At 36.8% G+C, this 57,671-nt stretch carries 55 protein-coding genes (2 of these 55 only partly in view); 25 read left to right on the forward strand and 30 right to left on the reverse strand.

Annotated features, from left to right (window positions below; genetic code table 11):
• On the forward strand, positions 1–1,560 hold the final stretch of the coding sequence (locus EHQ43_RS07705; RefSeq protein ID WP_135754478.1) for an efflux RND transporter permease subunit. It extends 1,752 nt beyond the left edge of the window; only the last 1,560 of its 3,312 coding nucleotides appear in the window; its start codon lies off the left edge, out of view; the stop codon is at positions 1,558–1,560.
• Positions 1,561–1,667: 107 nt separating this feature from the next.
• On the opposite strand, the gene EHQ43_RS07710 is transcribed toward EHQ43_RS07705, so the two are convergent.
• Genes EHQ43_RS07710 through EHQ43_RS07720 form a run of 3 tightly spaced genes read right to left on the reverse strand, consistent with a single transcriptional unit; the run spans position 1,668 to position 4,269 of the window.
• Complete coding sequence (locus tag EHQ43_RS07710; RefSeq protein ID WP_135770613.1) at positions 1,668–2,936, reverse strand: porin; 1,269 nt, start codon at positions 2,934–2,936, stop codon at positions 1,668–1,670.
• Positions 2,937–2,968: 32 nt separating this feature from the next.
• On the reverse strand, positions 2,969–3,370 hold the full coding sequence (locus tag EHQ43_RS07715; RefSeq protein ID WP_135770615.1) for a hypothetical protein: 402 nt from the start codon (positions 3,368–3,370) through the stop codon (positions 2,969–2,971).
• 20 nt (positions 3,371–3,390) lie between these two features.
• Positions 3,391–4,269: a ferritin-like domain-containing protein gene (locus EHQ43_RS07720; protein ID WP_135770617.1), complete on the reverse strand. Its 879-nt coding sequence runs from the start codon at positions 4,267–4,269 to the stop codon at positions 3,391–3,393.
• Between the two features lie 67 nt (positions 4,270–4,336).
• Here EHQ43_RS07720 and EHQ43_RS07725 point away from each other — a divergent pair, with 67 nt between their 5' ends.
• Together EHQ43_RS07725 and thiD are read left to right on the forward strand one after the other, a co-directional pair.
• A complete protein-coding gene (locus EHQ43_RS07725; protein ID WP_135741001.1) occupies positions 4,337–4,675 on the forward strand; it encodes an MGMT family protein in 339 nt (112 codons plus the stop codon).
• A 1-nt stretch (position 4,676) separates the two neighbouring features.
• The gene (gene thiD / locus EHQ43_RS07730; protein ID WP_135770619.1) at positions 4,677–5,477 is read left to right on the forward strand and encodes a bifunctional hydroxymethylpyrimidine kinase/phosphomethylpyrimidine kinase; all 801 of its coding nucleotides are present in this window, start codon (positions 4,677–4,679) and stop codon (positions 5,475–5,477) included.
• A 21-nt stretch (positions 5,478–5,498) separates the two neighbouring features.
• On the opposite strand, the gene EHQ43_RS07735 is transcribed toward thiD, so the two are convergent.
• Positions 5,499–7,562, reverse strand: a complete 2,064-nt coding sequence (locus EHQ43_RS07735; RefSeq protein WP_167481764.1) for a sigma-54-dependent Fis family transcriptional regulator — start codon at positions 7,560–7,562, stop codon at positions 5,499–5,501.
• A gap of 302 nt (positions 7,563–7,864) precedes the next feature.
• Between EHQ43_RS07735 and EHQ43_RS07740 the strand changes: the two genes are divergently transcribed.
• The 4 genes from EHQ43_RS07740 to yihA are packed head-to-tail and all read left to right on the forward strand — an operon-like array spanning position 7,865 to position 11,752.
• Entirely contained in the window at positions 7,865–9,793 is a 1,929-nt protein-coding gene (locus EHQ43_RS07740; RefSeq protein ID WP_167481765.1) for a SpoIIE family protein phosphatase, read from the forward strand.
• Complete coding sequence (locus EHQ43_RS19815) at positions 9,790–10,113, forward strand: tRNA lysidine(34) synthetase (RefSeq protein WP_135770623.1); 324 nt, start codon at positions 9,790–9,792, stop codon at positions 10,111–10,113. Before EHQ43_RS07740 ends, EHQ43_RS19815 begins: the two co-directional genes overlap by 4 nt.
• Complete coding sequence (locus EHQ43_RS07750; RefSeq protein WP_135770625.1) at positions 10,089–11,090, forward strand: tRNA lysidine(34) synthetase; 1,002 nt, start codon at positions 10,089–10,091, stop codon at positions 11,088–11,090. Before EHQ43_RS19815 ends, EHQ43_RS07750 begins: the two co-directional genes overlap by 25 nt.
• A 5-nt stretch (positions 11,091–11,095) precedes the next feature.
• Entirely contained in the window at positions 11,096–11,752 is a 657-nt protein-coding gene (gene yihA, locus EHQ43_RS07755; protein WP_135740996.1) for a ribosome biogenesis GTP-binding protein YihA/YsxC, read from the forward strand.
• On the opposite strand, the gene EHQ43_RS07760 is transcribed toward yihA, so the two are convergent.
• From EHQ43_RS07760 to EHQ43_RS07780, 5 genes are all read right to left on the reverse strand, one after another.
• On the reverse strand, positions 11,707–12,423 hold the full coding sequence (locus EHQ43_RS07760; protein WP_135740995.1) for a hypothetical protein: 717 nt from the start codon (positions 12,421–12,423) through the stop codon (positions 11,707–11,709). The genes yihA and EHQ43_RS07760 overlap by 46 nt on opposite strands.
• Before the next feature lie 123 nt (positions 12,424–12,546).
• On the reverse strand, positions 12,547–13,230 hold the full coding sequence (lsa25, locus tag EHQ43_RS07765; RefSeq protein ID WP_135740994.1) for a surface adhesin Lsa25: 684 nt from the start codon (positions 13,228–13,230) through the stop codon (positions 12,547–12,549).
• A 17-nt stretch (positions 13,231–13,247) separates the two neighbouring features.
• Complete coding sequence (gene omp85, locus EHQ43_RS07770) at positions 13,248–14,735, reverse strand: Omp85 family outer membrane protein (protein ID WP_135770627.1); 1,488 nt, start codon at positions 14,733–14,735, stop codon at positions 13,248–13,250.
• A gap of 72 nt (positions 14,736–14,807) precedes the next feature.
• Positions 14,808–15,317 (reverse strand): acyl-CoA carboxylase biotin carboxyl carrier protein subunit, encoded by a 510-nt coding sequence (locus EHQ43_RS07775; RefSeq protein WP_135770629.1) that lies wholly within the window; start codon positions 15,315–15,317, stop codon positions 14,808–14,810.
• 11 nt (positions 15,318–15,328) lie between these two features.
• Positions 15,329–16,765, reverse strand: coding sequence for an acetyl-CoA carboxylase biotin carboxylase subunit (locus EHQ43_RS07780; protein ID WP_135770725.1), 1,437 nt, complete (start codon positions 16,763–16,765; stop codon positions 15,329–15,331).
• A gap of 94 nt (positions 16,766–16,859) precedes the next feature.
• Here EHQ43_RS07780 and EHQ43_RS07785 point away from each other — a divergent pair, with 94 nt between their 5' ends.
• A complete protein-coding gene (locus tag EHQ43_RS07785) occupies positions 16,860–18,860 on the forward strand; it encodes an LTA synthase family protein (protein ID WP_135770630.1) in 2,001 nt (666 codons plus the stop codon).
• Here the strand turns inward: EHQ43_RS07785 and EHQ43_RS07790 are convergent.
• Positions 18,840–19,154 (reverse strand): 7(1) septoil knot domain-containing protein, encoded by a 315-nt coding sequence (locus EHQ43_RS07790; RefSeq protein ID WP_135770632.1) that lies wholly within the window; start codon positions 19,152–19,154, stop codon positions 18,840–18,842. The two genes, EHQ43_RS07785 and EHQ43_RS07790, sit on opposite strands and share 21 nt — an antisense overlap.
• Before the next feature lie 64 nt (positions 19,155–19,218).
• Here EHQ43_RS07790 and EHQ43_RS07795 point away from each other — a divergent pair, with 64 nt between their 5' ends.
• On the forward strand, positions 19,219–21,576 hold the full coding sequence (locus EHQ43_RS07795; protein ID WP_135770634.1) for a dual specificity protein phosphatase family protein: 2,358 nt from the start codon (positions 19,219–19,221) through the stop codon (positions 21,574–21,576).
• On the opposite strand, the gene EHQ43_RS07800 is transcribed toward EHQ43_RS07795, so the two are convergent.
• Entirely contained in the window at positions 21,573–22,376 is an 804-nt protein-coding gene (locus tag EHQ43_RS07800) for a lysophospholipid acyltransferase family protein (protein WP_135740988.1), read from the reverse strand. The two genes, EHQ43_RS07795 and EHQ43_RS07800, sit on opposite strands and share 4 nt — an antisense overlap.
• Before the next feature lie 96 nt (positions 22,377–22,472).
• Positions 22,473–23,576, reverse strand: a complete 1,104-nt coding sequence (locus tag EHQ43_RS07805) for an LIC11274 family protein (protein WP_167481766.1) — start codon at positions 23,574–23,576, stop codon at positions 22,473–22,475.
• 151 nt (positions 23,577–23,727) lie between these two features.
• On the opposite strand from EHQ43_RS07805, the gene EHQ43_RS07810 reads away from it, so the two are divergent.
• From EHQ43_RS07810 to EHQ43_RS07845, 8 genes are all read left to right on the forward strand, one after another.
• Positions 23,728–24,606 (forward strand): DUF2225 domain-containing protein, encoded by an 879-nt coding sequence (locus EHQ43_RS07810; protein WP_135740986.1) that lies wholly within the window; start codon positions 23,728–23,730, stop codon positions 24,604–24,606.
• A 4-nt stretch (positions 24,607–24,610) separates the two neighbouring features.
• Positions 24,611–25,405, forward strand: coding sequence for a tRNA pseudouridine(38-40) synthase TruA (gene truA, locus EHQ43_RS07815; protein ID WP_135770636.1), 795 nt, complete (start codon positions 24,611–24,613; stop codon positions 25,403–25,405).
• Positions 25,377–26,015 carry a hypothetical protein gene (locus EHQ43_RS07820; protein WP_135740984.1) on the forward strand — a complete coding sequence of 213 codons (639 nt, stop codon included), beginning with the start codon at positions 25,377–25,379 and terminating at the stop codon, positions 26,013–26,015. The genes truA and EHQ43_RS07820 overlap by 29 nt, the downstream gene beginning before the upstream one ends.
• A complete protein-coding gene (locus tag EHQ43_RS07825) occupies positions 26,015–27,322 on the forward strand; it encodes an LIC11270 family surface protein (protein WP_135770638.1) in 1,308 nt (435 codons plus the stop codon). Before EHQ43_RS07820 ends, EHQ43_RS07825 begins: the two co-directional genes overlap by 1 nt.
• A 77-nt stretch (positions 27,323–27,399) precedes the next feature.
• On the forward strand, positions 27,400–29,253 hold the full coding sequence (locus EHQ43_RS07830) for an adenylate/guanylate cyclase domain-containing protein (protein WP_135740982.1): 1,854 nt from the start codon (positions 27,400–27,402) through the stop codon (positions 29,251–29,253).
• Positions 29,250–31,151 carry a FecR domain-containing protein gene (locus EHQ43_RS07835; RefSeq protein ID WP_135770640.1) on the forward strand — a complete coding sequence of 634 codons (1,902 nt, stop codon included), beginning with the start codon at positions 29,250–29,252 and terminating at the stop codon, positions 31,149–31,151. The genes EHQ43_RS07830 and EHQ43_RS07835 overlap by 4 nt, the downstream gene beginning before the upstream one ends.
• Positions 31,148–32,290: a hypothetical protein gene (locus EHQ43_RS07840; RefSeq protein ID WP_135770642.1), complete on the forward strand. Its 1,143-nt coding sequence runs from the start codon at positions 31,148–31,150 to the stop codon at positions 32,288–32,290. Before EHQ43_RS07835 ends, EHQ43_RS07840 begins: the two co-directional genes overlap by 4 nt.
• Before the next feature lie 51 nt (positions 32,291–32,341).
• On the forward strand, positions 32,342–32,938 hold the full coding sequence (locus EHQ43_RS07845) for a hypothetical protein (protein ID WP_135740979.1): 597 nt from the start codon (positions 32,342–32,344) through the stop codon (positions 32,936–32,938).
• Here the strand turns inward: EHQ43_RS07845 and EHQ43_RS07850 are convergent.
• The 3 genes from EHQ43_RS07850 to EHQ43_RS07860 are packed head-to-tail and all read right to left on the reverse strand — an operon-like array spanning position 32,911 to position 35,998.
• Positions 32,911–34,008 carry a DUF1574 domain-containing protein gene (locus EHQ43_RS07850; protein ID WP_135740978.1) on the reverse strand — a complete coding sequence of 366 codons (1,098 nt, stop codon included), beginning with the start codon at positions 34,006–34,008 and terminating at the stop codon, positions 32,911–32,913. The genes EHQ43_RS07845 and EHQ43_RS07850 overlap by 28 nt on opposite strands.
• A 9-nt stretch (positions 34,009–34,017) precedes the next feature.
• Positions 34,018–35,496: an MBOAT family O-acyltransferase gene (locus EHQ43_RS07855; RefSeq protein ID WP_135770644.1), complete on the reverse strand. Its 1,479-nt coding sequence runs from the start codon at positions 35,494–35,496 to the stop codon at positions 34,018–34,020.
• 1 nt (position 35,497) lies between these two features.
• The gene (locus tag EHQ43_RS07860; RefSeq protein ID WP_279631078.1) at positions 35,498–35,998 is read right to left on the reverse strand and encodes an NYN domain-containing protein; all 501 of its coding nucleotides are present in this window, start codon (positions 35,996–35,998) and stop codon (positions 35,498–35,500) included.
• Positions 35,999–36,049: 51 nt separating this feature from the next.
• Here EHQ43_RS07860 and EHQ43_RS07865 point away from each other — a divergent pair, with 51 nt between their 5' ends.
• Positions 36,050–36,802 carry an SDR family NAD(P)-dependent oxidoreductase gene (locus tag EHQ43_RS07865; RefSeq protein WP_135770646.1) on the forward strand — a complete coding sequence of 251 codons (753 nt, stop codon included), beginning with the start codon at positions 36,050–36,052 and terminating at the stop codon, positions 36,800–36,802.
• A 1-nt stretch (position 36,803) separates the two neighbouring features.
• Positions 36,804–38,243 (forward strand): FAD-binding oxidoreductase, encoded by a 1,440-nt coding sequence (locus EHQ43_RS07870; protein ID WP_135754463.1) that lies wholly within the window; start codon positions 36,804–36,806, stop codon positions 38,241–38,243.
• A 129-nt stretch (positions 38,244–38,372) separates the two neighbouring features.
• Here the strand turns inward: EHQ43_RS07870 and EHQ43_RS07875 are convergent, their stop codons facing one another.
• The 7 genes from EHQ43_RS07875 to EHQ43_RS07905 are packed head-to-tail and all read right to left on the reverse strand — an operon-like array spanning position 38,373 to position 44,677.
• Positions 38,373–39,509 (reverse strand): LptF/LptG family permease, encoded by a 1,137-nt coding sequence (locus EHQ43_RS07875; RefSeq protein ID WP_135740973.1) that lies wholly within the window; start codon positions 39,507–39,509, stop codon positions 38,373–38,375.
• The gene (locus tag EHQ43_RS07880) at positions 39,506–40,789 is read right to left on the reverse strand and encodes a PP2C family protein-serine/threonine phosphatase (RefSeq protein ID WP_135740972.1); all 1,284 of its coding nucleotides are present in this window, start codon (positions 40,787–40,789) and stop codon (positions 39,506–39,508) included. The genes EHQ43_RS07875 and EHQ43_RS07880 overlap by 4 nt, the downstream gene beginning before the upstream one ends.
• Positions 40,786–41,211, reverse strand: coding sequence for an acyl-CoA thioesterase (locus EHQ43_RS07885; protein WP_135740971.1), 426 nt, complete (start codon positions 41,209–41,211; stop codon positions 40,786–40,788). Before EHQ43_RS07885 ends, EHQ43_RS07880 begins: the two co-directional genes overlap by 4 nt.
• Positions 41,212–41,216: 5 nt before the next feature.
• A complete protein-coding gene (gene pbpC / locus EHQ43_RS07890) occupies positions 41,217–43,313 on the reverse strand; it encodes a penicillin-binding protein 1C (protein ID WP_135770727.1) in 2,097 nt (698 codons plus the stop codon).
• 40 nt (positions 43,314–43,353) lie between these two features.
• Positions 43,354–43,968, reverse strand: coding sequence for an RsmD family RNA methyltransferase (locus EHQ43_RS07895; protein WP_135740969.1), 615 nt, complete (start codon positions 43,966–43,968; stop codon positions 43,354–43,356).
• Positions 43,969–44,526, reverse strand: coding sequence for a tol-pal system YbgF family protein (locus tag EHQ43_RS07900; protein ID WP_244242702.1), 558 nt, complete (start codon positions 44,524–44,526; stop codon positions 43,969–43,971). It abuts the gene before it with no gap.
• Positions 44,498–44,677 (reverse strand): hypothetical protein, encoded by a 180-nt coding sequence (locus EHQ43_RS07905; protein WP_100715752.1) that lies wholly within the window; start codon positions 44,675–44,677, stop codon positions 44,498–44,500. The genes EHQ43_RS07900 and EHQ43_RS07905 overlap by 29 nt, the downstream gene beginning before the upstream one ends.
• 70 nt (positions 44,678–44,747) lie before the next feature.
• On the opposite strand from EHQ43_RS07905, the gene EHQ43_RS07910 reads away from it, so the two are divergent.
• The 5 genes from EHQ43_RS07910 to EHQ43_RS07930 all read left to right on the forward strand — a co-directional run bounded on the left by EHQ43_RS07910 (position 44,748) and on the right by EHQ43_RS07930 (position 48,184).
• Entirely contained in the window at positions 44,748–45,764 is a 1,017-nt protein-coding gene (locus EHQ43_RS07910) for a hypothetical protein (RefSeq protein WP_244242703.1), read from the forward strand.
• Positions 45,761–46,216 carry an LIC12806 family lipoprotein gene (locus EHQ43_RS07915; RefSeq protein WP_244242704.1) on the forward strand — a complete coding sequence of 152 codons (456 nt, stop codon included), beginning with the start codon at positions 45,761–45,763 and terminating at the stop codon, positions 46,214–46,216. The genes EHQ43_RS07910 and EHQ43_RS07915 overlap by 4 nt, the downstream gene beginning before the upstream one ends.
• The gene (locus EHQ43_RS07920; protein ID WP_135742394.1) at positions 46,200–46,613 is read left to right on the forward strand and encodes a SufE family protein; all 414 of its coding nucleotides are present in this window, start codon (positions 46,200–46,202) and stop codon (positions 46,611–46,613) included. Before EHQ43_RS07915 ends, EHQ43_RS07920 begins: the two co-directional genes overlap by 17 nt.
• A gap of 73 nt (positions 46,614–46,686) precedes the next feature.
• Positions 46,687–47,868, forward strand: a complete 1,182-nt coding sequence (locus EHQ43_RS07925) for a serine hydrolase domain-containing protein (protein ID WP_135770648.1) — start codon at positions 46,687–46,689, stop codon at positions 47,866–47,868.
• A 4-nt stretch (positions 47,869–47,872) separates the two neighbouring features.
• Positions 47,873–48,184, forward strand: coding sequence for a hypothetical protein (locus EHQ43_RS07930; protein ID WP_135740967.1), 312 nt, complete (start codon positions 47,873–47,875; stop codon positions 48,182–48,184).
• Positions 48,185–48,190: 6 nt separating this feature from the next.
• Here EHQ43_RS07930 and EHQ43_RS07935 read toward each other — a convergent pair whose 3' ends face one another.
• The 3 genes from EHQ43_RS07935 to EHQ43_RS07945 are packed head-to-tail and all read right to left on the reverse strand — an operon-like array spanning position 48,191 to position 51,267.
• The gene (locus tag EHQ43_RS07935) at positions 48,191–49,108 is read right to left on the reverse strand and encodes a TonB family protein (protein ID WP_135770650.1); all 918 of its coding nucleotides are present in this window, start codon (positions 49,106–49,108) and stop codon (positions 48,191–48,193) included.
• Complete coding sequence (gene ruvB, locus EHQ43_RS07940) at positions 49,089–50,093, reverse strand: Holliday junction branch migration DNA helicase RuvB (RefSeq protein ID WP_208730984.1); 1,005 nt, start codon at positions 50,091–50,093, stop codon at positions 49,089–49,091. Before ruvB ends, EHQ43_RS07935 begins: the two co-directional genes overlap by 20 nt.
• 22 nt (positions 50,094–50,115) lie before the next feature.
• Complete coding sequence (locus EHQ43_RS07945) at positions 50,116–51,267, reverse strand: S1C family serine protease (RefSeq protein WP_208730974.1); 1,152 nt, start codon at positions 51,265–51,267, stop codon at positions 50,116–50,118.
• Positions 51,268–51,390: 123 nt separating this feature from the next.
• On the opposite strand from EHQ43_RS07945, the gene EHQ43_RS07950 reads away from it, so the two are divergent.
• Positions 51,391–51,957, forward strand: a complete 567-nt coding sequence (locus EHQ43_RS07950) for a DJ-1 family glyoxalase III (protein ID WP_135770651.1) — start codon at positions 51,391–51,393, stop codon at positions 51,955–51,957.
• On the opposite strand, the gene EHQ43_RS07955 is transcribed toward EHQ43_RS07950, so the two are convergent.
• The 5 genes in view from EHQ43_RS07955 to glmS are tightly spaced (at most 44 nt apart) and all read right to left on the reverse strand, a layout consistent with a single transcriptional unit that may run on beyond the window.
• Positions 51,945–52,304, reverse strand: a complete 360-nt coding sequence (locus tag EHQ43_RS07955) for an STAS domain-containing protein (protein WP_135740962.1) — start codon at positions 52,302–52,304, stop codon at positions 51,945–51,947. The two genes, EHQ43_RS07950 and EHQ43_RS07955, sit on opposite strands and share 13 nt — an antisense overlap.
• A gap of 44 nt (positions 52,305–52,348) precedes the next feature.
• Positions 52,349–53,950, reverse strand: a complete 1,602-nt coding sequence (locus tag EHQ43_RS07960; protein ID WP_135770653.1) for a carboxyl transferase domain-containing protein — start codon at positions 53,948–53,950, stop codon at positions 52,349–52,351.
• Between the two features lies 1 nt (position 53,951).
• Positions 53,952–54,857 (reverse strand): alpha/beta fold hydrolase, encoded by a 906-nt coding sequence (locus tag EHQ43_RS07965; RefSeq protein ID WP_135770655.1) that lies wholly within the window; start codon positions 54,855–54,857, stop codon positions 53,952–53,954.
• 3 nt (positions 54,858–54,860) lie between these two features.
• Positions 54,861–55,892 (reverse strand): GlmU family protein, encoded by a 1,032-nt coding sequence (locus tag EHQ43_RS07970; protein ID WP_135740959.1) that lies wholly within the window; start codon positions 55,890–55,892, stop codon positions 54,861–54,863.
• Positions 55,893–55,895: 3 nt separating this feature from the next.
• Positions 55,896–57,671, reverse strand: the 3' portion of a protein-coding gene (gene glmS, locus EHQ43_RS07975) for a glutamine--fructose-6-phosphate transaminase (isomerizing) (RefSeq protein ID WP_135770657.1). Its footprint extends 60 nt past the window's final position; only the last 1,776 of its 1,836 coding nucleotides appear in the window; the start codon falls outside the window, past its right edge; its stop codon occupies positions 55,896–55,898.

A 57,671-nucleotide genomic window follows, 5' to 3' on the forward strand; every position in this document is an offset into this window, starting at 1 on the left:
GGAATTTCATTGCCTGAAGCTAGAAAGTTTATGCCAAAGATTCGGCAGACTGTATACAAAAATGAACAAGTAAGCGTCGTTATTTCTCAATTAGGAAGAAATGATGATGGAACGGATCCACTTCCACCGAACCGATTAGAAGTTCTAATTGGCCTTAAAGATTATAGTAAGTGGAAGGAAAAAATCACCAAACAAGAACTGCTACTGCGGATGAAAAATGATTTGGAAGCAACGTTACCAGGTGCCCGTATTAGTTTTTCTCAACCAATTATGGACAATTTGTCCGAAGCAATTATGGGAACCATTGCTGACCTTGCTGTCTTTGTATCAGGTAACGATCTCAAAATCATGCGTGGCATTGGCAATGAGGTTCTAAAAGAAATCAAAGAGATGAAGGGTGCCAGCGAATTTGGGATCGAACAGGAAGCAGAAAGTCCTCAGCTTACGATTAGCATCAACCGTGAAGCTGCTGCACGTTTTGGTATCAATGTGATCGATATCCAACAAATGATCGAAGCTGCCATTGGAATGCAAAGGATTAGTACATTGTATGAAGGTCCTTCTGATATTCCGCCAAAAACTCCAGCGAGATTTGGAATTGTGGTTCGATTTTCGAAGGATTATCGTGCATCCAAACAGGCGATTGAAAATATGCCGATTATCTCCCCAAAAGGAGAAAGGATCCCATTATCTCAGTTAGCTGACATCGAGGTAATTGATGGGCCTACTATGATTTTTAGACAAGAAGGGAGACGGGTAGTTACAGTGCGAACGAATATCCGTGGTCGTGATCAGGGAGGATTTGTTTCTGAACTCCAAAAACGAGTGAAGAAGAAAATCAAACTTCCAGATGGATATGAAATTCGTTTTGGAGGACAATACGAAAACCTATCACGGGTTGGTAAAAAACTAGCAATTGTTATTCCAATCACCGTTCTGATCATCTTTGGTGTATTGTATATGTTGTACCGAAACCTAAAGTATGTTTATGTTGCACTTGCATGTATTCCACTCTCTTTGCTTGGTGGTATTTATGCGTTACTTCTCCGTGGATATTACTTTAACGTATCAGGTGGTGTTGGGTTTATTTCACTTTTTGGAATTGCAACTATGGCTGGAGTACTCTTTGTCTCTAGAACCAATCATTTACTCATTGAAGAACCAGATATATCAACAAAAGCAGCTGTCAAAAAAGCAGCAGTAATCCAATTACGACCAATGCTTATGACTATGTTACTAGCGTTACTTGGCTTAATTCCAGCTACTTTAGGAACAGGTGTTGGATCTGACGTTCAACGACCACTAGCAACTGTTATTGTTGGAGGATTGTTTTCTGCGATGTGCCTAGTATTAACTATTTTACCTTCTCTTTACTTAGTTGTAGTGGGTGAAAGAAAACCAAGCGCGAAAGAATTAGAGGAAATGAGTCATAAAAAACACATTCCTTTCCTTGATTTTGTCAATGAATTGAGCGAAGAACCTCTTGAAGAAGAGGAAGATAATGATGAACCAACTTCCAAAAAGAAGAAAAAACCTGTTAAAAAAAGGAAAAAGAACTAAGGATATTTCTCTGTATCATTAGATTTGAAAATAAGAAAATCGAGTGTATAATTCCCTCTGGAGATAATCCAGAGGTTTTTTTGGAATTCCATTTTGACTCAACAAATTTAGATTCGAACCGTAGCTGCCACAACAAACAATCGCTCCACTCTTGTCCGTTTATTTTGATCTGTTTCAAATACAGAATCCATCGACTCCCTCTGGATCGCTTCAAATCGTAAAAGACCAGGTGACCATTGGAGTAAATCGAATGTTACCGTATAACCGTTTGTTAGAAAACCATTCCGAGTATAAGTTTGTACTAATACTTGTTTTGGATCATAAAATCGTTCGAGTCTAAAACTCAAACGAAAAAGATCTTCATAACGAAAACTCACCCAAAAAGTTCCATGATACCATTGGTTAAATACTTTTGATTCCCGACTAATATAGATTGGCAATCTAGGATTAATTTCCTTCCACCAAGGTTCATATGATAAAGATTCGTTTGTTTTTTGTGCTCCCACATCGCCAGAAAGAGCAAAGGATAACCAATCTAATGCTTTCCATTCCAAAATTGTATTGTTATATAATCGAGTTTGTTTCCTTTCAAAATCAGGTGCTTCATTTCCAACAAATTGATTCGCCGTAATAGTAAAATTGGGAAAAAGGAAATATTTAAACTGAGTCCCGAGCGATTTATCTTTATTTTGATCAGTGATATTTTGCCAACCATTCATGACATGAAACTGAAATTGAAATTTTTCTGTGAATTTTGTTGTGATTCTGACTCCAGACGAATAATAAGGTACGTAGTCAAGAGCCATAGCTCTCGTATAATTCCAATTATCTGAAGAGATCCAAGACTCATGCCCAATGTGCCCAAAATAAATACCAGCATCTAACCAAGTGTTCTTGGTTAACTTCAAACCAACATATGCTTCCTGGATGTGTTTTACTGAATTTTGATTAGAACTAACATCGCGACTGATCTCACCTGCATAATTAGTATTCACAGATGTTCCAAACTGAAAAGCTAAACGCCCTCGTATTTTTTCTTCTTGCCATTTCGCATCAACAAATCCTAAATTTATATTAAATTCATCATTTCGAACAGCTTGTGTAGTATATTGTCTTTCTTTAGAATTGGGGTGATTCCCATTATGAGAATAATATGTGTCAACGAAAGCACCAAACTTTAAACTATTTGGTAAAACTAAATTTAAATCTCTCACCTCATTGGTATTAGTTGAGAGATTGTTTTTTTTCTGATTGGAATCTTTATCTTCTATTTGTTGGTTAGTATTTGTTGAAGATTCTGCTCCTAAATTTTCTGTTCCAAAAAAAGAAACAGAAAAAATCAAAACTAATAAATAGACATGAGTTAGATATCTCATAAAAATCCGCCCAAAAATGAGCGGAGTTAGATTTATTTTTTCAGTAATTCTTTGATTTCCTTTGGAAACCCTAACAATTCTTCTGGAACTTTAATTAGTTTTTTACGATAGTTCTTTTTGTACTCTTTCTTGAATTTGGTATGACACGATTTGCAAGTTTCATCTGGTTTTCCGACTGCAAGCTTGGCATCGATGATTTCCTTCCATTCTGCCTTTTGGTCTTCTGGTGCCATATCAGGAACTTTTTCAAGAATCTTGTTGAGATAATCAGCGTTATCTTTTTTGTCATACAACTTGGTCGCAGGTTTTGTATAATCTTCCATAAAATCATGAAGATTCATTTCTGTGACAGACTTTGATTTTTTTTCAGCGTTTAGTACAAACCCGAAAGAAACAAATAACAAACCTAAACTCAAAAGTATCTTTACTTTCATATCTACCTTCTTTCAAAATCCTATGGTTGGATCGAATGGGAATCAAGTCTGTTTTTACGCATTAATTCTGATCCTAAACCAAATTTTTTGACCGATTCCAAATTCACACGGCCAGTGTATTCGTCCTCATAATCGGCTAATTGTTTCACAAAGTTTGCATCCAAACCTGCTAAATATCTAGTTTCTGGAAAAAATAAATATCCCTTCGCCCTTCTGGGCGTGAAAGGAAAATGAATCAGTGAAAGATAATGTTCCCATGAATTTTTTTCATTTGGAATTGATTTCTCAAAAGCGCGAACTCCCCTTTTCACATGTTTAATTTCATCTTCAAAAATATAAACCATGATATCAGAAGTGATATGGTCATTAAAAAAGGAAAAAACTTTTGCATAAACTTGTGAATAATCTAAATTTGCTCCTTCAAATGATAATGACATAACTGCTGAAAATGACTCTAAGGTTTGAAACTGACCCAATTGTTTCCAAAAAATATAATTGAGTGGTATATCTCCAAATTGTACTCCAAAATCGTTCATTCGATTCAAATACATCCTAAAATGAACTTGTTCTTCTTCGATGGTTTTGATCCAACCATTCCGAATGGATTTTGGAGCATCTGGAAAAGCTAAGAGGGCCCATGCAAAAAGTTCAATTGCCATTAATTCATGATTGGCAAAGTGATGGAGTGTGAGTCCACGATTGGATTCAGAATTTAAATGTTCAAGCCTCGGAATTTTTACTTTTTTATCAGAAAATTGAAGGTGTAAACTCCTTCCTGGTTTTTCAATTCGAAGGGATTTTGTTTCACCATCTTCTTCCCAATGTTTTGGTGGAGGTACTAATTTATCTTCCAGATTCGGAGCAAGTAACAAATGTTTTGCGTAATCGGCGATTTTCATTAGTTTAATGTATTTCGAAAATGGATTTACAAAAATTCGAAATCAAATGTAATTAAATACAAATTCAATGAACTCTTCTATTTCGAAAAGTCCGAATTTTTATGAATCAGTCTATGCAGTGGTAAAAAAAATCCCAAAGGGAAAAGTAACTACATATGGTCATATTGCATTGTTACTGGGGAATCCTAGAGCTGCACGTGCAGTTGGGTATGCTCTCAATTCATTAAAAAAAGACAGAGAATCAAAAATTCCGTGGCAACGAGTTATCAATCGGCAAGGAAGAATATCATTCAAAGGTGATTTGTTTCGTGCTAATTTGCAAAAAAAAATCCTAGAAACTGAAGGTGTTTTCTTTGATTTAGACAAAGATCAATTAGATTTTGGCAAGTACGGATGGTTTCCTTAATATGAAAAAAGAATTTCCAGTCACATTAACAATAGCAGGTTCTGATTCTGGTGGTGGAGCTGGTGTCCAAGCAGATCTCAAAACTTTTTCATCGCTTGCTACTTTTGGGACGACTGTGTTTACATGCCTTACCGCACAAAATCCAGATGGTGTCTCTGGAATTTATGAAATTTCCCCTGATTTTGTTTCCGCACAACTCCAAGCAGTATCCAGTTATTTTCCGATCAAAGCTGCTAAAACTGGAATGTTATATTCGAAAGACATCATCAAGTCAGTGGCTTCATTTTTTTATGAAAATCCAGACATACAGCTGGTCCTCGATCCGGTTATGGTTGCTACCAGTGGTGCCAAACTTTTAAAAGACGATGCGATCCAATCCCTTGTTGAAGACCTAATCCCTCTTTCAAAATTAATCACACCTAACTTAGATGAGGCGTCACTGCTTCTTGGTGAACCAATCAATCAGTATGACCAATTGGTTCCTATGGCAAAAAAACTTTTTGAAAAATTCAAAGTTCCTGTTTTATTAAAAGGTGGGCATTTACCCAATGCCACAAACGCTATCGATGTTTTGTTTGATGGAAAATCAACTTATGAATATTCAAAAGCATATCTAAAAGAGAAACATACACATGGCACAGGTTGTACGTATTCTGCAGCTATAACAGCAATGATTGCTCATGGCAAAAATCTTTCTGAAGCAATTGGATCAGCAAAAGAATATTTACATTTAACCATCGAAGATGATATCCTAACGGGTCCAATCCACCATTTAAACCATTTCCCAGAACCTATCAATTAATTTGATTTTAAAAAAGGGAACTCAATATTCGATATTGAGTTCTTTGATTTTTTTATCTAATGTGTTACGATTGATACCCAAAAATTTTGCAACTCTCGTTTTCGTATAACGGAACTTTTTCATTGCATATTGGATAAGACGAGATTCAACTTCACTCACAACTATTTCCATCGCTCTTCCATCTAATCCATCTAGTTGGCCTGAAGTCAATCGACCTGAACCCAAGTCCAAAGGTTCGCTACCAGAGACTGATTCCACTTGATTTGAATGTGATATTTCCACAGTGTTTTCTGGTAATTCTTCCATGTTCGACAGAATATCAGAAAAATCTTCTTCACTTAAAATTTCATCTTGAGCAAGAACCACAGCACGTTCAATGACGTTTTCCAATTCTCGAACATTGCCTGGCCATCTATATTTTAAAAGTAACCGAGAAGCTTCTCTTGAAATTCCTTTGATGGATTTATTATTATCTTTTGTATACTTTTCCAAAAAGTGATTCATGAGGAGTGGAATGTCCTCAACTCGATCTCGAAGTGGAGGAGTATTAATTTTTACAACATTCAAACGGTAAAACAAATCTGCCCTAAATTTCTTTTCTGCAACTAACTGTTCTAATTCGGCATTGGTAGCAGCTATTATCCTAACATCGACTTTTTTTGCTTTAGTCGATCCTATCGCTTCAATTTCACGTTCTTGTAATACACGAAGTAACTTGGATTGTAAATTCAAATCCATCTCACCAATTTCGTCTAAAAAGATAGTTCCTGTGTCTGCCAATTCAAACTTTCCTTTTTTATCTGTGACTGCTCCGGTGAAAGAACCTTTTTTGTGACCGAACAACTCACTCTCCAATAGGTTTTCAGGTATTGCAGCACAATTGATTTTGATAAAAGGATTTTCCGAACGTGAACTATTGTAATGAATTGCATTGGCTATCATTTCCTTTCCAGTTCCTGATTCTCCGGTAATTAAAACAGATGCTCTCGAATCAGCAACCAACTGAATTTTTTCAAACATCTTTTCCATACTCGCTGCTTTACCAATGAGTGAACCAAACTTATATTTATTTTTAAGTTCTCTCTTCAATTGAATATTTTCACGCGATATTTCTTTTTTGGCTTCTTCAACCAAGTTCTGAATTTTGATCGATTGAGAAATGATGGATGCAACCACTTGTAAAAAATCTAAAAAGGATTTGAGGTCTGTATGTTTATTTTGAACAATAAAGGCATTCACAACACCTAAAGTTGTTTGCTCACTCAAAATTGGTGCACACAATAAACTTACATTGTTTGGATCGTGTTTAAAATGAGACAAATATCCTACTCGATTTAAAAAATCAGGATGTGATGCAACAGATTCAATAATGATTGGTTCACCTGATTCATATACTTTTCCAGTAATCCCTTCACCAGGTTGGTAAGTTCCTTTTTCAATTTCTTCTGGTGATAAACCAGAAGCCGCCACAATTCTCAATAATGCTTCTTCTTTATTGAATAATACGATACTTCCTTTTTCTAAACGAAGTGATTTTTCCATCGTCACCATGATAGAATCAAAAACTTCATTTTGATCCAAGGTAGAACTCACAACTTTCGAAATTTCAATTAATGTTGCTTGGATTTTGGTTCGTTGTTCTAATGAACGAATCGTTTGTAAATTTTTAAATATTTGACCAGCTTGGTTTGCCAGTACACTCACAATTTCCAACATTTCAGGTGTAAAAGCGTTCAATCGATTTGAGTCAAGGGATATGACTCCAATGATATCATCTTCCACAATCATAGGAGCAACTAACTCTGATTTGATCTCTTCTTTAACTTGGATATAATCAGGGTCTTTTGAAACATCGTTGACCAACTTCGCTTTCCCTGTTGAAGCTGCCATCCCTGTGATCCCTTGTCCAATTTTGAGTTTGGTTTCACGCAGTAACTGTTGGTTCATCCCGCGAGAAGTGACAGCATCCAGGACACTTTGTTTTTCATCAATGAGCATGAGGGAACCCGATTCAACCGCACAAATCTGGATACAACGATCTAGAATCAATTCGAGAAGACCATCTGGGTCCTGGGTGGAATTCATGGCGGTGGCGACTTCATGGATGGATTGGATGGGATTGAATTTTTTCGCGCTCATAGGTTTTGCTCTTTGTCGTTACGGATTGCTGGAAAGGCAGACAGATTCAATTTGCTTATTTTATCAACACAATGTACATCAAGCAAACAATTAAATGCTTTTTTAATCATTTCACTTGCCTTCCTTTCGATTTCAGCAGAAAAAACAACATTTGCTTATAGATTAAGCATGAATCGTACCAGGTTTCTTGCGCTGGAAGGAAATTCTTGTAGCTTGTGAAAAAAGAAATCGGATACCTTGATCCCTGGATGGACGAGGAATCAGAATTTGAGCGGATCTGCCTACTATGCACAGAACCTCGTGTTCCCAGTGGAATCACCAAGGCTGGGCGTTTTTTCTGCCAAACTTGCCAAAGGGAATGGATTTTAGAAAAACGAAAAATCCCTCGTATAGGCAGGAATGTCCTCAATTCCGATGAAAAAACAGCCTTCCTGTTAGAGAATTTATCACTTTTTAACTCAGCTCTTGGATTGGATGATTTGATGTTTCGGTTTAGCGAACTCATATCTGATCGATTAAAAAAAGACAAAATTGCAATTTTTATCACCAATCTTGAGTTAGGTGAAATCAAATTAGCCCATTATTATTCAAAACAAAAACATTTACAAAGAGTATTCAAACGAATCAGCTTAGATTATGATTTGAGTTACGGAATTTTGGTAGAAGCAATGGCTAAACGAGAGCCTTGTTATTATAAATTTAGCGACCAGTCCCATCCATTCTATTCTTTTTACTCAAAATTGACTGGAACAAAATCACAGTTAGTTTTGCCAATCTTATATGCAAATATCGCTGTAGGCATGATTACTATCGATTATGAAGATCCCAACACTCTTGATTATATAGAAGATGAGGAAATCCTAAAAGTAGTAGTAGGTCAATTTGCCGTTTCATTAAGAAATTCACTTCTTTTTTCTAAATCTAAAAACCAATCAAAACATTTTCGAAGTTTACATACTGCAGCATTAACTTTAAGCCAACTTTATCTAAACAATCATAATGAAATGATCAGGATGATATTACTCACTTTATCCGGAATTGTAGACTCGACGATATCTTGTTTAATAGAAATATCTCCTAACGTATCCAAAGCGAAAGTGTTTAAAGTAAATCGAGATTTGGAAAATTACGAATTAAAAACACAAACTGAATCAATTGAAATCAATGAATTAAATTCGATTATTCATGCAAAAGAAATCATAACCATTGATCCTAACAAAATTCCAGTATTCCAAATTTTAGGAATTTCTGGCAAAGAATCAATTATCATTCCAGTAAACTTAGAAAATCAAACCATCTGTATTTTTATATTAGCAAAAGATGAAACTCGATTTCCTCACGAAGAAATTGAAGCGTTAAACGCCTTTGTGTCCCTTGCAAGAATCACAATGGAAAACTCGAATTTATACCAAAACCTTTCTAACAAAGAAAGATTGGAGAAAGAAATTGAAATTGCCAAAGAAATCCAAAGTAATCTGTTACCACGAAATACTCCAGAGGCAGAAGGTTTTTCTTTTGGCGGGCTTATGGTCCCTGCTCGTGGAATTGGTGGGGACTATTATGACTTCATTCTTTCACCTAACAGAAACGAGTTGTTTGTCTGCATTGGAGATGTCAGCGGGAAAGGCGTAGCAGCAGGTCTTGTAATGGCGACAGTTAGAACAATCCTACATTCACTTGTCAGAGTGAAAGACTCACCCTGGGAAATTCTAAATGATATCAATAATTATCTTTACTCAAGTTATCGAGACGCAATTACTCCTCGTTTTATGAGTATGATTTTAATTCGTTGGAATCTGATTTCAGATGAAGTCGAAGTATCTGGTGCTGGGCATGGTAATTTTTATCATTACCAAGTTCAGACAAACTCCCTAAGCTCAATTGAAACTGGTGGAGTCATATTAGGAATCAGTCCTGATATTTCACGATTCAAAAATGAGTCTAAATTGTATTTTAAAGCTGGGGATACAATTTTACTCTATACCGATGGTGTGACAGAAGCACTGAATGCTTCCGAGAAACAATTTGGTGAACTTAGTTTGGAAAATAGTTTCTTTCGAAATATCAATTTAGAACCCAAAAAGATTTTAGAGAATATCTATTTGGACCTAAAAGAATTTGTCAAAGAACAGGAACAACACGATGATATCACAATGGTGGCAGTGAGGAAAATATGATTCCAGAAATTCCAGCTTCTATTTCCAATCATTTTGAGTCCATGCTCAAAAGAATGGGAAACCAATTGCCTAAGGAATGGATCAAAAACAAAACAAAGTTTTTACTCTCTTACTCTGGAGGCAAAGACTCAAGCATCCTTTTGTTATTCTTAAAATATTTAAAAGGCAAATACCAAATTGAAACTCCTCACCTTTTTTATCTATCTCACGGGATCAGAGACATTCAAAACCAAGAAAAGGAATTAGAATCTTATATTCAAAACTTTGAATTTTCGTTTCACATTGTAAAAAAAAAATCCCAAAACTATCTTTTAAGCTAAAAAAAGGATTAGAAGAAACGGGAAGATTAGTTCGTTACCATGAACTCAAAAAAATAAACAAAAAAATTCCGTCTATCATTCTCACTGGTCACCACTGTAAAGACTATACTGAATCTATTTTTTTACATCTTACAAGAGGTGGTGGGAAAAAATCCTTTTATACTCTACCACCATTTGATGGAGAAAGATTTTTGCCACTTGTCTTCTTAGAAGACCAAGAATTGAAAGAATTGTATCAATTTGTTTCAACGAAAATGACTATTTTTGAAGATGAATCAAATATTGATCCCATCTACAAAAGAAATAGAATTCGTATGGAATTAATTCCAATCCTTGAAAAAGAAAAATGGAATTTTTTTAAAACCTATTGGAATTTTCATGATCGTTCGCAACTCAATTTACAATTTGATGGCTTCACAAAACAATTTCAAACTATTACTCCTCACCTATTTCGAATTCCTCATGATACTTGGATTAGTTTAAACCTTCCTTCAAAAAAAGAATTAATTGATTTTCATTTAAACCTGATGGGTATGTATCCATTATACAAATCTGGTTTTGAGAATTTTCATCTTCAGTCAGAAGGTGAAAGAGCATTTTTAGAAAATAAAAACTGTTATTTGTACAAATCAAAGTTTGGTGATCTTTTTATAATCGATAAAAAATCTCCTGCTTTTAAAAAAGCAGTTTCTTTCAGAGATGGTCACACCTTAATCATTGAATGGAATCAAAACCGATTTAAAATCAATGACCCAGATGAACGTTACAAACTTGGATCTTGGCACCATGGGCAAAAAATTCAGATTCGTTCTGGAAATAAAGAAATTTCAGAATGTATGCGAGAGAATGGTATTCCTTTTTTCTTAAGAACCTTTATTCCTATCCTTTATTTTGAAAATGAACCGATCCAAATTTTATTTTCACTCTTTTCAAAAAACGAAAAGAATTATCCCAAACGAATCTATTTAGAAAGATGAGCTAGATGCATAAATATTCGAAAGAAATACCATTCCCAGAGACAAAATTTTTCACTTCAATTGCCAAATTGGATGAAAAGGAAGAATTAGATTCTGTTCCTTCAATTGCATTTATGGGTAGGTCAAACTCTGGAAAATCAAGTTTACTCAACGCATTGTCAAATCATAGGGGGCTTGCAAAAGTATCAAAAACACCAGGTAAAACAAAACTCATCAATATTTTTAGAACCAAAGTTGGATTCAATTTGGTCGACTTGCCTGGATTTGGTTATTCAAAAGCTTCTCATAAAGAACACAAAGATATGATGAATCTTTTGGAAGGTTTTTTAAATTCGTGGAAACAATTAAAAATACTTTTTATCTTGTGTGATTCTCAAAGAGATTTTCCAGAAGAGGAATTATCAACAATCGAAGTTGCAATGGAAAAAAAAATCAAACCCGTTGTGATACGAACTAAAATTGATAAACTAAACCAAAGTGGCCAACACAAAGTGAGGACCGAAATGGAAGCTGCAATGAATGAAATTGGTATTCCTTTTCGCGTGTTTTATCTTTCGGCAACGACTGGAAGAGGGATTGGCGAATTGAGGGAGTTTATTTTAGAAACACTTGGAGTTCAAACAAAAGTGTCTAATGTTGAACCAGAACGTGAATCCAGTTGATAATTCATCATTCCAAAAACATTTGATGCCATCATCTTTCTAAAATCAGTCAGGAGAGCAAATGTCTCTTTCAATTGTTCTTTGATGCGAAGCAGACGTACTTCCTCTTCTAATCGTTTTTTTTCAGATTCTAATTCTTTTTGTCTTTCTGATGATTCAACTGCTGAAGATTTTTTACTTTTTTCAGATTCTAATGAAGATTCTATCTCTTTGATTTTGGATTCTAAATTCTTTTCGTAATTTCTTTTTTGGATTTCTTTTGGATTGTTGCGTTCCGTTTTATCAGAAACCTTATCTTTTCTTTCTTTTTCTTCCTCGAGTTTTTGTTGGAACAAATCTTTGATTGACTTACCGTCGGAGTAAGGCACTAAACTTGGATCTTCGTCTTTAGTATTTGGTTTTGTGATCGCATGTGTTTCACCACTCACAGCCACCATTCGTCCATCGCGTAACTCATAATTGATTTTGACCTGGACAGATTGCACTTCCCTGCCTTCGCGGAAAGCCTCATTTTTGAATTCTTGCGCATGCCCTAATTCATGAGAAATGACATGTAATGCCGATAAAGTTTCTGGAGCACTTTCTAATTGGCCATGACCGATATAGCTCACCCGTCGATCTCTTTGGAGATCTGCATTCAAACGATTGAATGAGGAGTCTTCTATTCTCATGGAAACCTAACCACCTAATGGGTACTTCGGTTTGTAATAAGAAAAGATTAGTACGAAATTGTATTTTTGGAAAGTAAAAACTCTCCCAAATGAATTGGGAGAGTTCTAAAAATGAATCGAATTTTATGGACCTTGTCTCACACAACGGACATAATTCCGTTGCGTTTTGACTACAGAACGTTGTACACCATAGGATTGTCTGTCAAAGGAAATGGCAAATGCAGTTTCTCCAGGTAAGTCATCTTGGTTAGACCAAGCAGTCCAATAATCTTCTTCCTGGGTGGACGGGAAAAATTGCAAAGTGGCTGCCCGACCTGGGATCACTAACCTTTGGAATTCAATTGGAGTAGGAATGCGCCAAGAAGCACCCAAAAAGTTACTATTTTGACAAGCTGCATATAACTCGCTTGTTCCTAAAATTCCGATAGAAGAAAATCCTTGGATCACTTGCGGAAACGAAATGGAATTACATGCATGTGTTTTGGAATCACAAAATGCAACTTGGATCGCACCAGCACGATTGGAATCATAAGGATTGTAAATAGATCCCTGTGGGGCACCCAAACAGTCGTTAAATCCAGATCGGTAAATTTGACCGTGGGTACATTTCTGCCAAATCAAATTGGTGATAACATCCGTAACAGTTCCGTTGCCGTTGTCCCGCAAACTTTGGTTTGCGATAAGGCCTGCAAAGAGTTGGTTGGTTTCTTCTGGGCTTAATCCATAGATATCGTCTACAGGTTTCATTTCACAATTGATGAAAAAAGAGAAAGCCAAAAGAGCAAAACAGGAATGAAGTATTTTCATAATCTTAAAGCGCTCCCTTAGAATATGTGGTTAAAATTGATAAACGTTTGTCTATCTTCGTTCGAGATAGCATGATCGAAATAGATAACAGTTGCTTGGTTCCAAGGAATCCTGAGTCCAATACCTCTCGAATGTTTATAGTTTTTCAAGTTTGCATCTTCTGTTCGATCCCAAACACGTCCTACATCATAGAATGGTACCAATTGGAAGTCAAAATGTTGGCCACCAAATTCAGCTTCTGCAAATTTCCATCGAACTTCAAAGTTTGCGTAAGCCATCGTTTGTCCCACAAATCGATCTTGTTTGTAACCACGAATGGTTGTTCTACCACCAAGACCTGACTGGTTAACTTCTGTCCCCCACATGTTACGGTATTCGTAAAATGGCGCATCTCCATTCGTTTGAATCATGGATCCGCGTGCCGCGATCACAAATTTTTCCAAAATTTCTGGAGGTTTATTCGTAAACCATGTAACAGGACTTATGAAAATACGGGCAGAAACTAAGTTTTTATTAAATTCAGAAGTTGATCCAATTGCTTTTGTGGAACGTTCGTGAGTGTATTCTAAGAACAATCCTCGGTTCGGGTCTGGTTCAAAATCACGAGTGTCATAAACGATACCAGCACGGATTGTATTCGTGTAACCACCGTTAACACCTCTAATTTTACCATCTTTATCATCCCGAGTTAACTTTGTTTCCCCTTGTGGAGTAGCAAATGTCCGGTCTACATCTAATAGTCCAAGGATTCCGTCAGCAGGTCCAAGGTATGCATTATTGTTCACACCATCAAATCGACGGATGATTTGTTTTGATAATCGGACACCAGTGACTGTCCGGAGTGTTCCACCAAAAAAGGAATACTCACCCGAGGTACTGAAGTTAGGGTTTTCAATGTCATAACGATTGTATTTATTATCACTGACAATGGGAGCTTCACCAATACCAGCATCCCCTGGCCTTCTGAAGCTTAAATTATCTTCGTAGTCGGAAAAAGGTGCATTTCTACGGATTCTACCGTTTGGATCGTTTCGTTCGAGATACGAAAGTGGTTGGAGTGTTCCTTCTCCTAATCCAAAATACAAGGAATTTGGATTTCTTTCATAAACCAAATCAGCACGTAACCGCCATTTCGTGTCAAAAATATACGGTGCATCCAAACTCAATTGGTGATAAGGTGCTCGTTTGGTAGTATTAAAATACTGAGCAAAGATCCTTACACGATATGGAGTGTATTCAAACATAGGGGAAGTTCTGTTCCCGTTGTAAAAATACAATACACGCGCACCGTATCCAATCCCCACATTGGGATCTGAGTTGATGAGAGGGAGCCCAGTGAAGTAACCACCCTCTTTTTTATTTTTAAAATCACGTTCACTCAATCTCTTTTTTTCAGAGATTTCAAACGGAAGGTCGGTTCTAGGTGCTCGCTCCTGCGCAAAAACACTTGTTACCAGGGAAAAAAATAACAGAAGTATGAAACTTCTCAAAATAGAATTGTACATTCTCTACCTATTCGCCAAAGAAACTGCCTTACTCTGGGAAATTTGCAAAATATGTCAAATAGATTCGAGAAATTATGTTTTTTCCAATTCGATTCTGTGTAAAATTAGAAGAACTTCGTCCTGTTGGACAAGTGCCCCTTGCTCCTTTCTGATTTCTTCGACACGGCATGGGTAAGGAGCTTTGATCGCATTTTCCATTTTCATCGCTTCCAAGATTAACAGCGTTTCCCCTACTCTGTGTTCACTTCCCACCTTCGTAGAAATTTGCACTACTTTCCCTGGCATCGGACTTTTGATTTCTGGAGACGTTTGCCCAGCCATTTCATAATTTCTCTCTGTTAGTTTGGCACTCCAAGTTTCCCCTTTCCAATGGAAAAAAATTTGGTTCTTAATTTTTAGGAACTTCAGTAAGGAACCATCTTTCATTTGCACTGTGGGCAATTGGTTGTCTTTGGCTTTGAAACCTTCAACAAAGGTATCCATTTGGATGGGAAAGGATTCATTCCCAATCCTAACACGGATTGAGTTTCCATCAACATGGACAGAAGCAGGTTTTGATTTTGTTTCGAATAAAAAGTCCATAATGATTTTCCTTAAGGCATCCAGGGATCAAGAGTTTGTTTTGATGAGAAAAATAGACCTGCAAGTGCAAATTTAAGCTCATCCTTTGTGTTCTCTTTCAATAGTTGTTCTTCATGATCCGCAATAAAGTGTGTGGAGACATTTCCTTTGGCAAATTCTTCTGTTGACACTAATTTTTGTAAGAACTGTAAATTGGTTTTAGGACCAAAAACAATTGTTTCGGATAAACATTCAATAAGTCGTTCAATCGCTGTTAATCGGTCTTCACCCCATACGATGAGTTTTGCAATCATAGGATCATAATACATAGTTATTTCAGAACCTGTCACTACACCAGAATCAATGCGTAAGTCTTCTCTTGTGGGAAAAGATAAATGATGGATTTTTCCAATCGATGGTAAAAATCCTTCTTTGGGATCTTCAGCATAAATACGTACTTCAATGGCATGGCCTTTTTGAGAAGGAGACTTTAGGCTGGGAAGAGGTTCCCCTTGGCAAACTCGAATTTGCCACTCCACCAAATCAAGTCCAGTTGTCATCTCGGTGACTGGATGCTCCACTTGCAAACGTGTGTTCATCTCTAAAAAATAAAATTCACCCTTCTCACCTAATATGAATTCTACGGTTCCAGCACCTTCGTATTGGACTGCTTTACCTGCCATCACGGCTGCTTCAGCCATCTTGGATTTTAATGAAGGTGAAAAATTGGGAGCGGGAGTTTCTTCTACTACCTTTTGGTGGCGCCTTTGTAAGGAACAATCCCTTTCATGTAAATGGATAATATTTCCATGTGTATCACCAAAAATTTGAAACTCAACATGCCTTGGGTTCACAATGTATTTTTCTAAAAGAATTCGATCATCTCCAAAGGCAGACATCGCTTCTCGTTTTGCAGATAATATTCCTGCTTCCAGTTCGTCGGGTGAATTGATTCGGCGCATCCCTTTTCCACCACCGCCAGCACTTGCTTTTGCCATAACCGGATAACCAATTTTTTCTGCTTCCTTTTTGAAAACAGACATCTCTTGGGATTCCCCTTCATACCCTGGGACAACCGGTACGCCACTTTTAGCAACTAATATGCGTGAGCCGATTTTGTCTCCCATCGCTTCAATCGAATGTGGTTTTGGACCAATGAAAGAAATTCCATGTTGTGATAATTTCTTTGCGAAGTCTGTATTCTCCGATAAAAAGCCGTAACCTGGATGCACGGCATCTGCACCTGTAGCAAGGCAAGCCTCAATGACTTTATCAACATTTAAGTATGACGAACGTGCATCCGTTCCGCCAAGTGGATAGGCTTCATCCGCACTTAAAACGAACAAACTTTGAGAATCGGGATCAGAATAAACGGCAACGGTTTTTATCCCCATTTTTTTGGCAGTGCGAATGACTCGTACGGCTATTTCACCACGATTGGCGATAAGTATTTTTTGGATCGGCTTCATATGAGTAGGTTCAAAACTGAAGAATAGCGAAAATAAATCAACAGAAAGATCGTAAGTGAATTGACCATCTTCTAAACTCACAAATTCTTTTTTTATGCTGAAGTTGTTTTTCAAACCAAGATTTTCAGACCGTATTTTTTTAACATATGTATGTTTTGGGTTTTTGACTCTTTTCCTTCACCGGATTTTGTTCTTTTATGTATATTCCTATCGATTGGATGAAATCAATTTTTTATTAATTCTTAAAGCATTCCTCATTGGATTTCGTTTTGATTTTGTTACCGTCTCGATATCGTTAGTTGGATTTTATATACTTTCGATTTGGGATACAGTTTCAAGGTATCAGTTTTATCGAAATCTATGGGTTGTTACACCACTAGTTATATATCCTTTTTGTGTATTACATTTATTTGCAGATTTACTTTATTTTGAAAATGCAAATAAACATATTGGTTATGAAGCCATTGTTTTTTTAGGTGATTTAGATGTATTGATTGTATCCGCATGGTCTGAAGCTCCCTTTAAAATTCTCTCCTTCTTATTTCTCATTTTATTGTATATTCTAGGTATTCGATTTTGGTTTCGTAAGAAAAAGATTGGATACCAAGTGAATGAAGCAGAATCAAATCGGTATTCAATGACAAAATCGATTTTATGGATTTTGTTTTTTTTCATTGGTTTACGCGGAGGACCACAAGAATCACCACTGAGAGCAAGTGAAGCAATCATTTCCGAAGATGCTCTTATCAATCAAATTGCATTAAATGGAATTTACACCACCATCAATGATTTCAAAAGCCAATCAATACCCAAACACTTAAAAATGAGTGAGACGGATATGATTTCGATTGTCAGAGACGAAATCCAATTTGATGGATCCCAATTTTTAAATGATCCAAACTTTCCATTGTTGCGAAAAATCAATGAAAGACCCGGTAAAAAACCAACAAACGTGGTTCTAGTGATCCAGGAATCTTGGACTGGTAAGTTTGTTTGGCCTGTCTCGGATGGTTATTGGTTAGGGAAGGAAATAACCCCGTATTACAATCAATTGGCGAAAAAAGGACATAGTTTCCGGAAGTTTTACGCAAATGGCGGAAGGACGAGTAATGCACTACTCTCTGTATTAACCAGTATTCCGGATAGACCAGGCCTTACCGCGATTCGCACACCTCAAATCCTTAGCCACTTTTCAGCTATTGGAAATATCTTTTCTGAGTTAGGTTATGAAACAAGTTTTATCACTGGAGATGATTTAAAATTTGATAGTCTTGCTACAATTTTACCTCACTTCGGATTCAAAACTTTAATTGGTAAAGAAGATTTCCGGAAGTCAGGGTTGTACCAAATTGGAGCATGGGGATATGATGATGAGCACCTTTATTCCAAAGCCATACAAGAGATGGATATTTACCAAAAAAATAATAAACCGTTTTTAATGACAATTCTCACCATGACAACACATTACCCTTATAAAGTTCCAAATCCTAAGTATGAAATTTTTGATTCAAGTGTTACTGATTTCGATTATCTAAACACTTATCATTATTCGGATGCTGCCTTAGAAGGATTTATGAAAGAAATTCAAAAAAGAAAATATTTTGATGATACTTTATTTGTATTTGTGGGGGATCATACCCATCATAGGTATTTATCTTATTACGAAGATAGAATGGTGCCTTTTTTATTATTCTCACCAAAATACATTAAACCAAAGTTAGACGAAAGAATATCTTCTCAACTGGATGTGTTACCAACAATTTTAGGAGTGATTGGTAGAGAAACGTATTTTTCTGGATTTGGAAAAAACCTAATGGCTCCGAATGTAAAATCAGGAAGTACTTATTTTGCCTATGGAAGTGCTTGTGGTTGGATAGATGAAGAAAAAATTCTTTACCAAAGTGTTGACGGAGACACCCAATTTATTTTTCAAATGGTGCCTCCTTATGCAGAAGATCCAGTTTGTAACCCAAACCGTACAAATTGTACGAATCAAACATTAAAAGCAAAAGCTTTTTTTAATTTGTCACTTGAGCTGATGAATCGCAATGCCATTTACCCTTTGGAAGGACGATTACGGTACTCCAGGAAATGAATCCACATATTTCACTTTAAAGTCAGGAAAACTTGTCACAATTTGGACTTTAAAATCGGGGAAACTTGTCACCTCTTGCCACTGGCCACAGTCAGAGGGAAAACTAGTGACTTTTTTTACCTTTAGGTCTGGAAAACTGTCGACAATCTGAACTTTAAAATCAGGGAAACTTGACACAAACTGCACTTTGCCAGCCAACTTTTTGCCTTTGAATGTACAATCGGATCCAACTTCTCCTGCAAATAACCCAACCGTCAAAATCATAGTCAGTAAAATAAAAAAGAAAGGTTTCATCTTCCCTCCAAAATTTAAGAAATAAATTCTCGATTTATTTTTAAGGATGTCAATCCTTTTGTTCATGAATTCTGAATCTGCCATTTTATTCACTCAATGTTTGCAAAATGATTTCACATCGCTTTTGGATAAATATGATCCACTTCCCAATTCATTACACATCGGCTATGCAGAAGCCAATCGATTACTCGGAGAAATGGTCGAAGATGGACCTGTATTTTCCCTTATGGATTGGGCATACGAAACAGAGCCAAACCGTTTAAAATTAATTCACATTCGTGATTGGCACGATCCCAATTCAAAATCACAGGAAGACCATCTTATACAATTTGGATACCATTGTATTAAAGATACAAAAGGAGCTGAGTTTGTGTTTGAAAATTGGATTCAAAAAGATCCAAAACGAGCAGAGATAATTAATGCCTCAGGATTAAATGACTTTGTAGATACAAATTTAGAATCCGTTTTAAAACCTTACAAAGGTAAACCGATAAAAGTTGGAATTACAGGTGTTTGGACCGAAGCAAAAATAACCTTCCTTTGTTATGATCTTAAAACAAGATACCCAGAGTTTGAATTAGCAGTTTGTTCTGCCCTAACCGCAAGTTCCTCTTTATCTATGCATTTTATTGCATTGGATCAGTTGAAACAAATTTTAGGCGTACAAGTGTTTTCTTCAATCGGTGCATTTACAGAATTTTTAACTGGTGAACAACCAAATGTAGTGAAACGAATTTCCACTAATGCAAGGATCTCAAGTGAAAAACTAAAATTAGATCCAAAGTATCCTATCTCTGATCTTGATAAACAAATCTTGCTCTATTTATTTCGTGATTGTAAGGAAGTTGAGTTCAAAACGTTGGATGGAGGATTTTCAGGTAACGTCGTTTTAAAATCAAAATCCACCGACCATTTAGGACATGCACAAGTTCCATGTGTTGTCAAAATTGGAAGTCGCGACTTGATTGCAAAAGAAAGAACCTCCTTTGAAAGAATCCAAGAAGTATTAGGAAATAATGCACCTTCAATTGTCGACTTTTGTGAATTAAATGATCGTGGGGCAATCAAATACCGTTATGCAGCAATGTTAGACGGAAATGTAAAAACATTCCAAAAAGTTTACGGATCGATGGCTGATGGATCTGGACTTGATCGTGTCATTGACATCGTATTTGGTGAACAACTAGGACGTTTGTTTGAAGCTGCCTCTACCGAAAAACTTAATTTGTTGGAATATTATGATTTCCAAGCAAAATATGCAAAATCGGTGAGATCGAGAGTAGAATCAATATTAGGTGGACCACAGACGAATGATACAATTCGTATATTGCCTGGATATGAAGTGGGTAATCCATGCATATTTTATGAAAAAGATTTACGAGCACTCAAAGAGTACAATGCAATTTCACATAACACTTCTTATGTACATGGAGACTTGAACGGAGCCAATATCATAATCGATGCACAAGAGAATGTATGGATGATCGATTTTTTTCATACACATCGAGGCCATATCATACGTGATCTTTTAAAACTTGAAAACGACGTATTATATATTTTTTGTAAAATTGAAACAGAAGCAGAATGGAAAGAAGCGTTGATTCTCACTGAAATTTTACATCGCCAAGAAGATTTAGGAATTCCACTTCCATTCGAGGCACCAAAAGAATTATCCAATGATAAATTTAGAAAGGCTTATCGCGTTGTCGCAAAACTCAGGTCCTATTACCCCCGTTTAGTGAAACTTGACCGAGATCCATACCAAATGCATGTAGGTGCCTTACGATATGCAATGCATACAATTTCCTTTGATGAATGTAATGAATGGCAAAAGAAATGGGCTTTGTATGTTGGTGCTAAACTTATTGATAAAATCAAATCCTATATACAAAAATCAAAAGTTTTACGCATTGATTATTTAAATTCGATTCAAAACGAAACAATGGGATCTATCTCAAACATTGGACTTACGATTTTACCTGGAAGAAAAGACCGTGGAAGGGTGCTCCAAGATGATTTACAAACCATCAAAAACGAAGGGATCACTCATATCTTAAGTCTGATCACGGAACAAGAATACATCCAATATGGAGTGACTGATCTAAAATCTGAAATTCCTAAACTAGGATTGGAGCAAAAACAATTATCAATTTTGGACCAAAAAGTGCCAAATCTCTCTCAAATGAAAGAGATCGTCGAATGGATGGATTCGGTCTTTTCCAAAAAACAAAAAATTCTTATCCATTGTGTTGGTGGACTTGGCCGCTCGGGAACGGTTGCATGTGCGTATTTGATTTGGAAGTACAAAATGGATGCAGAATCAGCAATTCAAAAAGTGAGAGAATCGAGAAGTGAACGTGCTGTTGAATCACACGAACAAATTCGATTCTTAGAATTATGGGAAAAAACGATACGTAACTAGGTAGAAAGTAATTTTTTCCTTTCTACTTCTAACATACCGTCTAACTCTTGTTTTTTGGAGTGCATCAATCGATATAGATGGTCTTGGAATTCTTCCCAATTTGAAAAATCACTTGGATTGTGGATTCCAAGTCCTAAATATCCGATAACATTTCCTTTTTGGTATTCTTGGTAGGTAGTGATGCCTGACTTCACTGCTACAAATACAGGAATTTTTTGGTCAAAAGCAATTTTCACCATCCCTTTTTTTAAAGGTTGGATTTCTTCACTATAAGTATTTTTACCTTCAGGATAAACGATATAGGATGTGGTTTTTAGTCCTTCAATTAAGTTTTTGACTGACACGGCAATTGACATCGCTTTTGAATTATCAAATACTTGCGAGCCCATAGCTGTCATCCACCAATAGGCAAACCATGCTTTTTTGATGACTTGGTTTGCTAAGAATGGTTTTCTAATCACATAACAATCGTAAGGAAAATCCATTTCATTTACATGATTTAAAAAAATCATATGACCTTTTTCTGGAACCGTGAATTCGTTAAACACTAAGACTTTTGTTTTGGTAATTTTTTTGACATCTTCGGCCCAAATTTTTGTGCCTTCTAAAAATTCTTTGATGCGTTTTTCTCGGTTCCCGGTCACCGATCGATATAATCCCCGAATTAAATACGGACTGGCCTTTCCAAATACCAATAAGGTGATTCGCAAATAAACTTTCATCACCAAACGTCCGTAGTGAACACTAAGTCCGTGTAAGTTTTTTTCAATTAAGTTGTCAACGACTGGAATTTTCGCCATAGCAACAATTAGACAAAAGAGTGGTTTCTATGGATATAAAAAAGCCCAAGAAATTTCTTGGGCAATTGATTTGGAAACAGTGTTAGATATTGTTTCTTATTGTTGCGGTGTGTTAGTAGTTCCTTGAGCTGGTTTTGCGGGAACATTGAGAGCTTTTTTACGTTCTTGATCGTATTTCATGAACACCATGTTATTGGAATCATAATCGTAAACTCGACCTCTCACGTCTGCATGGTCCACTCGATACTCTTCTGGCACTCGAACATCAAACATTGCTTGGATTCGATGGTCATACTTTACATAAGGATTCTTAGAAAAGTCATATGTAACACCATCAACTTTTACAGGTTGCCCTTCAACACTCGCACCAGTTTCATCTTTAACTGCTTCTGATTTTGCCTGTGAGTTATTGAGATAATAGTTATCATAAGGGTATTTTAATTTATAGATATTGATGGCATTGGCTTTTGAATCACGAGCAAGGTTGATTGCTCCGAAATACAACTCAATACGATACTTTCTATGTGATGGTTGTAGTTTTTGGTGTTTTTCTAAATTACGTTCCACTTTTAATGCGTTGGCTCTTGCTTCTTTTGCAAGACCTAAGTGTTTGTAACCAAGCTCCATATTCTTTTCAATGTCATACTTATTATAGCTATAATGTGCCTCTTTTGGGTCGTACATCCTTCTTTGGAATGGTGCTTCACGAGGAAGGTCCATCACATCCTGGCGGAAATAAGATCCTTTTCCATATTCAATGGAAATATCAAGAAGAGCTTTATCCAAGGGATTGTTTGGATTTTTACGTTCCATTGCTGTTTTCATCATCTCTTCAGCCCGGAGGATGTATAACTGCGAAAGTTCTTCCGTCATTTTTTCAACTGCCAATTGGCATTCGAGAAAACGTTGGTAAGCAGAAGGAAAGTTTCCTTCAAAATGGTATTGTAATCCTTCTTGGTAGATACGTTTGGCTTCTAAGTATTTTTTCATACGGAAACCTTCTTTCCCTTCGGGAGCATTTAACTCGGTAGGTTTCCCTTCCGCATCTTCCCCACGAAAGTTTTTAACGACTGGTTCAAGCTCACGTAGGTATGTTAAGAGCTCGATTCGTTTTTGGTAGGATTTACTGGAGACCGATTCCGCAAACATAGGTGCTTGCATCACGAGACTCATCATGAGAATAAGAAGGGATTGTTTCATTGCTCTGCCATTCATTCCGTTTCCGTACTTTCCTTCGTTAGAAGAATCTTACAAGTAATTTCAGGGTGTCCCCTGTGAGTATTATCGGAGATTTATGATATTGGATTGACAGATTGTATTTTAAAATTGAGCCTTTTCCTAGATTTTTCCTATGTCCCAAGCCGCTGCCCAGTCAAAAAAAGTATCTTTTCGTGCCAAAGAGTCTACAGCTTGCCCAATTTGTGATGAAAATCACCAAAAGGAGCAGATGTTCCAAGGGGGTGGTCGACTCATCGCTGGGAAATTAGCCCAAGATTTACGTCGTCTCTACGAAAAAAATAGGAAATTTGGACGTGTGAGTCCTCTGGATTATGTCATGACAGTCTGTCCGAGGTGTTTGTATTCTTCTTTTCCGAAAGATTGGAATGCACTGAACCCCGCTGACAACGAAGCGATTCGTATGGCAACCGATGCTCGCAGAAGTTATATAGAAAAAATTCTTGGTCCACTGGATTTCACACAGGACCGCCAAATCGTGTTAGGTGCCGCTTCTTATTTACTTGGGATGGATTGTTACCAATTACGTGGTGTGAGTGTTGCCCCTACACCGAAAAAAGCAGTTTGTGCGATTCGTGCTGCTTGGTATTTTTCAGACCTTCATGATGAATTCCCCCATATCGGATATGATAAAATTAGAGATTTACTCTACCAAAAAGCTGCGGTCATTTACGGTTATACATTAGAACTCATGCAGAATGGAAACGAACCTGTAGACCAAGCCGCAGGGATGTTAGGACCTGATACGGACAACAATTGGGGATTTGACGGTGTTATTTATTTGAATGCATTCCTAACAAAAAAGTTCAAAGACCAAATGGCCCCAAAACCCGAAGACCAAGTGTTACTTTTATCACGAGCTAAACGAACACTTGCTAGGTTGTATGGTTCAGGAAAAGCAAGTAAAGGAAAACCTGGTCCTATCGTGGAAATGACACGAGAGTTATACGACGAATACAATGCAATATTAGAAGCAATGGGAGGCGAGAAGTAAGGGTTTGCCCAACTACGCTCTGCTTGTCGAATATGATGGCACCCATTTTAATGGTTGGCAAAAACAAAAAAACCTACCGACAGTCCAATCTTCTATCGAATCGGCTCTAGCAATCATCCTCAGAAAAAACCCCGCCTCACGTTTGTCAGTTGCTGGGAGGACCGACACAGGTGTACATGCTCTGGGAATGGTCTGTAATTTTAAAACAGAAAATCCTATTCCCAATTTTCATAAACTTCTTGTTTCACTCAACGCACTCACTCCCAATGCTGTTTCTGTTAAAAATGTAGTCGAAGTTCCTGCTGAATTCCATGCCCGGTTTAGTTGTACTGGCAGAGAGTATATTTATAAATTATACTATAGCAAATACGAAAGTAGTTTTGTAGAGGGACGGGCATTTTGGGTCAAAAGCCATATCAACTGGGAAAAAGTGGAAAAACAACTTCAGGTGCTTGTTGGTGAAAAAGATTTCCGTTCTTTGACAAAAGCTAAGTCTATGGCTGGAAAACGAGCGATCCGAGAGATTTTGGCCATTCAATTAGAGAAACTAACCCCAGAATGGTACCAGATCCGGATCCGGGCAAACGGATTTATGCATAATATGGTACGGATTACAGTAGGAACTTTACTGGACATAGGGAAGGGACGTTGGGAATCTAGATCCATAGACTCCATTTTGGAAGAAAAGAACCGAACGCAGGCTGGTGTTACCCTACCGCCTGATGGGCTCTATTTTGTCCGCGCGTATTACGAAGATCATCCGGAAATTCATGAATTGTACAAAATCCCTCTTCCTTAGTATCCTTCTCATTTTCACTCTTTTCTCAGGTTCTCTTGCTTCTCAAACCCTTGAGGAGTATAACAAACGCCGCTATGAAATTGGAGGTTGGGTGGGAGCTGCCAATCCCATGCCTGGGACACCCACAGTGCGAGTCCTTGAAACCACTTTAGGTGGTGGTTTTTATGCAAGAATGCCTTGGCCATGGATTTTTTACACAGAAGTGGGTGGCTCCTATGCAGTGTTTTTGTCTAGATCCGAAAGGGCTTTAACGGCTATGCCTTTGTATGCCGCCCTCGCATATAAAATTCCAATCGAACTTCCGATTCAATTTTTCATCAAAGGTGGTGGTGGTTCATCTTATGTAGTGGCAAGACCTGCGGATACTGCTCGTTGGAATCCGACCGCCTTTGGTGGGTTAGAAGCTAGTTTTATTGCTGGTCGTAGAATTCGAATCGGTGTACGGTTGGATTATTATAAGATTTTTGAAACCCAAATGGATGTTCCCAATCAATACCGTTTTCCTTTAGCAAGTCCTTATGATGACCCACGTTTGCAAAACCCTGCTAATTATACCTTACAAAACGTGGATTTTTTCTATTTTGGTCTAACAGTAGGAGTTTTGTTCTGATGAAATCTTTGCGCCTACATTTTAGTTTTCTAATCCTTAGTGTGATTTTGTTTGGAAACTGCAAAACCAAATTAGACTTAGGTGAAGAATCGACTCTCCCAGTCATCTCTACACTTTTTAATAACCGAATGTTGCTTCTGCTTAAAGGAACCTATGCAACAGACAATCCACTAGATTGGAGTGAATTAAATAACGGAACGGGTGACTTATACATTGATACACAAGGGGAAGGATTAGATCCAACCATGACCTTAACAGATGTACCAAAAGCCGGCAATCTACCTATCTTTTTGGACATCGGAGAAGTTAGAATTTCTAGTAAGTATCTCAAAGGTTTGAATGAACTAACACAAATTAGAGATACAGTTGACTCCAACAAATTCTGGGATTACATTGCACCAAACCGACAAGTATTTTGTACTGTTACCTATTCTTTTGACAATAACACCTGTACGGAAAGTAATGGTGTCCTCAAAGCTTATGATTTTTTTAACGGTATCGGTGCGCAGTTTCCATCAAATGACCCTTCATCAGAAACCAATAGTTGGGAAGAGGCATTGACAGCTGGCCAACCATGGTTAGGCAGAGAATATTATTATGCCGCTATTTATTTTAGATCTCTTGTCACTGGTTTTGCACTAGACGCTGGTTTACCTGTCAGAGGTCGATTTGACAATAGACCTATTGTCAATGGTTTAAACATTGTTCCACGTAACAATTATGTGGCGGGAACGTCTACTTCTGAAAAAAGTAGCATTGTGCCAAAACTTTTCCCTGCTCTTTTCACACAATTGCCAACTCAATCAGTGCAATCCGATATGAAGATTCGTGATGGTTTTGACCCATACATTTTAGAAGTACGAGTCAATTTAAAAGAAAACTTGATGTTACATTCTTATACATCAAGCCGCTCAACGACAGTTACATATGTTGGTGTGAGTGACATCTTTTTTGACCACAAAGGGGAAGGAGATGCTGGTGGGAATTTGCTCACCCGCGCTCGGGTGATTTACCCAGAAGTGGCATCTAGTTTGACAATTTCCGGCGGTGGGAATTCACTCCTTCACTACTATGGAATTTTCCGGTTCCAAGAAACCGAATTTATCAATGTTTTGCCTTTGGCGGCGACACCTGCAAAACAGAATGCAAAAATCAAATACCTAAACCCAGGAACATATAAAGTTGTTTGTTTGGGTGACTTGTCAAAAAGAGACGGATATCCTGATACAGTTGTAAGAGAAACCGCTTTTACAATTCCCGATTATCCATTTCGACAGACATATAACGTTGATTTGGCATGCCCGTAGGAAAAAAATAGTTTCTAGTTTCATTTTTACTTTTTTTCGGTGGAGTTTTGATTTGTATTGGTAAAAGTACCAATCATATGAAAACGATTTTGTTCAAACTAAGAAACTTTCTCAGCAGAAACTCCGAAGTTACTGGCGATTTCCAATTTCCAATCAGATACAAACTGCTGTTAATTACATCAATCGTTTTACTATTCTCTATGTCTGGGGTGATTTTTCTTGCATCCTATTTTTTCAGAAAAGACAGTGAGATTCGAGTAAAAGAGAATAACATCAAAATCAATGAAATCCTTTCTTTAAAAGTTAAATCCGACTTACATTCAATTAGACAAGATGTTCACATCACTGCCTCTGCCATTTTTAGAAATAACCAATCAGCAAACAGCATTGCAAAAGAGTTATTTGAAGAGGATCAAAACTTCGTATTTATTGGAGCATATGATTCTAGTTTTAATCCAAAATTTGAATCTGTAAATGAAAACTTTTTACAAAAATACGATTATCAAAAATCGGAAGTCCAAGGTATTCTAAAAAAAATTCAACCTAAACTCAAAAAATCTTTTAGCGGAACAACCGTTATATGGAATATTAGTCCACATTTCCGAAATCCAATCCTATGTATTAGTTTTCCTTTATCGGAGACAAAAGACACACATACCATTTTGGTGACACTAGTAAAACTTGATACCTTATTAGATGCATTCCAAACATCAGGACCTGTAGAAACTTTTTTGGTAAGTGAAGACGGGAGTGTACTTGCGCACCCAGACGCAAAAGTAGTACTATCAGGAATAAATCTAAATGATTTAGCGATAGTTGACCGTATGAAAAAATCGACAGTCGACAATGGTCAATTTCGCTATGAAAACAAGGATGGAGAATTTTACCTTGCTGCCTTTAAAAAATTAGGTTTTGGAGGTGTTGGTGTTATCTCACAAGTTAGAGAAGCCAAAATATTTGAGGAAGTAAACAATATTCAAAAAAGAAATGTATACTTACTTATCATTTCATTATCACTTTCATTTATTGTTGTTTATATTTTTGCAAAATCACTTTCGACACCAATTCTAAAATTAGTTGATGCATCCGAAGAAATCCGAAGAGGAAACTATCACATCAGTTTACACGCCACTACACATGATGAAATTGGAACACTCACCAAATCATTTGTGAGTATGGGACGTGGTCTTGAAGAACGTGAAAAATTAAAGGATTCCTTTGGCCGCTTTGTAAACCAAGATATCGCTGAACTTGCAGCAAAAGGAAAGTTATCGATTGGTGGAAAACGAAAGTATTGTACTATCTTTTTTTCAGACATTCGAAGTTTTACTGCCATATCGGAAAAACTACAACCAGAAGAAGTGGTTGAGTTCCTTAACTTATACATGACCGAAATGGTAAAATGTGTCCAAGAAACAGGTGGAACTGTGGATAAATTTATTGGTGATGCTATTATGGCAACTTGGGGAGCTTTACGTGATCACAAAGAACATGCAAAGGCATCTGTTGAAGCTGCTCTAATGATGAGAGAAAAACTAATCGAATTTAATAAAAATAGAGGCACTGTTAAAAAACCAATCATTAAAATAGGATGTGGCATTAATACTGGTTATGTGATTGCAGGTCAAATTGGAAGTTCTGACAAAATGGAATACACCGTTATCGGAGATTCAGTAAACCTTGCCTCAAGAGTTGAATCATTTAATAAAGAAACGCATACGGATATTCTTATCACTGAAGCAACCTACCAAGAAGTGAAATCAGACTTTCATGTTGTGAGTATGGGAGAAATTGAATTTAAGGGTAAATCTAAAGCTCAAAAAGTTTATGCAGTACTAGGGAAAAAAACCGACCATACTGCACCAAAGAATCTGTCCGAATTACAAAAATTAGTTGGGATTGAAGCTGTCACCAAAAAGGTCAAAAAATGAATTTAGATAAACGAGATCGCTATGTTCTGATTGGCCTCACAAGCATTGCTATTTTTTTTAGTATCCTTTTTTATCTAGATCTAAATCGCAAAATTGATATCGGCGACCGAGAAGTAGTCGGAACAATCTTTTTTAAAAACAATATCGTACAAAGAAAATTTGAAGATGAAGTGATTTGGGAAAAACTGGAAAACAATAGTCCGCTCATCAATAAAGATACAATTCGATCTGAAGCGTATTCAGATGCAATCATACGTTTAAAAGACGGTACTGAGATCAATATTGATGAGAATTCAATGTTTAACTTAGATCTAACGGGCGAGGAACCTAATTTAGAATTTTCAGAAGGTTCACTAGAAGTTAAAAAGAACGATTCCAAAACAAATCAGATCAAAATCACTAGTTCCGGAAGTGAGATCAATGTAAATTCAGGGAATGTCAAAATCGAAAGAGTTAAGGACCAAGAACTTAGCCTCTTTGTTGAAAAAGGAAAAACAACTGTCAAACAAAATGGCAAATCCGTAGATGTAGAACAAGGTAAAAAAGCGGAATTCAAAAAGACTGGAATCGAAATCAAAAAAATACCGATTATTCTAACTTCACCATCTTCTCAAAAATTATTTTATGCTGAACCAAATGAAGCGAATGTGTCATTCCAATGGAAAATAGAACAAGGATTTGAATCACCGGTTTTAGAAATTTCACGTTCCCCCAACTTTCAACTCATCTATTTTTCAGAAACGATTACAGGTAACCAAACTTCAGTTAGTTTAAAAGAAGGAACTTTTTACTGGAGAGTAAAAGTAAAGAATCAAAATACCCAAGTTGTTGAAACCAGTGAGACCAATAAATTTTTTGTTTCAAAGATGGAATCATTTGTTGGTGAATCACCAAACAACGGTACAGTGATTTCATATGTTCAAATCTACCCTTTGGTGACAATTTCTTGGAGTAAACTAAGTACAGCTAACTTATACCAATTTTATTTGTCCGATACAAACCAATTTCAAAAGCCACTCAAACGTATTGAAACTGTGGCCAATCAAATTTCTTTCGATGACTTAAATGAGGGAACATATTATTGGAAAGTTATCGCAAAATCATCATTTGCTGAGACAAAGGATCGGGAAACGAAAGTATATTCATTTTCTATCAAAAAACAAAATTCAATCCCTTCTCCAAAATGGCAAAGACCAAATCCAGGAACAGAAATCAGCGGGGAAGAAATCAAATTAAATCAAGCAATTCTCATTTGGGAAGGAAATGCGGAAATTCAATCCTATAACGTCAAAATAGCAAAAGATTCAAAACTTTCCAATCCTATCGCAAGTATTGAAACCACATCTAATTTTTTGGTACCAAATTGGAAACAAATAGGTCACGGTCATTTTTTTGCTTCTATCACAGGGAAGACAAAAGATGGCAAAGAAACGGAACCTTCAAGTATTTTAAGTTTTAGCATTGTTGATCAAAAGAAAAAAACGGAAGTAACCTCACCTACTGAAGAAAACAAAACGATACCACCATCGGAACCAAAACTAGAAATTCTATCACCTAACGGAACTGTGGTCCAGATGAAAGGAAAATCAAGCTTGGATTTTCATTGGAAACTGAGTGGAATTGTTGCTGATAGATTTGATTTGGTTTTATACCAACATTTCCCTGATAAAAAAATTGCAATTTATAAAGTGAGCACAAAAGACTCATTGTATCTTTTGAAAGATTTAAGTCTTCTAGATGAAGGAAGTTTTTCTTGGGATTTGAGTGTGTATAAAAACTCAAATTTTGTAATATCAAGAAAAGGAAATTTTATTTTGGCATTAGACCAATTGAAATCTTTAAAACCTACAGATATCGAATTTATCTCACCAAAACGATTGTATAAAGAAAAAAGATGAATCGACTTATAAATAAAATTTCAATTCTAATGATTGCGATTGTAACTTCTTTGTATGCGCAGGAAGGAACAAAACTGATCGCATGGAAACCAATCCCGGAAGCCAATGGGTATCAAATCCAAATCAAAGATAAATCTGGAAAATTGATTTTAGATAAAAAAATTGAGACAGCTTATCATTCTATCGAAGAATTACCATCTGGAACTTATATGGTTCGTACTGCGCCTCTAAACTTATTTAAAAAACCAGCTGTTTGGTCAAATTGGAAAGATTTGGAAATCATCATTTCTGAGCCTCCACAAATTGTAAAAGAAATAGAGAAACCTATCATTCTTCCAAAAGCAGATTCAAATAAAGAAAAAATAATTTCACCAGTCACAATCCAAGGAGAGCATTTTTTAGAAGCTACGAAAGTTGATCTCAGTATAAGAGATGAACAACTACCAATTGTTAGCAAAGAAGTGAAATCTTCTGAGCGTATTGAGCTAAAAGTGGATACTACAGAAGCAAAATCAGGTCCATATGACTTGACCGTAACCAATCCATATCAAAAACCAAAGGTTGTGAAAAATTTTGTACAAGTAGAAGAACAAAAGTCAGATACAAACACAGATTCTAATAATAATATAAAAGAAAACTTGGAAGAGATCAAAAAGAATGAACGAGTAAAAACAAATTTAGATACTTCTAATCCAATTTTCATTACTAAATCGAATGATTCTAACAAACAAACTAATAGTACATCAACTTCTAAACAGAAAGTCTCATTACCGAAAGGTAAACCATTCCGAGATTATTCTTATGATGAGATGTTGGTATTCTTAGAAACAGATGTCGCAGTCAACTGTAAGAATACTAAAATACCAGCATTAACTCTAAGTGAATGCCACAAAACATACGTTATATTAAATTTCTCAAGCGAAGATAACCAATCCGTTTTTGAATTTTACAAATTGGTCAGTGAAAACGAATCCAATCGAATCAGTGCCTATCGCTATTTTTCCAAACATTGTAATCCAAAATTTAGACCAGCAATGGAAAGAATGGAACTCCAATGGAAAAATCGATCCAATTTAGATCCGGAAGAACGTCAGTCCTTGGCAGAAGAATTATCAAAATTTCGCACTTGTACTAGATAAAATTGATATCTTTTGCTTGTAAGGAATTCATTTTTTAGTCCAATAAAGAGAATGAGACATCCGTTCTACCTACTTCTCGGAATCACTTTTTTAAGTGTACAGGTACTTCATTCCGAACCATCTGTCCTAAGCCAAAACGTGAAGGAAGTGACCACACGTATCCAAGATTTAGCCCTTTACCCAAGCCTTTCAAAAAAAAGACTCTATGGTGCTGTGGCAAAAGGTGGTGCCATACGATTTGATTTAAAAGCAAGTGAAGCATCGCCGCAATCCATTGGAATTGGTGTCGCAACAGATGGGAAATTAAAAGAATGGGTTTTAACCGTGTATGCTGGTAACGGTCAGAATGAAAATCCTACCATCCTACGCAAAGAAAAGATAGAAGGTGAAACTCAATGGGTATTTGAACTCCTTGCCCCTCCTGATGAAATTACCATAGAAATTCAAAATACAAATTCGGATGCACCATTGTCAGTGGTAGAAATTGTTCATGGTTATTATTATGGATATTCTGTAGATAAAGAAAATCAGACAAAACCACAACAACAGAATCCAACAAAACCAAACCCAACAGATCCTGAAAAACTTTCACCGAATGATATTCAGAATCGAACTGAGTTTTATCGAGCACCCATCACTAAAGATTGATTTAAGTTTTTGAATATATAATCAGTATATTCATCATAACAAGACGGAGACATATGACCTGCATCACTAAACTCGTTACAAGTGTATGTAGGGTCATCATTCATATTCCAGAATGGAATTCCTTTTTGTTTATGATATTCAACGATACGCGGATACCAGTCTTCATAAACAGTACCTTCTTTATTTTCACCTACAGATACCTTTAAGTGACGAATGTGATCCATATAGGGTAATGAGAGTCTTACCCAGATGACAGCCGAAGGCACATTTAAATTTTTGGCAAGTTGTAAGGATTGATCTGTAAAACTTAGAATATTTTCAGAAAATCGAAAAGGCACTAGATACGAATGAAAATCGCCATAGGCAGACTTTTTTAATAACTCTGGAGGGAGCACTGCCTGGTGTGTCCCAGGTGTCATGGCAGATCCCTTACCTGTTTTTAAGTTTGCCATTAAATTATTACGCAAACTTCTATAAGGATATAAGAAAGTATCTTTATTTTTTGCCCGAGCAATGATCACTTCCAGTTTTGGTCTATATTGATATGCACGAAACATTCGTTTGGCGATAAGTGTAGAAATATCATCTGTCGAAAATAAAGAAAAATGTTTTAAAACAAAGGATACATTAAGTCCATTGGTGAGTGTTTCATCTACTTTTAGTGTGGCTGCAGAGTTAAACATCTCCACGGAATGATCAAACAAAAAGAAATCGGGTTTTACCTCATCCTTTTCAAATTGTTCCATCCACTGTAAAACATAATCAGGTTTTCCGCCAGGGACAGAAAAATTAAACATCACCCAACCAGGATACTTTTTATGAATGTATTCATTATCAAACAAAAGACCTCTCGAATTACCAAAATATACGAGAACTTTATCTCGGTCTTTTAAACTCAGGTATTCTTTTAAATCTTCATACAATTCATTCTTTTGGATGTAATTGATATCAGATAATGATTTTGAGAAATAAGTGTGAACATTTTCCAAGATAAGTAATTTATCCACACAAAATGTTAAAAAGACGACTAGGAATGGGACGAACAAAAAACGATTTCTGATTAAATCCACAAATTCCTCCTAAAATCGGTAATAAATAAACTCACCACCATCTTGTGAAAGAGTCGCGAGTAAAAAGATCGTAATAATTCCAAGGACTGGGACCAACCAAACATCATGTTTGCGAACCCTTTCCCAAAATTCTGGAACATATTGGATATGATGAAAAAACAATACAGCAAACGAAGTGTAAAAAATTCGTTCTAAATTTTCAATGTGTAAATAGCGGAAAGAGGAACCCTCTCCCAAAAGGGAAGTTGCAGGTATCAACCATTCATTCGATCCACCAACTAACATTCGCTCTAGACTATGTGAAAAATGAGTGAAAATTCCTTGAAAATGATCCAACATATTTGTGGCATTGTTGGAGCGAAACATTAGGCCAGAAATCGAAAATAAAACGAACACTATCAATGCTTTCAAAACAATGAGGAATTTGTTTTTTTGTGGGGTTAGATTGAATCCCATTTTACCTTCCAAAAACCTCTCAGAAGCAAGGATGACTCCCCAATAAAATCCCCAACAGATAAAAGTGTAATCCGCCCCATGCCAAAACCCACCAAGCGTCATAATAATGATCAAATTTAAATATGTTCGAATTTCTCCTTTTTTCGAACCACCTAACGGAAAATATATATAATCACGTAACCAAAAGGAAAGTGTGATATGCCATCTTTTCCATAATTCTCTACCCGATGTTGAAAAGAAAGGTGCCTTAAAGTTTTCTGGAGTTTCAAAACCTAAATACAAAGCAACTGACCTTGCCATATCAGTGAGTCCAGAAAAATCACTAAAAACTTGAATGGAATAACAAATTCCTGCGATAAACAATGAAAAGGAATCGTAATCTGACGGTGAATTAAATACAGGTGAAATTGTAAGTGACATTGGATCTGCAACTAACACTTTCTTGACGAGTCCAGACATCATCAAATAAGATGCTCGATACATTTTTTCTTTATCTGGTGTTAGTTTGTCCAAATTTGGGAAAAAATCCGACATACGCATAATTGGTCCAGCAATTAGAACTGGAAAAAATGCTACGAAAAGGAAGTAATCCTCTACCTTTACAGTTGGTAACTTTGGATTCCGATATGTGTCCACAGCCGCAGCTATGACTTGAAATGTATAAAAGCTTATGGCAAGTGGAAGTGCAATGTGGATAAGATTTGGAACTTGTGCAAAAAAAGGATAACCAGTTAGGTCAGCGAGGACCTTACTAAAAAAATAGACATACTTAAAGAAACCGAGATTGATTAAGTTGAGGCTGACTGTGAGACCTATCCAAAACTTGGTTAGATTCGATTGGATTTTTCGATACAAAAGGTAATTGATTGTTATAACAATTAGAAAATGTAAAGTAAGTGCCAAAGAGAAATAAGCATAAAAACTGATTCCTGCAATTAAAAGAAAAACCTTACGAAATTCTTTGGGAATGGCCCAATAAAAAAGGTAAACAACCGAAAAGAAAATTAAAAAGGGTATTGAATTGAACAACATATCAAGGAAGGAATTGTCTCTCCCAGTAATCGCTTTCCGAACTAGGTGTCAATCCTTCTTTCAGGTGATTAAATTCTGTTTCGTCCACTTCAGTTTCCCTTTTTACCCAGTCCGAATAAAATTCTTCCGAAGATTTTCGTTTTGCCCTAAGCCTTCTTGCAAAACTTAAAATCTCTTTATCTGATGTTACCACCAAACATTGCGAAGGTACTTCGCAGTAATTTAAATAACCAATGATGAGTTCATCTGCTTTTTTTTCATGGCTATAATGAATGGAAAATCCTTCCCATTCTTCCGAATAACAATCTGAAAGTAGATCTTTCTTTCCATCGAAAAAGACTAGTATTTTCCTCTGTTTGAGATCAGGGAAATGGCGTTTCAAATGAACAAGTAAACCCGTCCTGGCATCTTGGAGACGATACTCTCCCAAACAAAATGCCAGATCTGGAAATTTATACATTAAATTCATCCCGTCGATCAGGATTCTCTCATTTACGGGCACAACCCTATTGAAACCACTTGCCAGATTCGATTAAACCAAAAAAACGTAAACATGGGGAAAAAAATAATCGTCGTCGGTGCCTCGAGCGGGATCGGAAAAGCCATTGCTGAACAAGAATTGAACGCTGGGTCCTCCGTGGTCCTTTTAGCAAGAAGGGAAAAGTCCCTCGAATCCATCGCCAAAAAAGGCAACGGATCCAAAGAGAAACGAGCCTTCCCGCTTGTTTTTGATGTCACCAAATATGCTACTGCAGAAAAAACCTTTCAAAAAGCCGTCTCACTCCTTGGTGGTCTGGACGAAGTGTATTTTGCGTCCGGTGTCATGCCAGAGATAGGCAAAGAGGAATACAACACAACGAAAGATTTAGAGATGTTAAACGTAAACCTTTTAGGTGCTGTCGCATTCCTTAACCCAGTCGCTAGTTATTTCACAAAACAAAAATCTGGAAAGATCGTCGGTATTTCTTCCATTGCAGGGGAAAGGGGACGAAAGGGAAATCCAGTTTATAATACATCAAAAGCAGGGCTCAATACGTATTTGGAAGCTCTTCGCAATCGTCTATCTGAATCAAATGTTCAAGTAACAACGATTAAACCTGGTTTTGTCAAAACAGAAATGACTAAAGGTTTAGCTTTACCAGAAAAAGGATTACTAAAAGTTATCACTGCAGATGAAGCGGCAGAAAAAATTCGATCCATTGTTGCGAAGGGAAAAGATGAAGCATTTGTTCCAGGTATTTGGGCACTCGTTGCACTCATCATACGAAACATTCCTAATTTTATCTTCAAAAAATTGAGTATATAACATGGTAACAAAAAAATCAAAATCCATTCCAAATATCAAAGTCCCTCATAAAGAGAAGGTTGAAGCATGGGGAATGAGTTCTTTCTCGATGTCACCAGTGTTTCGTCCAGAATCAGAAGAAGAAATCAAAGAACTTTTTGTATGGGCAAACCAAACAGGCACCAAAGTTGCGTTACGTGGTGGTGGATGTAGCTATGGAGATGCTTCCACAAATAACGACGGTATTGTATTAGATTTAACTCGTTTCAACAAAGTGTTGGATTTTAATCTAAAAACAGGTGTGATGACAGTACAATCAGGTGCACGTATCAAAGACCTTTGGGAAACAGGAATCGAAAATGGTTTTTGGCCACCTGTTGTTTCTGGAACGATGATGCCAACACTTGGTGGTGCACTTTCCATGAACATTCATGGAAAAAATAACTTCAAAGTAGGAACTATTGGAGAACACATTAAAGAGTTTACTTTTTTAACTGCAAAAGGTGATATCCTACTTTGTTCACCTAAAAAAAATTCGGATCTATTTTATTCAGCGATATCCGGCTTTGGAATGTTAGGTTGTTTCTTAACGATTCAGATCAAGATGAAACCCATTTATGCTGGAAAGATGAAAATTGACCCAGTTTATGTTCGAAACTTTGATGAGTTATTCGACTATTTTGAAGAACACTACAAATCGGCTGATTATTTGGTGGGTTGGATTGATGCATTTGCATCTGGAAAATCATTGGGTCGTGGTCAAATTCACAAAGCCACCAATTTAAAAGAAGGGGAAGATCCTGACTTTCCTGGGAATTGTTTATTAGAAAGACAACACTTACCATCTAGATTATTTTATTTAATTCCTAAAAAGTGGATGTGGATCCTTATGCGACCATTCAGTTTCAATTTTGGAATGCGAATGATTAATTTGGCAAAATGTATCGCGAGTATTTTGGTAAACAATAAAGCTTATTACCAAGGCCATGCTGAATATGCATTTTTACTGGATTATGTGCCAAACTGGAAATTTGTTTATAAACCTGGAGCAATGATCCAATACCAAGTATTTATTCCCAAAGAGAACGCAAAACAAGCGTTTAAAGAAATATTCACAATATGCCAAAAACGTGGAATTGTGAATTATTTATCTGTATTTAAAAAACACAAACCAGATCCTTTCCTACTCACACATGCTGTAGATGGATTTTCTATGGCTATGGACTTTCCCGTGACCAAAGGTAATCGCGAAAAACTTTGGGCGCTTTGCCATGAAATGGATGAAATTGTTTTAAAACACAAGGGAAGATTTTATTTTGCGAAAGACTCAACTCTCCGTAAACGAGTAATGGAATCTTATTTTCCAAAAGAAAATTTGAAGAAGTTTTACAGTTTGAAGAAAAAATACGATCCGAATTCAATCTTACAAACTGATTTGTACAAACGAGTGTTCTTACAGTAATTACGATCTAAGCTTCTATTTTTTTCATTTAGAAAAACCAAGGTGAGTATCTTCCTTTCATTCGATTGGGTGGAAGATACTTATATCGGAACAAAATTTTTTATACTAGAATTCTAATATCTAGAAAGATCAGATATTCATCCTACGATATAGAAAGTATGCAGCTGATGTGAAAATCACTGGTGTCATCCACATTCCAATCCAAATCGGCAAAGCACCATTTTCAGCTAATGTTTTAGCTGTAGAATTTAAAATGTAATACAATAATACTACGGCAATAGTCAAACCTAAACTAGCCACACCTGCAGAACGTTTGGTGATCGCTCCCGCCAATGCGCCTAATGTGACCACAACAAATGACATGAATGGCATTGCAAACGCCATATGTTGTTGTACGATAACGTTACGAAATGGAATCCCTTTTATGATTCGAGATTCAATTTCATCCGCAAGTTCAAAAAAATTCATTTCTTCTGGATTTCGAACAGGTTTTGAAAAGTATGCTAAATCTTCAGGAAAATCATATGTTTTCTCTGCATATTTTGTTCTTGAAACTAGTTCTAAATTTTGATTGAATCTAACTTCTTCAGCGTCATATAACACCCAACTATGTGGGTTTGGAATGAACTTTGCTTTTTGAGAGGATACAGTATATGTAGGATAACCATCAGGAGTGATTTCAATATAGTTAAATCCTCCCTTGACGGTATTTTCTTTTTCATCGATCCAATAAACGTAGTAAAAACCTTTTTTACCTTTGATATGCAATTGGTAAACAAAATCGATCAACCGATTGGATCCCTTTGCCATTATACTAAATTCTATTTGTGCATTTTTATTGGCGGGTATCACAACGAGTTGTCCAAACAGAGTCATGACGAGCCATATCACGATTCCAAAAAATAAAATAGGAGTGATGATTCGCATAAAGGAAACACCGGCGACCATCATCGCAACAAGTTCCTTGTTAACACTAAACTGACCAATCACAAAACATACAGAAAACATCAAAGCTGGTGCTACAACTTGGTCAACCATAGATGGTAACGAATATAAAACATGTAAATATACATGTGACTGATTGACCTTTGATGAAACTAAATATTTCATTACATCTGTAAATTTATAAATCACAATCATCGAAGTTAACATGATGAGTGTGCCTAAGAAGGTTTTAAAAAAATCAAAAAATAAATATCGGTCGAGAGTTCTAAAAGGAATAAACTCTTTTTTGAACCAGAGAAATGGAGTTAGAATAAGGTTCATTGAATTTCCAATAACAACATACTCATATCATCCGAAATCCGCTTAGCAGAAAAGGACATTGAGTCTTCATATATTACATTTAAAAATTCATCACCTTTTTTGTCAGAATGATTTTTGATGGAAGAAAACAAATGTTCTTCTCCATAAATTTCGCCAGATTCATCAAATACCTCTAAAATCCCATCCGAATACAACAAAATGCGATCTCCAGGTTCAGGGGTGATTTGATAGTTTTTTAAGTTAGGTTTTAAGAATGAAACGATGAGTGTCCCGATTCCCTCTAACAATTTGGGTCCATTGTCTTTCTGAATGAGAATGATTGGAGGGTGTCCAGCTATAGAATATTTGATCTCTTTCGTTTCAGTATCCACAAATAATACGCAAGCACTGATATGATTATTAGGAACAAGAGATTGTAATTCATCATGAATTGCCTTCAAACAATCAGAAGGTTGGTTTGTATTCCCATGAATCTTAAAAGCAAGCACTGCCATTGCAGATACCATGGCAGAAGCAATTCCATGACCAGACACATCGGCAAAAAATAATGCCATTTTACCATCTTCTCTTTCCAAGTAACTGATGGCATCTCCGCCAACTTGGTCAAAAGAGCGAAAAAAAGAATAAAACTTAATTCCTTTTGTTTTTGGCCAATCCGTTGTCACTAAATTTGATTGAGTTTCATTTGCTAATTCCAACTCACTTAACATACGATCTTGGAATTTTTTCAACTGTGATTCCGAAACTCGCAATTTTTCTACAGAACTGAGTCGTATATTGAGAGTTAGATAAGAGACCAAGGCTGGTGTGATGATTGCAGAAAGATAAAGTGATAAATCTACTTGTTGTTCTTTTGAATAAATTCCTACTAAAATTCCTGCAGATGTAACAGTCGCCAAATATGAAACCATCGAACGTCTATCAACAAAGCTTACACCAATACAAGAAAGCACTAATATCATACCCACCAAATAACCAATGTATAACGAATTCCAATACAAGAGTATCAACGAATGAGCACTCATTGTATAAAAAAATACCAACATAATGTATTGGATGTTTTTACGAACCCAATCTACAAAATAAGTGGAGATGAAAAATGATAGAGTAATAGAAGCATGAATGATTCGAATCCATTTTGGATCGTAAAGACCGAGTTCTTCTACAGGTGCAAAAATTCCAAATCCGATAAAACTAGAAAACACAACAAGACATATTCTTGAGATCTTCAGTACCTCATCATCAAGTTTGAATCGATCTTGTATGGATTGTAACATCATACCAAATTTGTGTTCCCAAATTTTATTTTAAAAAGTTCAGGTAAAGCAGACGGTTTTTGTAATTCAAAATCAAACCAAACAAAACTGGCATTTCCTGTTAGGACACATTCATTCTCCTCATTCCACATAGAACAAATGACAGAAAAAGCTCTGGAAGAGATTGTATTGACCTCGAGTGTAATTTCCAAGGTGGCCGGAAAAACAACTTGTTTACGATAATCCATATCTAAATGAGTTAAAACAGGTCCTGCTTTGACGGGTTTTACTGGCGAGTCCCAAAGTCCCTCTTTCGTAAAATAATCAGCACGAGCCGATTCAAAATAACGAACATACGTTACATTGTTGACATGGCCAAAAGCATCCATCTCTCCCCAGACAACTTGTTGAATGAATTTATGTTTGTATTTCGTTGGTTTTGACATTTGTGTTACCGAACTTCGAAAAAAGACAACGAAACCACTTTGTTATTTTTGTCTTTGATTTCCAAACGATACTCTCCTTTTTTTGGTTCCCAGAGATAAGGTTCACCTGCTCTCGCAAGAAATAAATCGTTAAGATGATAAGAATACGAAACATCGTAGGAACTGATTGTAAAGAGGATTTTTTGTCGGCCGTTTGGAATATCAGGATCCAATGCAAAAATACTCCCACTAACCGGAGTCAAAATTCGAAACGATTTCGTTTTTTCAATCGTATTAGGATTTGGTACTTCATCGCTAATTTGTGAATCTACATCCAATGGTTTTAACTGGGAACCAAGTGACTCGTGTAACAAATCCATAGTTTCTCGCCAAACAGGTGCTGCACCTGTAATCCCTGATACATCTAACATAGGGCTTCCCGTAGGATTGCCAACCCATACACCAACTGTATAATGTTCTGAATAACCAATGCACCAATTGTCTCTCATATCTTGGCTTGTCCCTGTTTTGACTGCTGTAAAATAAGAAGTGGATAAAAAATTATCCCAACCAAAACCATAAGACCTTGCTTCACGATCTGATAAAATATCCGAAATCATATAACTGACCTGTGGTGAAAAAATGACAGTTTGCAAAGGTTTTCCTTCCGCTTGTTTCCATTGGACTTTTGAATACATTCCTCCATTGGCAAATACACGGTATGCATTGGTAAGTTCTAATAAATTAATGTCAGCTGCTCCAAGTGCTAAGGATGGACCATAATATTCTGGGTATTGTAATCCTTGGATCCCTAGGTCAGTTAAAATAGAAACAAACTCGTTCACATCTAAAAAAGATAAAGCTCGAATCGCAGGAATATTGAGTGATGATGCGAGACTTTCTCTTACCGTTACATTTCCCTTATACGATTTATCATAGTTTAAAGGACGATAGATGCCTTGGTAAACGGGTATGCCAATTGGTGAATCAGAAAGTATGGAGTTAGGCGTAAGTTTTTTCTGTTGGAAGTTCAATGCATACACAAATGGTTTGAGAGTGGAACCAACTTGTCGTTTGGTACGAATTAAATCTAACTGTGAAACTGAACTCTCTTTACCGATATTTGAAACATAAACGAGAACATTTCCCGTTTTGTTTTCCAATACAATGACAGCACCATCCTTTACATTCCGATTTTCTAATGTTTTGATATTTCTACTTAATATCTCCTCTACTTTTTTTTGGTAGGATAACGAAAGTGATGTATTAACCTTCATAGGTAAATTAGAATGATAATCACCCAAATCCAAAATCGATTTTGCAAATAATGGGACAAAGGATGGATGTTGTGAGTAATCTAAATTACGAAATAATGATTCTCTTACAAATTGCGAAATCACTTCGCAGTCGGATGATTCGCTATCTTTTTCTAATTTTAACAAACACACTCGTTTTGAAATTTTTTGAATGGAACTTTGGGGCGAACGAATCAGAGCAGCGAGTAAATATGATTCATTCGGTGTGAGAGAACTAACTGACTTTCGAAATAACCCTTTCGTAGCTGATGCAATTCCTCTAAGTTCCCCTCGGAAATAAATTAAGTTTAAATAGGCGGTAAAAATTTCTTCTTTTGTCCAAACGGACTCTAACTCCGTTGCACGATTGATTTGTTTAATCTTTTGAAAAAATGATTTTCGATATTTTGGTTTTGGTTGTAATTCAGGATCAAGGATTGCAACAAGTTGCATGGTGATAGTCGAACCACCTCGAAGTGAAAATCCTCTTAAACTCGACCACATGGATGCAACCATCGCATTCCCATCCACACCATTGTGTTCAAAGAATCGTTTATCTTCGGCATGTATGACAGAATCGATCAGAAACTTTGGAAACTCTTTATACTCGACCCATTCTTCGGAACGATATTCCTTTTTCATACGTAGTCTTTGGATGAGTTCCCCTTGCCGATCGTAAAAACTAATATCAGAAGGAGTGAAGTTAGATTTAACTTCTTGGTAAGTGGGAAAAGCCAATAGAATCGAAGGGATATATAGAATAGTAAAACAAACAATCAAAAATTTCCTTTCCAATTTAAATGGAAATAATGTTTTGAATCGAATCATAAGAAAAAACAAAAATTTCACAAAAAGAAAATGTTTGGAGTCAATCTTCCAAAGTTTCTTTTGTTTCATAACCTGTTTCAATAATGAAATGGCTTCCATACTCTCTAATTTTATAAGGAAGATTCACCCAAATATTTTGAATACTTTGGTGTTCTGGAATTTGGCACAGGATTAAAAAAGGTTTGTTTGTCGAAAGGCAAAATTGGTATAAATCTTCCAACATTTCTTTCATACGAGTTGGAGTTTCCGACCAATACGTGTAAGGTGGGTCCAAATAAAAAATATAAGCTAACTCATCCCCCAATTCCCATTTTAACGCATGTTTTGTGGCATCTTTTCGAAACAATTGTACATTTGATAAACCACGAAACAAGGAATGCAAATTACGAAATCTAGTTTGGTCTAACTCATAGGTGAGAAGTCTTTTTACAGACAAACTATAAGCTTCAGCAGAGATCTGACCGCTACCTGCGAAATAATCACAAAACAAAACCGAATCAAATCCAATTCCCCAAGATAACAACTTAGAATCCATCAATGAGAAAATTGCTTTTTTCACAAGGCTATTGGTAAAATTTAAATGCCCTGAAACATCGGGTGGCGTAGGAATTTCTTTTCCTTTCCATTTGCCATGAGAAATCCGTAGACCTTTCATTTATTTTCCAACCGATTTCATTTCTTCTAACTGTGACAAAATATGTTTGGATGGAGCATTGGATTCAATTTCCGTAAAAATCTTTTTTGCCTCGGCTTCATTTTTTAAATCCATAAGGCCTAACCCATACAATAGGAGTGCATCATTGTATTTGGGACTTTGTTTGCCGTACTTTTGAAATTCTTTTCCCCATTCCACTAGTAAGTCGGATTCACCAAACACAAGTGCTCTTTCCATAAACAAATAAATTGCGTTCCAGTAATGTGGCGATACTCTAAAGTTAGGTGATACTTCTTTACCTACTTTGGATTTGAGATTTGACCAATTTTCTTCTGTTGAAACATAGAGAAAAAAAATCCGAGGATCTTTTTCAGATTCGGCTCCATTTAGGTATTGGAGCGATTGTTTGGAAACAAGAGAATAATTACCTTTTTTGAATTCTGCATACAATGTCGAAAATCCTGAAGTTTCGCTCCATAAAATAGTTGGAACGACCAAAAGACAAAAAAGAGAATTGGTATAAGTCAAATTATAGTTCGGTAATATTGGCAGATCCACACATTGGGCAGATCAATTCCCATGAGTCGAGGTATTCATCTTCACCTTCCGCTTCCCACCGATGGTCACAGTCCTCACATGCATACGTTACAACGTCTTCGTTTAGGCTCTCAGCATCGAATTCGTCATCATCTAAAAAGTCATCTTCCATACCCTTCTCACTAAATCACAAAGAAAAAGCCGTGTCAAGTGGGGAGGGCAAAAAAAAATGGGATCAAACGATGGCGATTTACTCCCGGTACGAACCACATAGAAAGAAGAAATCAAAGGCACCGCTATTTTTATTGGTTTTAGCGCTAGGCCTTTCCGCTTTAGGGTTTACCTATAGAAAAGAAATTTATTTTCTTTTTGCCAAAGACCAAAGTGTCAGGGCAGAAAAAACCAAAGAAAAAACGATCGAACTTTGGAAATCAGGGAATCTTAAAGAAAAAGACATCGAGGACTTCCAATCCATTGCCACCACGTATTCAGAAAAAGACCCTACTGATCCAATTGCCTTCCATTTGATCGCTCGAAGTTTGTATTGGAATCTAAATCGTTTGGGGATCCAATTCGATCATGACAGTTTAATCTTACATTTAGGTTCTTCTTTCCGTGAATTTATTGGAAGTTCAGTTCTCGCCGAATCAACATTAGATTCTATTTTTTGGAATGCACGTACAGCTGAAGCATACTCTTCATCACAATTCTCCGATTGGGAAAACAATCGAGTGTTGTTATTTTTAGGAGAAACTCACAGAGGAGTCAAAAGACCACAAGTGCTCGTGGGTGAATATGGGAATTTAGACCGATCCAAGTTATCTTTAGAGCTCCAATCCGTTTATATATGGCTTCTCACTTTTAATACGATGCTTGCAGGAGATGCAGCTGGCTTAGATCATTTGATAACCATTACAAAAGATCCAAATTATAAAATTGGGATCCACTTTTCGCCAAGAGAAGAAAACTTTTTACGTGGTCTTGGTAAGTATTATAAAAAAGATTATGTAGGAGCTTTGTCATTACTCAGACAAGCCAAAACCAATAATCCCGATCGTATCACTGAAACTTCCATTATCACCGAAGCCACGATCTTTCACTTACAAAACTTATCTCAAAAAGGGATTGATCTCTTAGAAGAATTTTATCTATCCAATGGAAAGAAAAATACCGACATACCAATTCTTATCACAAAGTTTATGAAAGAAAAACCAGGCCTCAAAACCAAATTGGATCTAACGTTGGATAAAAAAGAATGAAATTCTATTTATTTATTTCTCAAATTCTACCGAACATCGGCAGAAAAATCAAATGGTTCAAAACTGTTTTTCAACAACTTGGTTCTAAAAAAAGTTTCCTTTGGATTCCATTGAGTATTGGATTGAGTTTCAATTGTGGTCTCTTTTACAAAGGAGTTCCCAAACCTGGAGAATTTTGTTATGTATTATCCAAACCTCCAGAATGTTTGTTTGTAGACTTTGAATCAAAAAAATTATTGTGGGAAGGTGTAGAGTATTCCCTGGATGAAAAACTTCGAATGGATTATTTTTTCCATAAAAACGAAGATTTGTACGAACTCACCGTCTCTACGGTCAATCGAGTAGAAATCAAAAATTTATCAAAATCTAACTTCAATCAGTTTTATATGAGGAAAAAAGAGAAATTTACTGAGATACAAAAAGGAAATTCAAATGATGAAACAAAGCATTGAAGATATCCAAAAAGAAATTATCTCTGAGTTTTCTGAACTCACTGATTGGGAAGAAAAATTCCAATACCTAATTGAGTTAGGTGAAGAATTACCATCGTTTCCTGATGAAAAAAGAACAGATGAGTATTTGGTACCAGGTTGCCAATCACGTGTGTGGGTTGCACCAAAGTTAAGTGAAGGAAAATTAGAATTTGATGCTGATAGTGATACAGCGCTGACAAAAGGACTTATCGCAATTCTCATACGAGTGTTTTCAGGACAAAGTCCAGAAGATATAGCGAATGCCTCACTCGGTTTTATAGAAGAGGTTGGTCTATCAAAGTTTTTATCGATCTCTAGACGAAATGGACTCTTTTCTATGGTACAAAAACTAAAGGGGTACGCAGAAAAAGTATAACACTCTTCTTTTTTCCTTTCCAAACCATTTGAATCTGCTTAGAATTTTCATTCGAATCATCGTTAGGAATTCTATGAAACAAATTCTAATTTTCATTTTAGTTCTTTTTACATTACAATGCGGAAAGGATCTTTCTCCTTTTGGAGGAGAACCAAATGTCACTCCCTTACCCAATCGTTTAAAACCAGAATGGCCAAATCCTGATTGGAAAGTCGTAACACCTGAATCTGTGGGAGTTAAATCCGAGAAACTCAATTTAGTTGAAGAGTATGCATTCACTCGTACAGGAGATGAAACGGATCGAAAAGGGCGGAGAACCGATGCTCTAGTGATCCTTCGGAATGGAAAACTCATTTATGAAAAGTATGCGCGAAATTTCAAAGAAGATAAAGTCCACTTAACTTGGTCTGTGTCCAAAAGTATTTTACAAACTATGTATGGAATCGCTGTAAAACAAGGACTTATCAAGTTAGATGATCCAGGTTATTATCATTACGAACCACTCAGCCGTGATGAAGCTCATAAAAAAATTACAATTCGCCATTTGTTAAATATGTCTTCGGGTCTTGCAGCAGAAGAAGGTTATGAAAGTGGGCCTTTGAAGTCTTCCGTGATCGCTATGTTGTATACAAGGGGTAGAAAGGATATGGGAAGTTTTTGTGCAGACCTACCACTCCGAGCAGAACCTGGAACACAAGTATACTACTCAAGTTGTGATACTAATATCTTATCTGCGATCTTAAAAAAAGTTTATGGAGCGGAAGAGTACGACAAACTCCCATTCGAAAAAATCTTCAAACCATTAGGGATTACAAACGTAACATTTGAACGAGATGGATCAGGGACTTATGTAGGTTCATCATATCTTTATATGACAGCAAGAGACCTTGCTAAAATTGGATATTTATACTTAAATGATGGTGTTTGGAATGGCGAAAGGTTATTACCAGAAGGTTGGGTGGCATTCACAAGGACTCCAGCCCCAGGATACAAAACTACTCCCTATTCTGATGATTTATCCCAAGACAACTATACTGCTCATTGGTATGCCAATACAGGAGTTCCCAACCGAGGGATTCATGAGCCATGGCCAGATGCACCTCATGATACATTTGCAGCAATTGGTCATTGGGGACAAATGTTGTATGTCATACCCAGTTTAGATCTCATCGTAGTACGGTTTGGTGATGATCGTGAAAAAGCTTTTATAAAAAATGATTTTTTAAAATTAATTAAGGAATCGGTGATTCGGTAATCTTATGAAACGTAAAATCTCAGTGATTCTCGCTTTGTTATTTTTGTTCGTTATGTTTTGGGCACAATGGAACTGGAAACATCTTTCCAGTTTTCCATCGATCATTTCCAGTTTTTATTCAAAAGAATATTGCAGTTGTTATTTTGTGGTGGAGTTATCAGAAGAACAGTGCCATGATTTTGCGAGGCAATGGGTTCCTATCAGCGAATTCAAATTAGACAAAGAAAATCGTTCTGTGACGGTGAAAGGACTTGGTCGAACCAATACTGCCAAATTCCAATCGAAAACGTATGGTTGCACTTTATTAAATGAGTGAATCCAATTAACGGTAGTATCGTATCCCTGGAAAAATAAAATTTATGCCAAAGATTAACCCTTTGGCTTTCACCTCTTCCGGTACAGGACCAAAGTTTTGACCTCGGATGGAATCAAGGCAAGCTTGGTCGACTACCACTTGTCCTTGTGAAGAAACTAAACGTACATCCAAAACTTGGCCTTGTTCGCTGAGCATAAACAATACTTTGGTTTCCCCTTCTTTGATCCCTTCTCTTGCCACAACACCCGCCATATCACGGTAGGCATAGTTCCCTCCACCAGGTGGAGCAAAGGATTCTTCAATCCGCTTCAACATATTCTTAAAATAATAATAACCAGCAAGTTGTTTGGTCGGGATAGTTAATGCCTTTGCACCATCCCAGCGAAACAAAAAATCTTGTTGGAACCGATAGTTAAAAGGAATTTTGGTCATCTGACCAGCGCTAGCTGACTGATTAGGACTTTCCTGTGCATTTGAATTGGTTTTTGGATCTGCTTTAAAAATTCCAAACTCAAAAATGTCATCTTCTTTCGTTTGTTCTGCTTTAGGTTGCATTTTACTTGGTGTAGATGCAGCACTTCCCATAATGAATTCTCGAAATTGAGTCAGTGTGTGAAATCCTTGTTTTTCTGTGATTCCGCCACCGCCCGCCGAATCTTTGTTAGATAATGCTTTGTATTCATCTTTTTTGTCTGGATTAATGAACTGTTGTTCGACGAGTACTTCGTATATTTTTTCTTGTTCTTTCGGGCCGAGGTTTTCGATTGATTGTTCTTCTGCCCACATCTTCCATAACATATTCCGAGTGATGAGATGAGCCAAAAAAAAGGAAGAGATTAAGATGACAAATGTGAAGGCGAAGAAGAGACGTTTTTCCCCTTCTTCTTTTTCGGGTAATCGGAAATCAAAAGAGAGTGGGGCCATTTTCACGATTTTCTCCCGTATTTCCAGTATAGGGAAGCCCCAAATGTTCGTAAGCTTTTTTCGTAGCCACTCGGCCTTGGGGAGTGCGGTCGATGAGACCAACACGCACTAGGAATGGCTCATATGTGTCTTCGATGGTTCGTTCTTCTTCGCCAAGTACGACAGCAATTGGTTTGATTCCAACTGGTCCACCACCATAACGCGAAATGAGGATATCTAATATTTGCCTGTCTACGGCATCAAGTCCCAAATGGTCCACACCCATTCGATCAAAAGCATACCGACAGGTTTTCAAACTAACAGACGTTTCGTTGTTGACCTCTGCAAAATCACGCACACGTTTTAATAGATGGTTTGCAATCCTTGGAGTTTTTCGACTCCGTTTACCAACTTCCATGGCAACCCCTTCTCCCAAGTCCACACCAAGTAATTTTGCCGAACGTTCCACAATGATTTGCATCTCTTCATCCGTATAAAAATCAAGTTTGAGGTGGATGCCAAATCTGGATTTGAGTGGATCACTGACAAGACCCGACCTGGTGGTCGCGCCGACTAATGTGAATGGTTGGAGTTGGATTTGTAATGCGTTTGCAGTGACACCTTCTCCTACCACAAGGTCCACAAAAAAGTTTTCCATTGCAGGGTATAAGAGTTCTTCCTGTTTTTTGATGAAACCATGGATTTCATCGATGAAGAGGACTTCATTTGTTTTGAGTAAAGTGAGAAACCGGACCAAATCCGCTCCCTTCGAAATCGCTGGAGCAGAAGTGGGAGTAAAAGCGACTGCTAACTCGTTGGCAATGATATTGGCAAGTGTGGTTTTCCCAAGTCCAGGAGGACCAGAAATGAGTACATGGTCAAGTGTGCTTTTTCGTTTGCGTGCCGCTTCGACATATACCGATAGATTGGCTAATACCTCTTTTTGTCCAATGAACTCAGACAGTTTTGTGGGGCGAAGGTTTGGTTCTTCTTCGCCCGCTTGCATCCAATCTTCTCGTAAACTCACCTCAATTGGGTTTCTTCTCTGGAGTGATGGACGTCAAGATTTCATTTTTATTTCGGATGATTTTTAGTTCGACTCGTTTGCCAATTTTGGAATTTACAATCAAACCAACGAGTTCATCCGGCGTTCGGATTGGTTTTCCATCAAATTCAATGATCACATCCATAAGTTGTAAACCTGCTTTGTTGGCAGGAGAACCTTTGTAGATTTGGTGGACCACTGCTCCTTGGTTGTTTTTCAATCCAAATTGTGCGATATCACGATCTGTGATGTAATCAACACCAGCACCAATCCAAGCTCTTGCGACAACTCCATTCACTTTCAATTCTTCTACCACTCGCCGCGCTTCATTGATGGGAATGGCAAAACCAATTCCATCCGAACCACCCGATTGGCTCACAATCATTCGGTTGATACCAATGACTTCCCCTCTGATATTGAGAAGTGGTCCTCCACTATTCCCTTGGTTGATGGCAGCATCTGTTTGGATATACGCAAGACCAGACCGGTCGAGACCTCCCCTTTGGATGGCGGAGACAACTCCAACGGTAAAAGATTGTTCGAGTCCAAGTGGAGCTCCGATGGCAATCGCCCAGTTCCCCACTCTGACTTTACTGGAATCACCGATCAAACTAGGAACAAGGGTCCCCTTTGGCGCGCTGATCTTTAATAAGGCAATGTCTGCCGTGGGATCCGAACCAATGAGTTTTGCTTCGTATTCACTTTTATTTTTTAACTTCACTGTAAACTTATCCATGTTTTGTACAACATGGTGGTTTGTCATAATGTAACCATCTTCGTTTAATACGATGCCTGATCCAAGTCCCGAAAGTTTTTGTTGTCGAGACCCCTTCCTTTGGTTTTGGGGATTCCCAAAAAAATATTCAAACGGATGTAAAGGTACATTTACTGTCCCTTCTGTGGCAATTGAAACCACACTCGGGGAAACTTTATCAAACACTTCTTGGAACGCATCTTCTAAGGCAACAGCTTGCGTTTGTGCAGGTGATAATTTTTCACCACCATCTGCTTTGAGTTGCAGTGGGTTTTCCGAAGAATTTCCGCATGTGAGGATGGGAGACAAAAATGTCCCGAGTAATAAAAAGCTAAATGCGACGGCTAAGTATCGTAATGGATTCGTTTTTTTCTCAGTCATAGACAATGAATACTCTCTCCTATTATATAAGACCCTAGAAACAGAGGGAAAGTTCCCATTTCTTGGGATCGATTTTTTATAAAAAAACTTGAACAAATTGTAACAAACAAATCAAGTTTTAGTATGGCAACTAAGGTTTTGATTCCCCTCTGTCCAGGATTTGAAGAAATGGAAGCCATCATTCTCATTGATGTTTTGCGGCGTGGGAATGTGCAAGTTGTCTCGGCAAGCAAATCAAAAGAACCGATCATTGCCTCTCGGAACACGATCCATTTAAGTGATACAATTTTCTCTGAAATCAATCCAAACGAATTCGATGCAATTGTTTTGCCAGGTGGACTCAATGGAACAAAGAACTTGATGGCAGAAACAGAAATCGAATTCTTCTTACAATCGTTTCACACTTCAAAAAAAACCATCGCCGCCATCTGTGCGGCTCCAGCTGTTCTCCGAAAATTTGGAATCATTTCAGGAAAGATTCCCTATACTGCATTTCCCTCCTCCGATGATTTGGCAAATGGAGCTGGTGGAACTTACACAGGAAAACGAATTGAATCCTACCACCATATCCACACAAGTGTTGGTCCAGGCTCTGCGTTTGAATTTGCTTTGTATCTTTTAGAGTTGTTTGAAGGAAAAGAAGTAATGGAAAAAGTGAAACAAGGTCTACAGTTACCTCATTCAGAATGAGAATTTCTTTCGTTGATAAGAGATTGGACCGCCTTTTCCTCTGATTCAAATACTTCTAAGTGGCTTTCCATACCTGTCATTTTAAACACCTTGGCAACAGATCCATGTACACTACATACCTTTAGATTGCCATGGTATTTTTTAAGTTTGTACATGGCAGTCACAAGAGTACCAATTCCAGAACTATCCATAAAGGGAACCTTTTCCAAATTGACAACGATGTCGTATTGGTGTTTGCGCATTTTGTCATCCAAAATGTCTTTCAATTCTTTTGCATTGTACAAATCGACTTCACCTTCAATGGTGATGACTACTACCTGATTGGAAGACGTTTCGTGAATGACCATTTGATTTAAATTTGTACCTTAAAAAGAAATGAAAAGGAAAAAAATTACATTCTAAAGACACCGAAAGGTTTTCTTTCTTCTTTCCTTCTACTTAGGATTGATAATGCCCTTCCTAAAACTTTACGTGTATCCGCTGGATCTATGATTCCATCATCCCAAAGCCTTGCCGAACTATACACTGCAGATGACTTTTTTTCATAATCTTCTAAAATTGGTTTTTTGAAAGTAATTTCTTCCTCTGCTTGGATGGACTCTCCTTGGGCTTCTTTTTGGTCTTTTTTCACAGTCCATAAAACATTGGCAGCTTGTTCCCCTCCCATCACGGAGATACGAGCATTTGGCCACATCCATAAAAATTCTGGTGCAAATGCGCGGCCACACATACCATAATTACCAGCTCCATATGATCCACCAGTAACAATTGTTAACTTAGGAACCGTAGTGGTTGATACTGCATTTACCATCTTTGCACCATCTCGCGCAATTCCATTATTTTCGTATTTTTTTCCTACCATAAATCCAGTGATATTTTGTAGGAAAAGAAGTGGAATCCTTCGTTGGTCGCAGAGTTCAATAAAGTGTGTTGCTTTAAGAGCAGATTCTGAAAACAAAACTCCATGGTTTGCAATGATTCCAACAGGATATCCATAAATTTCTGCAAAACCAGTGACAATCGTAGTGGCATATAGTTTTTTGAATTCATGAAACCTGGATCCATCCACTAATCTTGCGATGATTTCTCTTGGATCATAAGACTTACGAGAATCTCTTTCGATGATTCCATAAATTTCTTCTGTGGGATACAAAGGATCTTCAGTTTCTTTTGGAAGAGTGTGGTTTTTTGTATTTAAATTTTTGATAATGGATCTTGTAATCTCGAGTGCATGGTAATCATCTTCAGCGTAATGATCTGTTACTCCTGAAATACGACAATGAACGTCCGCACCACCTAACTCTTCACCTGTGACAACTTCACCTGTTGCAGCTTTTACAAGTGGTGGTCCACCTAAAAAAATCGTTCCATTTCCCTTTACAATTACCGATTCATCAGACATTGCAGGGATGTAAGCTCCACCAGCAGTGCACGATCCCATAACAACCGCTATCTGAGAGATTCCTTTAGCACTCATCCTGGCTTGGTTATAAAAGATTCTACCAAAATGGTCTTTGTCTGGAAATACTTCGTCTTGCATTGGCAAAAACGCCCCACCTGAATCGACTAAGTAAATACAAGGTAAGGAATTGTTTTCGGCAATCTCTTGCGCACGAACGTGTTTTTTGACAGTGAGTGGATAATAAGTACCACCTTTGACAGTTGCGTCGTTGGCAACAATCATACAGTCGACTCCTTCCACTTTTCCAATGCCTGTGATGATCCCAGCTGATGGAACTGGATCAGGATAAACTCCTTCCGCTGCAAGACCACATATTTCCATAAACTCAGTATTTGCATCGATTAGTTCCGCAATACGTTCTCTTGCAGTGAGTTTTTCTCTTGCTTTATGTTTCTCAAGAGCCTTTTTCCCGCCACCTAACTTTACTTGCTCGATGATTTTGCGAATGGGGACAAGTGTTTCTAAATAAGCAGTACGATTCTGAATAAATTCGGAAGACAAAGGGTTAATTTTTGAAATTAGTCTTTCCATATTAGTCCTTATTTTGTTTAGCAAAATGGAATGTTTTAGTTTTTTTGTGAGAAAAACTATCTACAAAATAATGAAGTTTCTCATAAACAACGGTAGGACATTCTTCCATCGCCAAATGTTTACATGGTAAAAAAACAAGACTACTAGTTCTTAATGTTTCTTTCATATATTCTGTTTGTTTAGGAGATATTCGATAATCTTCTTCTCCCAAATAAATTTGTCTTAGGCCAACAAAGTGTTTGGCTCCTTCTTCAATTTCACGCAAAGCATGAGTAGAACGATCTACATTTCGAATAAATTCCAATGTATTTTTGCGATTTTTACCTTCGAATAACAAGTAATACATCGTTTTCTCCCATTCACCTGTGAAGTGATGGGTTTTTTTCACAAGAAACCATTTATAAAAAAATCGAAGCAAAGGAGGTCTGAATAAAAAAGAAAAAAATTCACCAATGATTGGTAAACGTAGGAAATGTAACGGGAAATAATATCTAAATTTTGGTAAGTTCATGAACCCACCAAAAATGGAAAGGGATTTAAATTGATTTGAATGTTCTTTGAAAGCAAAACATAAAATAGGTAATGCGTAATCATATACTACTACATGTACTTTTTTATCTCCAACCACTTTTTCCAAAAATAAAGGAAGGTAATGGGCTTGTAAGCGGTGCGATAAAGGTCCATCAGGTCTTCCACTAAATCCAGTTCCTAAAAAATCAAGAGCTATCACTCTATAGTGTGTTGATAATAACTCAACAAGCTTACGATAATTATATGAAGTTGTTAAAAAACCAGGCAACAAAAGTATGATGTCATCGCCTTTCCCTTCCTCTAAATAAAAGAAACTCATGCCATCGATGACAACAGATTTACCTGAATTAATGTGTGCCTGTAAACTAGGTGTCATGTTTTACTCCGTACACTTCCCATACAGCTTTCTTAAATATAAATCTTCAAATTCGAATAAGTTCATTCCTCTTCGCGCCATAATTTTTTTAGTATCAAATAAGAACTCTTCTAATCTGTATCGGTCGCCTGGTTTAATCCATGTGAAAGCTGGTATATAACCTTGAACCCTTGTTTCTACAATGTTACTAGCAATATCAAAAACTGTGCCAGTATTTGACATTACACCTATAGCAAGTTTTGTGAATGGACCAATGATAGATCCAAATTTGATTGTGCCTGTATTAACAATGGAATCGCCAATTTTAAGTTTCACAATTCCATAATTGTTCTTTAAATCACTTGTGGTAGACAATGCACCCAAATTAACCCAAGTAGATACAAAACTATGTCCTAAAAAACCTTCGTGGTGTTTGTTGGTATAATCTAAAATAATCGAATTTTCAACTTCACCACCGATGCGACATTGGTTTCCAATCAGAGTTCCACCAGTGATTCTTGCATTGTCAATCTGGCTATTTTTTCCAATAAACAAGGGACCTTCTAAAAAACTAAAAGAAGATATTTTCACTCCATCTTCAATGAGAATTGGGCCATGAGTCGTATCAAAAACAACACCTGGATACACAGTTGCCCCTGAATGGATGTATAAGTGTTTGTCTTTTCCTACGATATGAAATCCTGATTGTTTTGCTTTGTACTTTTGGCGAAATCGTTTCCAATCTTTTTCAATATTCAAAGTATCTTCAATGATCGAAGTCACAGTTCCAAGTAATTCCCAAGGCAAAAAAGAATCGGAACTATAAATTGAATCATAATGATCTAATGTTGCGGGGAATACATGAGGGTAACGATTAAAAATTAAAGTTTCAAATTCCTGGTTTGGACCTTTATAATGAATCTTGGAACCAGGATATTTTCTCTCTAACTTTTCAAGTAGTGTCATTCCACCTAAATTCCATTCAAAAAATGAATGAAACCTTGATAGAGGCTCAATTGACGGATTACGTTTAGAATCGTCGAGTAAAAGATTCACAAACTACTCCACAGTAACTGATTTAGCTAAGTTCCGAGGTTGATCCACATTGCATCCCCTAAGAATTGCTATGTGGTAAGATAATAACTGTAAAGGTATCACTGCAAGTAACGGAACTAGTGCATCTGCAGTCTTTGGAATTTGAAATGTAAAATCTGCCATACTTTGGATTTCAGTATCTCCCTCGGTCACTATGGCAATTACTTTACCTTTTCTTGCTTTAACCTCTTGGATATTGGAGATCACTTTTTCATACGAACTATCTTTTGTCGCAATGAAAACAACTGGCATATCCTCATCAATTAGAGCGATAGGTCCATGTTTCATTTCTGCAGCAGGGTAACCCTCAGCATGAATATAAGAAATTTCTTTTAACTTCAATGCACCTTCCAAAGCAACAGGGAAATTAAATCCACGTCCCAAATATAGAAAGTTAGTTGCTCGATAAAAATGTTCGGAAATATTTCGGATCTCTTCATCTTTGGTAAGAATTTTGGCTACTTTATCCGGGATAGAATCGAGTTCTAATAATAAAGTTTGGTAGTCTGATAATGAAATTGTTCCCTTTTTTAAACCTAAGTAAAGAGCCATCATCGTTATGATAGTGACTTGTGAAGTAAATGCTTTGGTAGAAGCCACACCAATTTCAGGTCCTGCATGTAAATATGCACCTGCGTGTGAAGCACGAGCAATGGAAGAACCCACTACGTTACACACACCAAAAATCAAAGCACCTTTTGACTTCGCAAGTTCGATGGCCGCAAGTGTATCTGCAGTTTCACCGGACTGCGAAATTGCAATTACAACATCTCTTTCTGTAACGATAGGATTTCGATAGCGAAATTCGGATGCATATTCTACTTCCGTTGGGATACGAGCGATATCTTCAAATAAATATTCGCCGATTAGACCTGCATGCCATGAAGTTCCACAACCAACAAGTATCAATCGATCAGCATTTAAAAAACGATTTAAATATTGGTCGATACCACTTAAGAACAAATGGTGTTCGCGTGATACCAAACGTCCACGCATCGCATCACGAATAGATTTTGGTTGTTCAAAAATCTCTTTTAACATAAAGTGTGGGTATCCACCTTTCTCTATGTCTTCCAAATCCAATTCTAGTTTTTGAATGAATGGAGTTTTGGTAACGTTCTCCAAATTTTTAACGACTAGGCTACCATCTTTGATGATTGCTATTTCTTGGTCATTAAGGTAAGTTACATTGTTCGTGTATTCGATAATCGGTGTTGCATCAGAGGCAACAAAATATTCGTCTTCACCAATCCCAATTACGAGTGGGGAACCTTTTCTCGCCGCAATCATCGATCTTTCATTATCTTTTGAAAGTACAACTATGGCGTAAGCTCCTACCACTTCGTTCAATGAAAGGCGAACGGCTTCTTCAATCGTACATTTGTTTTGTTTTTTGATTTCTTCAATCAAATGAATGAGAACTTCGGAATCCGTATCGGATTTGAATATGTGTCCATTACTCTCTAATTCTTTTTTAATAGAACTATAGTTCTCAATGATACCATTATGAATAATGGCAAGTTTTCCATCTGAACTTGTATGAGGGTGCGCATTACGATCGTTTGGTTCTCCGTGAGTTGCCCAACGTGTATGTCCAATCCCAAGACTTGCTTCTAATTTTCGATTTCCAATTTCAGTTTCTAAATCGGCAACCTTCCCTTTTTTTTTGACAATCTCCAGACCACCGTTTAACAGTGCAACACCTGCGCTGTCATACCCTCGGTATTCTAATCTTTTTAA

Origin of the sequence: Leptospira bouyouniensis (assembly GCF_004769525.1) — a bacterium.
GTDB classification, from domain to species: domain Bacteria; phylum Spirochaetota; class Leptospiria; order Leptospirales; family Leptospiraceae; genus Leptospira_A; species Leptospira_A bouyouniensis.

Bases quoted from the DNA above. Each gene is read 5' to 3' on its own strand.
- EHQ43_RS07835 (WP_135770640.1), top strand. From the start codon at position 29,250: ATGAATTTAGATAAACGAGATCGCTATGTTCTGATTGGCCTCACAAGC.
- EHQ43_RS07795 (WP_135770634.1), top strand. From the start codon at position 19,219: ATGAATTCTGAATCTGCCATTTTATTCACTCAATGTTTGCAAAATGAT.
- EHQ43_RS07915 (WP_244242704.1), top strand. From the start codon at position 45,761: ATGAAATTCTATTTATTTATTTCTCAAATTCTACCGAACATCGGCAGA.
- EHQ43_RS07905 (WP_100715752.1), bottom strand. From the start codon at position 44,677: ATGGAAGATGACTTTTTAGATGATGACGAATTCGATGCTGAGAGCCTA.
- EHQ43_RS07965 (WP_135770655.1), bottom strand. From the start codon at position 54,857: ATGACACCTAGTTTACAGGCACACATTAATTCAGGTAAATCTGTTGTC.
- EHQ43_RS07740 (WP_167481765.1), top strand. From the start codon at position 7,865: ATGGACGAGGAATCAGAATTTGAGCGGATCTGCCTACTATGCACAGAA.
- EHQ43_RS07955 (WP_135740962.1), bottom strand. From the start codon at position 52,304: ATGGTCATTCACGAAACGTCTTCCAATCAGGTAGTAGTCATCACCATT.
- EHQ43_RS07945 (WP_208730974.1), bottom strand. From the start codon at position 51,267: ATGACTGAGAAAAAAACGAATCCATTACGATACTTAGCCGTCGCATTT.
- EHQ43_RS07805 (WP_167481766.1), bottom strand. From the start codon at position 23,576: ATGAAACAATCCCTTCTTATTCTCATGATGAGTCTCGTGATGCAAGCA.
- EHQ43_RS07865 (WP_135770646.1), top strand. From the start codon at position 36,050: ATGGGGAAAAAAATAATCGTCGTCGGTGCCTCGAGCGGGATCGGAAAA.
- omp85 (WP_135770627.1), bottom strand. From the start codon at position 14,735: ATGTACAATTCTATTTTGAGAAGTTTCATACTTCTGTTATTTTTTTCC.
- EHQ43_RS07845 (WP_135740979.1), top strand. From the start codon at position 32,342: ATGAGACATCCGTTCTACCTACTTCTCGGAATCACTTTTTTAAGTGTA.
- EHQ43_RS07760 (WP_135740995.1), bottom strand. From the start codon at position 12,423: ATGAGAATAGAAGACTCCTCATTCAATCGTTTGAATGCAGATCTCCAA.
- EHQ43_RS07720 (WP_135770617.1), bottom strand. From the start codon at position 4,269: ATGAAAATCGCCGATTACGCAAAACATTTGTTACTTGCTCCGAATCTG.
- EHQ43_RS07855 (WP_135770644.1), bottom strand. From the start codon at position 35,496: ATGTTGTTCAATTCAATACCCTTTTTAATTTTCTTTTCGGTTGTTTAC.
- thiD (WP_135770619.1), top strand. From the start codon at position 4,677: ATGAAAAAAGAATTTCCAGTCACATTAACAATAGCAGGTTCTGATTCT.
- EHQ43_RS07735 (WP_167481764.1), bottom strand. From the start codon at position 7,562: ATGAATTCCACCCAGGACCCAGATGGTCTTCTCGAATTGATTCTAGAT.
- EHQ43_RS07775 (WP_135770629.1), bottom strand. From the start codon at position 15,317: ATGGACTTTTTATTCGAAACAAAATCAAAACCTGCTTCTGTCCATGTT.
- EHQ43_RS07825 (WP_135770638.1), top strand. From the start codon at position 26,015: ATGAAATCTTTGCGCCTACATTTTAGTTTTCTAATCCTTAGTGTGATT.
- EHQ43_RS07790 (WP_135770632.1), bottom strand. From the start codon at position 19,154: ATGAAACCTTTCTTTTTTATTTTACTGACTATGATTTTGACGGTTGGG.
- EHQ43_RS07935 (WP_135770650.1), bottom strand. From the start codon at position 49,108: ATGGCCCCACTCTCTTTTGATTTCCGATTACCCGAAAAAGAAGAAGGG.
- EHQ43_RS07710 (WP_135770613.1), bottom strand. From the start codon at position 2,936: ATGAGATATCTAACTCATGTCTATTTATTAGTTTTGATTTTTTCTGTT.
- EHQ43_RS07875 (WP_135740973.1), bottom strand. From the start codon at position 39,509: ATGAACCTTATTCTAACTCCATTTCTCTGGTTCAAAAAAGAGTTTATT.
- EHQ43_RS07780 (WP_135770725.1), bottom strand. From the start codon at position 16,765: ATGAAGCCGATCCAAAAAATACTTATCGCCAATCGTGGTGAAATAGCC.
- EHQ43_RS07950 (WP_135770651.1), top strand. From the start codon at position 51,391: ATGGCAACTAAGGTTTTGATTCCCCTCTGTCCAGGATTTGAAGAAATG.
- EHQ43_RS07925 (WP_135770648.1), top strand. From the start codon at position 46,687: ATGAAACAAATTCTAATTTTCATTTTAGTTCTTTTTACATTACAATGC.
- EHQ43_RS07810 (WP_135740986.1), top strand. From the start codon at position 23,728: ATGTCCCAAGCCGCTGCCCAGTCAAAAAAAGTATCTTTTCGTGCCAAA.
- EHQ43_RS07930 (WP_135740967.1), top strand. From the start codon at position 47,873: ATGAAACGTAAAATCTCAGTGATTCTCGCTTTGTTATTTTTGTTCGTT.
- EHQ43_RS07895 (WP_135740969.1), bottom strand. From the start codon at position 43,968: ATGAAAGGTCTACGGATTTCTCATGGCAAATGGAAAGGAAAAGAAATT.
- EHQ43_RS07785 (WP_135770630.1), top strand. From the start codon at position 16,860: ATGCTGAAGTTGTTTTTCAAACCAAGATTTTCAGACCGTATTTTTTTA.
- EHQ43_RS07920 (WP_135742394.1), top strand. From the start codon at position 46,200: ATGAAACAAAGCATTGAAGATATCCAAAAAGAAATTATCTCTGAGTTT.
- lsa25 (WP_135740994.1), bottom strand. From the start codon at position 13,230: ATGAAAATACTTCATTCCTGTTTTGCTCTTTTGGCTTTCTCTTTTTTC.
- EHQ43_RS07870 (WP_135754463.1), top strand. From the start codon at position 36,804: ATGGTAACAAAAAAATCAAAATCCATTCCAAATATCAAAGTCCCTCAT.
- EHQ43_RS07715 (WP_135770615.1), bottom strand. From the start codon at position 3,370: ATGAAAGTAAAGATACTTTTGAGTTTAGGTTTGTTATTTGTTTCTTTC.
- EHQ43_RS07725 (WP_135741001.1), top strand. From the start codon at position 4,337: ATGAACTCTTCTATTTCGAAAAGTCCGAATTTTTATGAATCAGTCTAT.
- pbpC (WP_135770727.1), bottom strand. From the start codon at position 43,313: ATGATTCGATTCAAAACATTATTTCCATTTAAATTGGAAAGGAAATTT.
- EHQ43_RS07800 (WP_135740988.1), bottom strand. From the start codon at position 22,376: ATGGCGAAAATTCCAGTCGTTGACAACTTAATTGAAAAAAACTTACAC.
- EHQ43_RS07830 (WP_135740982.1), top strand. From the start codon at position 27,400: ATGAAAACGATTTTGTTCAAACTAAGAAACTTTCTCAGCAGAAACTCC.
- EHQ43_RS07820 (WP_135740984.1), top strand. From the start codon at position 25,377: ATGAATTGTACAAAATCCCTCTTCCTTAGTATCCTTCTCATTTTCACT.
- yihA (WP_135740996.1), top strand. From the start codon at position 11,096: ATGCATAAATATTCGAAAGAAATACCATTCCCAGAGACAAAATTTTTC.
- ruvB (WP_208730984.1), bottom strand. From the start codon at position 50,093: ATGCAAGCGGGCGAAGAAGAACCAAACCTTCGCCCCACAAAACTGTCT.
- EHQ43_RS07885 (WP_135740971.1), bottom strand. From the start codon at position 41,211: ATGTCAAAACCAACGAAATACAAACATAAATTCATTCAACAAGTTGTC.
- EHQ43_RS19815 (WP_135770623.1), top strand. From the start codon at position 9,790: ATGATTCCAGAAATTCCAGCTTCTATTTCCAATCATTTTGAGTCCATG.
- EHQ43_RS07910 (WP_244242703.1), top strand. From the start codon at position 44,748: ATGGCGATTTACTCCCGGTACGAACCACATAGAAAGAAGAAATCAAAG.
- EHQ43_RS07880 (WP_135740972.1), bottom strand. From the start codon at position 40,789: ATGATGTTACAATCCATACAAGATCGATTCAAACTTGATGATGAGGTA.
- EHQ43_RS07840 (WP_135770642.1), top strand. From the start codon at position 31,148: ATGAATCGACTTATAAATAAAATTTCAATTCTAATGATTGCGATTGTA.
- EHQ43_RS07960 (WP_135770653.1), bottom strand. From the start codon at position 53,950: ATGGAAAGACTAATTTCAAAAATTAACCCTTTGTCTTCCGAATTTATT.